The organism is Gordonia sp. BP-119, from assembly GCF_016924115.1.
GTDB classification, from domain to species: Bacteria; Actinomycetota; Actinomycetes; order Mycobacteriales; family Mycobacteriaceae; genus Gordonia; species Gordonia hongkongensis.
The window spans coordinates 1-57447 of the sequence record NZ_JAFFZF010000030.1; the positions used below are offsets into that span (position 1 = coordinate 1).

Here is a 57447-nt window from a genome sequence, read left to right on the forward strand (position 1 = left end):
TCGTCGCCCTCGAGCACACCCTGCTCACCGTGGTCTGGATCATGCTCACCGACAACGTCGTCTACGACGAACCCGGCCCCGACTACCACCAGCAACGCCACCCCGAACGCACCAAGAACCGCGCCATCTACGACCTACACAAACTCGGATACGACGTCACCATCACACCCCACGGAGCGGCCTGAGCAGCCACCTCACCTAACTCTTCGGATTAGGGAGCGGGGAGGAGCAACGCCGCTCGCACCTCAGGGAGCGGGGAGAAGCAACGCCGCTCGCACCTCCGGGAGCGGGGAGAAGCAAAGCCGCTCGCTCCCGGAGGAGCGAGCGGCTTCGTGATGAACTCGAGTCAGCGCGCGCGGCGCGCGAGACGCTCCGAGTCGGCGATGAGCACGCTCTTGCCCTCGAGGCGCAGCCATCCGCGCTGGGCGAAGTCGGCGAGCGCCTTGTTGACGGTCTCGCGCGATGCGCCGACGAGCTGGGCGATCTCTTCCTGGGTCAGGTCGTGGGTGACGCGCAGCGCGCCGCCCTCCTGGGTGCCGAAGCGCTGCGCAAGCTGCAGGAGCTGCTTGGCGACGCGACCGGGCACGTCGGTGAAGATGAGGTCGGCGAGGTTGTTGTTGGTGCGGCGCAAGCGGCGTGCCAGCACGCGCAGCAGCTGCTCGGCGATCTCCGGACGGTCCTTGATCCACGCCTTCAGCGCGTCACGGTCCATCGACACCGCGCGGACCTCGGTGACTGTCGTCGCCGACGAGGTACGGGGGCCGGGATCGAAGATGGAGAGTTCGCCGAACATGTCGGACGGGCCCATGATCGTCAGCAGGTTCTCGCGTCCGTCGGGCGAGCGTCGGCCGACCTTCACCTTGCCGGACATGATGATGTAGAGCCGATCGCCGGGCTCGCCTTCGTGGAAGATCACGTGTCCGCGAGGGAAGTCGACGGGCTGAAGCTGCTTGGTCAGCGCCGCGACGGCGGAGGGCTCGACGCCCTGGAATATGCCCGCCCGCGCCAGTACTTCTTCCACCTAGGGAACCTTTCTCGAATCTCTCTACAGCCCGCGTCAGATCGCGCCGTTGGCTACGCTACCCCGCGCACAAGCATATGTGTTGGATGGGTCACTGGAAGCTCATTGCGGGTGTGTCCGATTGGCGGAGTGTCGACGCGGTGGTCGGGCGGTACGGAAGCGGGGGTGGCGACGGCCGGTCAGCTGGCCCGCTGCGGCGATTCGGTGTGGCCGGACACCGCTGATTCGTGACGGGTGACCCGTCGGTCGCGGAGTTCGTCGAGCGCGGCCGGCATGCCCTCGCGGGCGAGGGTCTGGACGTTCTGGGCGTCGGCCGAGTCGAGGAAGTCCTCCACCTCATCGCGTGAGACCGCCGAGCGGTCGATCCGGGACTGGACCTTGTCCATGCCCATGGCGAACAACATGAGTACAGCCGGGAACAGCAGCGCCGCGAGACCGTGCATGGGGACAAGTAAACACAATCGACCCGCCCGGAACCGCATCGAGAGGGCCGCCGTCATTGACTTGTTACCTGACCGTAGGTTGCGCGTGAGCACGCCGATGTGGCCGTGACCAGCCCTTCTCCCAGGGCGAACACGCGGTTCTGACCTGCGGTGATGTTCCATTCAGGAGGTGTGTGAGAGTGCTTCGCCCCGTGTCGGGGGCCAGCGGAATCGGGCTTCGCCGTGCGCATCGCTAACCTGAATCAGGTGAGCGCACGCAAGTCTGCGGCCGCGGGACCGACCCCGGCACGCAAGCAGGAGACCCATCTCGGATTGGTCCGGCGCGCTCGGCGGATGAATCGGACCCTCCAGGTCGCCTTCCCGCACGTGTACTGCGAGCTCGACTTCACCGACCCGCTCGAGCTCTCGGTGGCGACGATCCTGTCGGCGCAGTGCACCGATGTGCGCGTGAACATGACCACCCCCGCGCTGTTCGCCAGATACCGGACGGCCGCGGACTATGCCGGGGCGGACCGCACCGAGCTCGAGGAGATGATCCGTCCCACCGGCTTCTACCGGAACAAGGCGAACTCGATCATCGGACTCGGGCAGGCGCTCGTCGAGCGGTTCGACGGGGAGGTCCCGGACAATCTGAAGGATCTGGTGTCGCTGCCCGGGTTCGGGCGCAAGACCGCGAACGTGGTGCTGGGCAACGCCTTCGGTGTGCCCGGCATCACCGTCGACACCCACTTCGGCCGCCTGGTCCGGCGCTGGCAGTGGACCGAGGAGACCGATCCGGTGAAGGTCGAGCACGCCGTCGGCGAGCTGATCGAGCGGCGGGAGTGGACGGATCTGTCGCACCGGGTGATCTTCCACGGCCGACGGGTGTGTCATGCGCGCAAGCCGGCCTGCGGGGTGTGCGTCCTCGCCAAGGACTGTCCGTCGGTGGGCACCGGACCGATGGACAAGGCCGAGGCCGCGGCCCTGGTGAAAGGGCCGGAGACCGAGCATCTCCTCGCGCTGGCCGGGATCGCGGCCCCGTGAGCGAACCAAGCGGGCCGACGTCACCCCGGGGTTCTCGGTTTCCACCTGCCGCGCGGTGGACCGTGGTCTTCGTGGTCGTGATGATCGCGCTGATCGTGGCGATCTGGCCGCGCGGGGACGATCCGTCGCCGATGTCGAGCGCACCGCCCTCGTCGAGTGGAGTCCGCCCGATCGATGCGCCGGTGGACGAGGCGCGTTTGGCGGAGGCGCGCAGCACCGCCGACCTGCCGGACTGCCCGGTCACCGGACTGCCGGAGTCGCCGGACTCCGTCCTCGACGGCGTCGTCGAACCCTGCTTGAGTACCGGAGCGCCCTACGACCTCGGTGCCTCGACGGCCGGCCGACCGCTCGTCATCAACGTCTGGGCGCAGTGGTGCGGTCCGTGCAAGACCGAGCTGCCCTACTTCGAGGAGTTCGCCGCGCGGGCCGGTGACCGGGTCACCGTGCTGGCCCTGCACGCCAAGGAAGGCGGTAGCAACCCGTTCTTCCCGCTGACGCTGCTCACCGAGATCGGAGTCCGCTTGCCGTCCGTGCTCGACCTCGACGGAAAGGTGGCCGCGGCCATCAACGCACCCAGGGTGTTCCCGTCGACCGTCTTCCTTCGACCCGACGGCACGGTCGCCGAGGTCTATCCCGGTGTCTTCGACAGTCCGGAGGAGATCGCCGATTCGGTGGCCGAGCATCTGGGCGTGCGGATATGAGCGGGCGTTCGCGCGCCGATGCGGGACCGCTGGTCCCGAGGGACGAGATCCCGCCGTGGCTGCGGGCGTTGACCGACGATGTCAGCGCCGTCAGGAAAAGCGTCGACAACCGCGGCGGGGATCGATCGCGCTGGGCGTCGATGTTGCCGACCAACTCCCGGTCGGCGGCCGTTCTGATCCTGTTCTCGGGTTCGTGGGAGTCGGCCGACGATCATCCCGGCGGGGTGCCGGCCGACGCCGAGGTCCTGCTGACCGAGCGCGCTCCCACACTTCGCCAGCACAGCGGGCAGGTCGCGTTCCCCGGGGGCGCGGCCGATCCCGGCGACGACTTCCCGGTGGGCACCGCGCTGCGCGAGGCGGCGGAGGAGACCGGCCTCGACGCATCCGGGGTGACGATCCTCGCGACCCTGCCGAGCTTTCCCGTCGGGGTCTCGGGCTTCGACGTCGTCCCGGTGATCGGTTACTGGCACCGCCCGAGCGAGGTGCGCGTCGTCGACCAAGGCGAGACCGCGCGCGTGGACCGGATCAAACTGCGCGAGTTGCTGAACCCGGACAACCGGTTCCAGGTCCGCCGCAAGGCGGTCGGCATCGTCTACAAGGGGCCCGCGTTCTTCGTCGACCAGTTGCTCGTCTGGGGATTCACGGGTGGGCTCATCGCCGCCATCAGCGAGGTGTCCGGCTGGGACCGTCCGTGGGACTCCGCCGACGTTCGTTCGTTGGAGAAGATGATCGAGCTCGCCGGGAGCCGGCAGGAATCCGGGTTCGCGGAGCTGCACCCGGACGACCGCGACGTGGTCGACGCCGGTAACGCCGAGCCCGGAGGTACCCGATGACCGGCTCGACGTGGGTCGACATCATCGTGATCGGCATCGCCCTGCTCGCGGCGGCCAGCGGGTACCGGTCGGGTGCGGTCGCCTCGGCCCTGGCGTTCATCGGAGTCGCACTCGGCGCCGTAGCCGGTCTGCTGCTCGCGCCCCGCCTGATCGAGCAGTTCGACGATCTGCAGGTGCGGGTGCTCGCCGGGATTCTGGTGCTGGTCGTGCTCGTGGTCGTCGGCGAGGTGGCCGGCATGGTTCTGGGACGTGCGGCTCGCGGTGGCATCCGGTCGCCCGGGCTGCGCGCCGTCGACAGCGGAGTCGGCTCGCTCTTGCAGGTGGTCGCGGTGTTGCTGGCCGCGGGCCTGCTGGCGATCCCGCTGCGCGAGTCCGCCGACCCGGCGATCGCCGGGGCGGTTCGGGACTCGAAGGTGCTCACCGGGGTCGACGCGGTGTCGCCGCAGTGGGTCGACGACATCCCGGACGACTTCAAGGCGCTCCTGGACAGTTCGGGACTCCCGAAGCTCCCGTTCGTCAGCACCCCGTCGACGAACGTCGACCCTCCCGATCAGGCGCTGGCCGAACTGCCGGTGGTGACGCAGGCGCGTCCCAGCGTGGTGAAGATCGAGGGCGTGGCACCGAGCTGCCGACAGGCTCTCGAGGGGAGCGGGTTCGTCGTCTCTCCGGAGCGCGTCATGACGAACGCGCACGTGGTCGCGGGCACCGAACGGCTGGAGGTCCAGACCTCGACGGGGGCGCAGCTCCCGGCGCGCGTCGTGCTCTTCGACAGCGAGAACGACATCGCGGTGCTCGACGTCCCGGGCCTCCGGGCGCCGGCCCTGCGGTTCGCCTCACGCCCCGCGTCGACCGGGGACGACGCCATCGCACTCGGTTTCCCCGAGGCCGGACCGTTCTATGTGAGTCCGCTGCGGGTGCGTGCGGTCTTCGCCCACACCGGTGACGACATCTACCGGACCGGGCAGGTGACCCGTGAGGTCTACGCCGTCCGTGGTCTGATTCGGCAGGGCAATTCGGGTGGGCCGCTGCTGAACTCGGACGGCGAGGTGCTCGGTGTGGTCTTCGGCGCGGCCGAGAATGCCGCCGACGAGACCGGTTTCGTGCTCACCGCCCGCCAGGTGCGCTCCGACTTCGACGAATCCGAGCGACGAAGCGAGCGGGTGAGTACGCAACGCTGCGTCCTCGCCTGACCTTGCGGGCCGATCGGCGGGGGACGTCGGCGGTGGGTGCGGGTTCGTGGCGTAGGAACTCGAGGATGTGCTCGGTCACCGTGGCCGGTTGTTCTTGATGGACGAAGTGGCCGCTGCCCTCGACCTGCCGATACGTCTGGTGCGCGGCCCATCGGTGACTGTCGGCAATCGCGTCGTCGAGGATGTACGGGTCGTCGCGGCCTCGGAGGGCCAGCACGGGGAGATGCAGCCGCTGGTCCATCAGTTCCATGAAGCGGGCGCCGTCGGGCCGGAACTGCGAACGGAACGCCCAGCGCCGGTACTCCAGGCTGCAGTGCGCGACGTTGGGGATCAGCATGGCCGACCGGTTGAGTTCGACGGTGTGCGCGTAGTCGGGTTCACCGCGCCAGGGGGCAGACGACCGTTCCGCGAAGTAGTCGGACACGAAGGCCGCGTCGTCGCGGGTGACCTGCCGTTCACCGAGGCGGGGGATCTGGTTGCGCAGGAACAGAGGTAAGAACTGTGCGCGTTGTGCCTTGTCGCGCAACACGCGTCGACGCAGGGCGCGGGGGTGCGGGGACGCGATGACGACGATCCGGTCGACGACGCGTGGGTGCAGCGCGGCGGTCGCCCAGCAGACCAGGCCGCCGTCGGAGTGTCCGATCAGGGTGGCCCGGGTGTGTCCGAACGCGCGGACGAGGCCGTTGGTGTCGCCGGCCAGGGTCCAGCCGTCGTAGCCGCGCGGTGGTTTGTCGGTGTCGCCGTAGCCGCGGAGGTCGACTGCGACGGCGCGAAAGCCGGCGTCGGTGAGCGCGGTCAGCTGATGTCGCCAGCTCCACCAGAACTCGCCGAAACCGTGCAGCAGCAGTACCAGCGGGCGGTCATCGGCGGGAACGCCGGCGGGCTGGACGGCGTGGAAACGGACTCCGTTGGCGCGGACGTCGAGATGCTCCCAATCACCCGGGAGACGAACGGTCGAGGGGTCGGGCTCCTCGCTCACGGATCACCCTTCGCGGGCGGGCGGGATTCTCGGGTGCGTGGTGGTGTCGTGCGCCGCGCCGCGGTGGGGCAGGACGGTCGGCAGTTCGTTGACCGTCTCGATCGTCTTCGCGGGTCCGCGCACGCGTTTGAAGAACAGGTATCCGACGAACGCGGCGATCAGGGTGACCGCCACCAGGATGAGGAACACGATGAGGAACGCCAACCAGCGCCAGACCCACTCGTCGAGCAGTTCGGCGAGGAAGAAAAAGAAGAAGAAGCTCGCGTAGAGCGCCATCACACCGGCGACGATGAGCAGCCCGGTGCCCGCGCCGGCCTTCTTGGCCTCGGTGACCAGCTCGGCCTTGGCGAGCGCGACCTCGGATCGGAACAGGGTGGAGACACTGGCGGTCGCGTCCTTGACCAGGCTTCCGATCGTCGGCTCGCCGTTGCGGCCGGCGTTGGCGTCGGAGAGCGGGATCGACGGGACGGAGTCCCGGCCCGCGTCGGGCAGGCCGTGCTCGTTGGGGCTCACAGAATCCTCCGTTGTTCGGCTGATGGCCATATGTTGCCATGCGCGGGCGGTCCGGGTGGCGAGCCACCCATCGAATGGGGTGGCGAGCCACCCGTCGAATGGGGTGGCGAGCCACCCGTCGAATGGAGTGGCGCGAAGACGGGCAGGGCCTGCCGACCTCAGGTCGGCAGGCCCTGGAGAACTCGAACGGCCTCAGGCCTTCTTCGCGCGGATCGCTTCGAAGACCGAGGGGTCGACGAGGGTGGAGGTGTCGCCGAGTTCGCGGCCTTCGGCGACGTCCTTGAGCAGGCGGCGCATGATCTTGCCCGAGCGTGTCTTGGGCAGTTCGGGGACGACGTTGATCTCGCGGGGTTTGGCGATCGGCGAGATCTCCACCGACACCTGCTGGCGCAGTTCGGCGATCAGCTGGTCGCCGGTGTTCTCCACGCCCTCGCGCAGGATGACGAAGGCGACGATGCCCTGGCCGGTGGTCTCGTCGGCGGCGCCGATGACCGCGGCTTCGGCGACACCGGAGTGCCCGACGAGCGCGGACTCGACCTCGGCGGTGGAGATGCGGTGGCCGGAGACGTTCATGACGTCGTCGACGCGTCCGAGGACCCAGAGTGCGTGGTCCTCGTCGTAGCGGGCGCCGTCGCCGGCGAAGTACCAGCCCTGCTCGGCGAACCGTGACCAGTACGTGTCGCGGAAGCGCTCGTCGTCGCCCCAGATCCCGCGCAGCATCGACGGCCACGGCTGGTCGAGCACGAGGTAGCCCTGCTCACCGGCGCCGACCGGGTTGCCCTGGTCGTCGACGATGTTGGCGCTGATACCGGGCAGGGGTTTCATCGCCGATCCCGGCTTGGTCGCGGTCACGCCGGGCAGCGGCGAGATCATGATGGCGCCGGTCTCGGTCTGCCACCAGGTGTCGACGATGGGCGCGGAGTTGCCGCCGATGACCTCGCGGTACCACTTCCAGGCCTCGGGGTTGATCGGTTCGCCGACGCTGCCGAGCAGCCGGATGCTGGACAGGTCGTGGGCGTCGGGAATCTCCCGTCCCCACTTCATGAAGGTGCGGATCAGGGTCGGCGCGATGTAGTAGATGGTGACGCCGTACTTCTGGATGATCTCGAAGTGGCGGTGTTCGTTGGGGGAGTTGGGGGTTCCCTCGTAGACGACCTCGGTCGCGCCGTTGGAGAGCGGACCGTAGACGAGGTAGGAGTGGCCGGTCACCCAGCCGATGTCGGCGCCACACCAGAAGACATCGCGGCCTTCTTTGTGGTCGAAGACGTAGTGGAACGTGTAGCTGACCTGGGTGAGGTAACCGCCGGAGGAGTGGACGATGCCCTTGGGCTTGCCGGTGGTGCCCGAGGTGTAGAGCAGGAAGAGTGGGTGTTCGGCGTCGAAGGCCTCGGCGTCGTGGGTGTCGGACTGTTCGTCGACGGTGTCTTCCCACCACACGTCGCGGCCTTCGACCCAGTTCAGGTCGGGGTCGTGGTTGGTACGACGCACGACGAGGACCTTCTCGACGGATTTCGCGGCGTCGTCGCCGGTGCCGAGCGCCTCGTCGACCTGGGTCTTCAACGGCGCCGGCTGGCCGCGGCGGTACTGCCCGTCGGTGGTGATGACGAGCTTGGCCTCGGCGTCGTCGACGCGGGAGCGCAGCGCTCCGGAGGAGAAGCCGGCGAAGACCACGGAGTGGGTGAGGCCGAGGCGGGCGCAGGCGAGCATCGAGATCAGGGCCTCGGGGACCATCGGCATGTAGATGGCGACGCGATCGCCGGCGACCAGCCCGATGGACGAGAAGTAGTTGGCGGCCTTGCTGACCTCGGCGAGCAGCTGGCTGTAGGTGAGGTCGCGGGTGTCGCCGGGTTCACCGACCCAGTGGATGGCGACGCGGTCGCCCTTGCCTGCGGCGACGTGCCGATCCACGCAGTTGACCGCGACGTTGAGCTTGCCTCCGACGAACCACTTGGCGAACGGGGCGTCGGACCAGTCGAGGGTGGTGGTGAACTCGGTGGCCCAGTCCAGCCGCCGGGCCTGCTCGGCCCAGAACTCGAGGCGGTCGGCATCGGCATGGTCATACATCTCGGCGGTGCCGTTGGCCTGGGCGGCGAACTCGTCGGAGGGAGGAAATGCCTGGACGGTGGAGGACATCGGTGACAAGGGCCTTTCGCTGTCGACGGCGGTCACTCAACAGTAGGGTGACCTGGCGTCAGAACGGGCAATCAGTGTGAGCGTAGTCACGTCGCGGTCTAGGCTGGAACCGTCCGGTATGTGAGCGCGGCCGATTGGCGACGAACGGCGGGTAAGCGGCGACGAGCGGTCGGGATGCCCTCTGGACCGCGCCGACGTCGGGAGCGATGCGTTTCAGTCAGTCAACTGACGAACACCGTGAACAATTTCAGGTGCGCATTATCTGAAACGGCGACTAACAATGGATCATCGGCGCCCATTCGGCTGACACCGTGGGTGTCCGAATCCGTAGCCCTGATCGACCGAACCGAGGGCGACCTGGTGAGCGGTCCGCGGCCGCAACTATCGTCGGTGCGTGACCACCGACCCACTGTTGCCCCTGCTGGAGCTGCCCGGCGTCGCCGCCGCCGCCGATCGAGCACGGGATGCCCTCTCCGCAGTGCACCGGCACCCCGCCAACCTGCGAGGATGGGACAAGACCGCCACCGAGGCGTCGTGGCGGGCGGGTCGGTCCTCGGCCGCGATCGACGGCGGAAGTGTCGAGCTCCGACGTGATGGCGACTTCGACGACCCGATTTTGGCCGGCGCGATGCGGGTGTCGCAGGCCCTCGACGGCGATTCGCTGGTCACACTCACCTCGGTGATCCGCCGGGCTCCCGCGCAGGCGCTGGCGAGGTTGCACACCCTCGCCGCCGCGGACCTCGTCGACGACCCGGAAGATCTCGGGCGGCCCCGGCGTGGGACGGATGTCGCCGAACGTCTCAACTTGTTGGGGCAGTTGACAACCGGCGCCACCTCGGTCCCGGCGCCGGTGCTCGTGGCGGTGGTGCACGGCGAGCTGCTGGCGGTGGACGCTTTCCCCGCTGCCAACGGTGTCGTCGCTCGTGCCGCGTCTCGGCTCGTCGGCGCCGCGACCGGGCTGGACCCGCACTGCCTCGGCGTGCCGGAGGTGACCTGGTTCAAGCGGGTCGGCGAGTATCGCACGTTGGCTACGAACTTCGGGGCTGGTACCGAGTCGGGCCTGCGGGACTGGATCATCTTCTGCTGCGAGGCTCTGGAAGCCGGTGCGGCCGAGGCGAAGTCGATTGCGGACGCGGCCCGGTCGGGTTAGTCTCGCGAGGTCTCGAACCCGGCCCGGACAGCACTGCGGGCGGCCGCCGGCGTCGTAAACGACGCGGTTGCCGCCCGCGTAGCACGGACTCAAGTTACCAAGCGTGCTTGGTGGGTTGTGGTCACCGCCTCGGCGATTGATCGCGAGTCGGGATTACTGACCGTCCACGTGCTGCCAGCTGTGGGCCATTCCTCTCGGGCCTGGCGCCTCACGAGAGGAAGGCGGTGGCGCATCGAGTGGTGGCGGTCGGTCGTCCTGACTGTGATGTCGCAGGCGCACAACACTTTTGCCATATGCGGCGTGCTCCGCGTGGGTGCTTGCCGCCCGTGCTGGGAAGTGCTCGGCGTGGGGGTCCGTTCCTTCTCTTCCGGATCGAACTTGGCCTTCCGAGATTCCGTAACCACTGTTCTACACCGTGACGCCGATCACATCAAGCGTTCGGCGTCGGAATGTTGAACAACTTGCGGATGGCGACGAATAACTCTGTGACGCAGCATCTTCGACGGAATTTGCCGGCGGTTCGGGGGTGGTGGGTGTCCGGTCAGGGCATTCGGCGGCCTCGAGCGGGAACGTTGCAAAGACGTTGCGCGATTCGCGGACCTGAATCGCGATTCCCGAATGGGCGCCCGGAACGGGCGTCGCATTCGATCTCCTGGTTACTCCGCAGTAGAACGGACATTAGTGAATAGGATTGTTGTGCTTGCAAATAATCCAAACCCGTGTGTATAGTCATCGGTACCCGGTTCTCATACCGGTGCGTTTCAGCCCGACCCCCCGGGGCTGAAACGTGACGACCCCGGCCTCCTCCCCCCCCTGGCCGGGGTTGTCCTCTGTCTGGGGTCTGTTGTATCCCGAGATCCCGCCGGTTGCGCGAGTTTGTCCACAGCCTTCGTCGCCATCCCCAACCGCCCGCGATCCCGCCCGTCGGAACGCTCATCTGCCGGATGATCGGCCGCATGCCCGATGAACTCCTGGTTCTCGTAGACCCCGACCTCCACGACGACGTCGCACGCTGCGCCGCCGCAGCCGGATACCACGTGCTCAGCGCGCCGGCGGACGACTGCCGTCGCGAATGGCTGACCGCCCGGGCCGTCGCGGCCGACCCGTCCGCGATCGCCGTTCTCGCCCGGGTGCGCCCACCTCGGCGACCCGGTCTCGTACTGGTGAGTGCGACCGAACCGGGAGCACACATCTGGCGGATGGCGATGGAACTGGGTATCGAGGACGCGTCGACGCTCCCGGCCGACGAAGGACGCCTCGTCCGGGTACTGACGGAGTGCCGGGTGCCCAGACGCCGACCTGCGGGGGTCGTGGCGCTCATCGGTGCTCACGGTGGTGCCGGGGCGTCGACCCTGGCCGCGGCGGTTGCGCTGACGTCGGCAGGTGCCGAGTCGCCCACGCTTCTGCTCGACCTCGACGACATGGGCGCCGGAGCCGATCTCCTGCTGGGCATCGAGCGCCGCCGCGGGCTGCGGTGGCAGGATCTCTCGCTCGACGGCGGCGTCGTCGGCGGTACGGCGCTCCACCAGGCGCTGCCGAACGCGGGCGAGGGCCTGGCGGTGTTGACCTCACAACGCCTGCCGAGCGCCGGGTTGAGTGTCGACGCGGTCACCGCGGTCATCGACGCCGGGCACACTCATGGTGATCTCGTCGTGCTCGACCTGCCCAGGTCCGACGCGCCGGTGGTGCGCGCCGCGATCGCGTCGTCCGATGTCGTGGTGGTGGTGACCACACTCACCGTCGGCGGATGCGCCGCGGCTCGACGCATCGTCGACCGTGTCGTCGGTGACGAGGTGGCCGTCGAGCTGGTGGTGCGCGGCCCGTCGCCCGGCGGGTTGCGTCCGCAACAGGTCGCGGATGCCATCGGACTCCCACTGCTCGCCGCCTATCGGCCGGAGCCCCGTCTCGCGGGGCGGCTGGAGGGTGGTCCGTTGCGGTTGCGGCCTCGCAGTCCGCTCGGACGCGCGGCGCACACCGTGCACGCCAGGGTCGCCGAGCGCCGCCAGCGTGCGTCGTGACCCAGGCGCGAATCGACGGACCGGCCGACGAGGCGCTGTTGGACCGGGTTCGCTCGCGACTGGCCGCCGACGCGGCCGACCCGAGTCCGGCCGTCATCGCCGACGCGATCCGCGCCGAGGCCGGGGGAGTGCTGGGTGACACCGACCTGCTCGCCGCTCTCCGCTTCCTGCAGACCGAGCTGACCGGGGCGGGCAAGCTCGAGCAACTCCTCGCCGAACCCGACATCGCCGACATCCTGGTCGCCGGTCCCGACGAGGTCTGGGTCGACCGCGGATCCGGGCTCGAGCAGACGACGATCCGCTTCCCGGACGAGGCGTCGGTACGCCGCCTCGCGGGTCGGCTGGCCCTGGGCGCCGGGCGGCGGCTCGACGACGCCCAGCCCTGGGTCGACGGGCAGTTGTCGAACGTCGGTCGGCGCGGATACACCGTGCGGCTGCACGCGATCATCCCGCCGCTTGCCGCGGACGGGACATGTATCTCCTTGCGGGTCCTGCGTTCGGCGTCCAAGGATCTGCCCAGCCTCGTCGAGAGCGGCGCGATCCCGTCCGAGGTGGTGCCGATCATCGAGGACATCCTCCGGAACCGCCTGGCATTCCTGGTGATCGGCGGTACCGGGACCGGCAAGACGACCCTGCTCAACGCATTGATCGGAGCGATGGATCCGCGCGAGCGGGTCGTCTGCGTCGAAGATGCGCTCGAACTGGCCCCGCGCCATCCGCAGGTGGTGAGGTTGGTCGCGCGCGCGTCGAATGTCGAAGGCGTGGGCGAGGTGCCGGTGCGGACCCTGGTCCGTCAGGCACTTCGGATGAGACCCGACCGGATCATCGTCGGAGAGGTTCGCGGCGGTGAGGTCATCGACCTCCTCACCGCGCTGAACACCGGGCACGACGGGAGTGCCGGCACGGTCCACGCGAACTCGACGTCGGAGGTGCCGGCGCGGATGGAGGCCCTCGCCGCCCTCGGAGGCATGGCCCGCGACGCTCTTCACAGTCAGCTGGGTGCCGCACTGCAGGTGGTGCTAGGCGTGGCGCGCAACGCGGGCGGGACCCGCGGACTCGCCGAGATCGGGGTCGTCCGGCGTGACGACGCCGGACGCGTGACGATCGTGCCGATCTGGTTGCGGAACAGCGGTTTCACGGCGGAGCGCGATCACTTCGACCGGTTGGTCGCCGGGCGTGGGCCGGTGTCGGGGGACCGACGATGATGTCGACGCCGGTCGCCGCCGCGCTGGTCCTGGGAGCCGTCGGAATCGCGGTGCCGCTGTCGGCCGCGCCGCGAGCGAGAAGCCGACTCCAGACGGTGTCCGAACAACCCCGCCCCGCCCGGAGATCGGCACCGGCCGTGCTGATCCCGATGACGGTCCCGTTCGGGGCGCTCCTGGTCGGCGGGTTGCCGGCCGCCGTCGCTGCCGCGATCGTCGTGACGGTCGTGCTGTGGGTACGTCGGCGGCGGTCGGCGGAGAAGCGCCTCGACCGCCAGTCGGATGACTTGCTCCTGGGGCTGTCGCTGATGATCGCCGAACTGTCGGTGGGTGCGCCACCGGTCCGGGCCTGTGAGGTCGCGGTCGCCGAACTCCGTCGTCGCGAGCCCCATGACCCGGCCACCGGAGCGGAGATCGCGAACGGGTTGGAGTCGATGGCGTTCCGGGCCGCCCTGGGCGGGTCGGTGATCGACCCGGTGTCCGGGGCCGGCCTGGCGGGCAGGGTCTCGGGCGAGGCGTCCTGGCGTCGTATCGGCGTGGCCTGGCAGATCGCCGAGGACCGCGGCCTGCCGATGGTCGACCTGCTCGGTGCGGTGCGTTCGGATCTTCAGGCGCGGCGTGGCTTCGCGGATCGGACGCGAGCCGGACTGTCGGGACCGCGGGCGACGGCGGCGGTCCTCGCCGGTCTGCCATTACTCGGGATCGCCCTGGGTCAGGCGACCGGTGCGGGTCCGATCCAGGTCCTCCTCGGCGGTGGCCTGGGTGGGATCCTGCTGGTGGTCGGGTGCGCTCTGGTCGCCGCGGGGATCGGTTGGTCCGAGCGCATCACCGGCAAGGTGCTGGCACGTTGATCTCCGGCGGCCTCACCGGTACGGCGTGTTCGGCGGTGCTGCTCGCGGCCGCGCTGTGGATCTGGCCTGCGCCGCGCTGGCTGCTCTATCGGGTGACCGATCCGCCACCGCCCGATCGCACGCCGCGGTGGCTTGGTGCCGGCCCTTCCGCCGACGATCCGTTCGCGGTCGCGGCGGCCTTCGATCTGTTCGCGGTGTGCCTACGCGCCGGTCTGCCGGTGGGGACCGCGGCCTCGGTGGTCGCCGAACGCGCGCCGGCGTCGATGGCGGCGCCCCTCGCTCACGTCGCCGACCTGCTGCAGCTGGGCGCCGATCCGGACGCGGCATGGTCGGCCCTGCTCGACGGACCGGACGGCGAGACGTCGGACGACCATCTCGATGCACTCGCCGCGATGGCGCGCCGGTCGGCGCGGGCCGGCTCGTCGCTGGCCGGCGGCCTCGCCGAACTCGCCGATGATGTTCGACGCCGGGCGCACGACGACGCACTCGCCGCCGCCGAACGGGCCGGTGTCGCGATCAGCGGCCCGCTCGGACTGTGCTTCCTGCCCGCGTTCATCTGTCTCGGGATCGTCCCGGTCGTCGTCGGGCTCGCCTCGTCGGTTCTGGGTTCGATCTGACGTGCTTGTCGGTGCGACGACGCAGAATGTTCTCCATGACCGACTCCGGGCACCGACACCATGCCATCGACTACATCGAACTCACCGTCACCGACTCGGCCGCGACGCAGGCGTTCTACGCAGCTGCGTTCGGCTGGCAGTTCAACGACTACGGTCCCGCATACGCGGGGATCGCGAATCCGGGCGGCCCGGACCTGCCCGAGGTCGGGGGTCTCGCGACGAGCGAGGTCGCGGCCGTACGCGGTGGTCCCCTGGTGCTGCTCTACTCCGACGATCTCGACGCCTCAGTGGAGCGGGTGCGCGCGGCGGGTGGCGAGATCGTGAACGGCCCCTATGCTTTCCCCGGTGGTCGTAGGTTCCACTTCACCGATCCCAGCGGCAACGAACTCGGGGTGTGGTCGACCTCGTAACTGACGATCGTCCGGGTTTGCGCCGGAACGGCATGGTCGGCAAATCCGAGGGATCCGAACGGCGACGCGCTGCGTCCAAGTACGTGCAACACCGTTCACTCGGTTCCATCGACTCCCAGGAGAGACCATGTCACGCACCATGTTCCGGACCCACGACGCCACCCAGGCCGCGGCGCCGCACGATCGAAGCGATGTGATCGGACGTCTCGGCGCGCACATGACGCGCCTGATGACCGACGAGGAAGGCATGTCCACTGCGGAGTATGCGATCGGCACCATCGCCGCGGCGGCGTTCGGGGCGATCCTCTACACGGTGGTCACCGGTGACAACATCGTGAGTGCCCTGACGGGCATCATCGGAAAGGCGCTCAACACCTCGGTCGGTTGATGAACCGCCGAAAGTGGCTGCGACGCCTGCTCGCCGACGAATCAGGCATGGTGACGGTCGAGGCCGCGTACGCGATCGCCGCGATCGTCGTCATGGTGCTCATCGCCGTGGGTGCGGTCGCCGCGGTGACCACCCAGATCCGCTGTACCGATGCGGCGCGCGAGGTGGCTCGCCTGTCCGCTGCGGGTGATGCTTCGGGGCGCGAGGTCGCGCAACGGCTGGTCGGAGACGGTGCGCGCGTGTCGATCTCGGATGCGGACGATCGGGTCGTCGTGGTCGAGGTCCGATCGGGTGTGGCGATGCTGCCGGGTCTCACGGTGTCGGCCCGGGCGGTCGCGGCCAAGGAGCCGACAGGTGCGGATCAGGTGGTGTTCGCGCCGGGGGTGGGGCCATGACGCGCCGTCGTGGGCTGATCGCCGACGACGACGGTCACGCAACGGTGTTGGGCGCATTCGTGATCGCGGCGCTGGCTGCGGTTCTCGTGATGGTGATCTATGTCGGGGCAGCGGTGCTCGCCCGCCACCGCGCCCAGTCGGCGGCCGATCTGTCCGCTCTGGCCGCGGCGATCGAGCATGCCGCGGGTGAGCCGAATCCATGCGCGGCGGCACGAGATCTGAGCCGCCGACAGGACTCGGGGGCCGAGCTCGTGGAGTGCCGTACCGCCGGAGACGATGTGGTGGTGACGGTTCGGGTGCCGGTGGCACTCGGGAGCTTCGGGACGAGCGACGCCACCGCCCAGGCGCGCGCGGGACCGGTGGACTGACCCCGTGCCGAAGGGCGGCCCTACCCGAGACCGTCGGATTCGACGGAGATCCGCTTGGGGTACACCCGGATGGACTGCATGGGCGCGAACCACAATTGGTGGAAGTGCACGTCGGTGTCGCCGCGATAGGCGAGTTCGAGCGCATCGGTCCCGGTGTTCAGCGGAATCCACGATCGGGCGGCCCGGACGAACGACGACCAGTGGATGAGTTCCCCCTCGGTGAGGAAACCGCCTGCTGCTGCCCAGGTTTCACCGGAGTGGGCATCGGTGGACGCCAGATAGACCTCACCGAGGGAGGCGGTGACCCGCGGACCGACCATCGCCGTCTGCAGATACCACTGTGCCGTGGTCACGACATCGGTGAAACCTCCGGAACGGGCCGCGCACCAGGCGTAGTGGAGGTCCAGGGCGTCGAGCGCCTCGTCTTCGGAGAAGAACACGTCGCGCTCGCCGATGGACGACGGCAACTGGTCGGTGTTCTGCGTCGGGCGGGCGAGCAGGAAGAAGGCACGAGAGGGTCGGGTGACCTGACGATACGTGTGGGTCCCCCGGTCGGATGCCTCGTCATGCATGGGCCAAGTATTCCCGACGGAGAAGATCCAGGACGGCTACTGCGCCATTCTTGTCGAGCGGATCGTTACCGTTGCCGCATTTGGGACTCTGCACGCAGGACGGGCAACCGCTCTCACAACCGCAGCTGGCCACGGCGTCTCGGGTGGCGTCGATCCAGGTCAGGAACGCCGAATGCCCGCGTTCGGCGAAACCGGCACCGCCCATGTACCCGTCGTAGACGAAGACCGTCGGCAGACCGGTGTCCGGGTGGAGGTCGGTCGAGAGTCCACCGATGTCCCACCTGTCGCAGGTCGCAACCAGAGGGAGGAGGCCGATGGCCGCGTGTTCCGCGGCGTGCAACGAACCGGGCAACCGGGTCTCGTCGACACCGGCGTCGGCGAGTGCCTCCGGTGTGAGGGTGTACATCACGGCGCGGGTGCTCAGGGTCTGCTCGGGCATGTCGAGCTCGACGGCGTCGAGCACCTCTCCGGTGCGCAACGTGCGCAGGTAACCGACGACCTGATGGGTGACGTCGACCTCCACGAATGCGACCGTCAGCGGGCCGAATCGCCGGCTCGCGAGCGTCGCGGTGATGCTGATGTCCGTCGTCTCCCGCGCCGACGTCGTCCAGTCCGGGTCCTCCGGATGCGCCAGCGCGAGACCGTCGTCGAGATCGAGCTCGTCGACGAGATAGGTCTCGCCCTGGTGAATGTGGACGGCGCCGGGGTGCACCGTCGACATGGCCCGGCCGGTGTCGACGGTACCGAGCAGCTGCGACGTCGTGGTGTCGACGATCAGGACCTGCCCGCCGATGCCGCCGCGGATGTCGACGTCGGCGTGGGGTTCGGTTCCGGCCGTGACGTACCAGCCGGACTTACGTTTGCGCAGCAGGCCGTCGGCGGCCAGGTCCTGCGCCACGTCGCGGGCGTTCCAGGCGTCGATCTCGCTGTCCGACAGCGGTTTCTCCATGGCGGCGCACAGCAGGTGCGGACCGAGGATGTACGGGTTGGCGGGGTCGGTGACCGTGGCCTCGACGGGTTTGCCGAGGAGTGACTCCGGATGATGCACGAGGTAGGTGTCGAGCGGGTCGTCGCGGGCGACGAGCACGACGAGTGAGTCGCCGGACTCGCGCTGGCGTCCCGCGCGCCCGGCCTGCTGCCAGAACGAGGCGACCGTTCCGGGGTACCCGCTGACGATCACGGCGTCGAGTCCGCTGATGTCCACGCCGAGTTCGAGCGCATTGGTGGTGGCCACGCCCAGCAGTTCGCCGTCGGAGATGGCCTTCTCCAGACGTCGCCGATCGTCGGCCAGGTATCCCGCCCGGTACGCGCCGATCCGGGACTCGAGCTCGGGGGCGCTCTGTGACAACAGGTGTCGCGCGCCGAGTGCGGTCAGTTCGACGCCCCGCCGGCTCCGGGCGAAACACAGTGTACGAGCACCTTCCACCACGAAATCGGCCAGCAGTCGGGCGGATTCAGCGCCGGCCGAGCGTCGGACGGGTGCACCGTTCTCGCCGGTGACCACCGGCAGGAAATCGGGCTCCCAGAGGGCGACGGTCCGCTCCCCGCGGGGAGATGCGTCCTCGGTCACCGCGACGGCCGGTTCACCGATCAACCGGCCCAGCGCCTCGGCCGGTTCGGCGACCGTCGCACTCGCGCCGATGACGACCGGATCGGCACCGGCGGCCCGCGCGATCCGCAGCAGACGCCGCATCACCAGGGCGGTGTGAGACCCGAACACGCCTCGGTAGTGGTGACATTCGTCGACGACGATGAACCGCAGATGCCGGAAGAACTGACGCCATCGGTGGTGATGGGACAGGATGCCGATGTGCAGCATGTCGGGGTTGGTGAAGATCCAGCGCGAATGGGCGCGCGCCCACTGCCGGATCTCGGGGTCGGTGTCGCCGTCGTATGCGCACGGCTGGAGGTGCCCGAACTCCGGTCGCCCGGCGATGATCGAGGACACCGCCCGGATCTGGTCGGCCCCGAGAGCTTTTGTCGGCGCGAGGTATAACGCGGTCGCATTCTTTTCGTTCAGAAAAGAAGTGAGAATGGGCATTTGATACGACATCGATTTGCCCGATGCGGTCCCGGTGCAAATAGCCACATGATTGCCGCGGAATGCGGCGTCGGCCGCGCGCGCCTGGTGAGTCCACACCTTCTCGATGCCGTTGTCGGCGTAGGCGTCGATCAGGGGCTGCGGCACCCACTCCGGCCAGGCGTCGAAAGATGGTGAGCGCGATGGGATTACCGAGAGGTGGGTGAGCGGGGAGGGGTCGGCGTCGGACCCCGCGAGGGTGCGGGCCAACAGGCCTGTCCCGAATGTGGAGTACTGCATCTTCTGGTGAGAACTCTTCGAAATAGTGTTGCAGCGACGGGTCTCCGACCTGCGTCGATGTTACCGGCTGGTGTCGTTGGTCTGAAGTTTGACGAGGTTTTGACTCACTTTGGTTCGTGTGACTATCGCTGGGGGGCCGAACATGATTGACTGGTTCCGGCCGCAGCTTTCGCGACCCACCGCCCGGTGGGCGACAAGCATGTTGCAGCCGTGGTACTGAGGTTAGTTTGGCGGATCGATGCAGATCTTCGCGGGGCTCTTTGAGGTATGGCGGTCGACCGGCCACGACACGATGACCCATCGTGTCGCGACAGTTGATATGTAAAGGATTGCAAGAATGGCACAGGGAACTGTGAAGTGGTTCAACGCGGAAAAGGGCTTCGGCTTCATCGCGCCTGATGAGGGTTCCGACGACGTGTTCGTCCACTATTCCGAGATCCAGGGATCCGGTTTCCGCACCCTCGAGGAGAACCAGCGGGTCGAGTTCGAGGTCGGTCAGGGCACCAAGGGGCCGCAGGCCACCGGCGTCCGCGCTGTCTGAGAAGACCCGCGTGTGACTGCACCAAGCAGTCGGGGCAAACCACCGCTCCCGTTTCGATTCGTCGAGGCGGGAGCGGTTTGTTGTCTGGCTCCCGTTCCGCAGCGCTCCGCGCGTCGCGAACGCGCCACCTGAACCGCCCACCTATTTCCGAGACACAGCACTAGTCTCGAATCGTGGGCCAGTTGTCGTTTTTCTCCGCGGAGACCGAACAGCCCGCGTACGCCGACCTCGCGGGGCTGCTCGCGGCGCACGGACAGGCCGTCCGCTCCGAAACCGGTACGCGGGTCTCGATCGTGGTCGCCGACCGCTGGCGGGTAGAGCAGATCGTCGTCGAGATGCGTGCGGCCGGCCTCGAAGCCGAGTCGACGGTCTCGGACGAGGGCACGCCGCTGGCCCGGACCGCGCCCTGCCATGAACTCGATCCCCTGCACGCGGCCTGGTCCGCGGGAGCGGTCAAGGCGATGCCCCCCGGCTGGGTTCCGAGTTTCCGGGCCCTGCGCCTGTGGGTGATCGCCGCCGGTCACTCGGATGCCGGCCGCTACCAGCTCGGATTGGATCCCCACGCTCCGGAGTCGCACGCGGCACTCGCCACGGCGCTGATGCGGGTCGGCATCGCACCAACCCTCGTCGGTACGCGCGGGCATTCCCCGGCCCTGCGGATCGCAGGCCACCGGCGCCTGTCCCGGTTGCACGAGTACGTCGGCGTCCCGCCCTGTGCCGAGGCCGTCGCCGACTGGCCTCCGGTCGACGAGCATTAGTCATCCCGCATTCGAGCCGTTGAGCTGCTACAACGGGTCGGAACGGTGTCGGATCGGTCACCTCGCCGGGTCCGAGACGGAATTCAGATGTGCAAACGGCGCTATACATAAGGTACAAACCCATCGAACACACCTGAACTGACACGCAGGAACGTTCTCCACCCAGTCAACCGAAGGACGCCCCGGTGGCAGAGACCAGCACCGCATCCCGCTCGAACAGGGGTATTCGACGCCTCGTGATCGTCGAGTCCCCGACCAAGGCCCGCAAGATCGCCGGGTACCTGGGGGCGAACTATGTGGTGGAGTCCTCCCGAGGGCACATCCGCGACCTCCCGCGCGGTGCCGCCGACGTGCCGGCCAAGTACAAGGGGCAGTCCTGGGCACGTCTCGGCGTGAACGTCGACGAGAACTTCGAGCCGCTGTACGTGGTGTCGCCTGACAAGAAGTCGACCGTCAGCGAACTCAAGTCGCTGATGAAGGACGTCGACGAGCTCTACCTCGCCACCGACGGTGACCGCGAGGGGGAGGCGATCGCCTGGCATCTCCTCGAGACCCTCAAGCCGAAGATCCCCGTCAAGCGCATGGTGTTCCACGAGATCACCGAGCCGGCCATCCGGGCGGCTGCCGAGAACCCGCGTGACCTCGACATCGACCTCGTCGACGCGCAGGAGACCCGACGCATCCTCGACCGCCTCTACGGCTACGAGGTGTCGCCGGTGCTGTGGAAGAAGGTCATGCCGAAGCTGTCGGCGGGCCGTGTGCAGTCGGTGGCGACGCGCATCATCGTCGAGCGGGAGCGCGAGCGCATGGCGTTCGTGTCGGCCGAGTACTGGGATATCTCCGCGACGATGGACGCGAGCGCGGAGAGTGTGGACAGCTCCAATCCGCAGACCTTCAAGGCGCGGCTGGTCAACGTCGACGAAGCCCGGGTCGCCACGGGACGCGACTTCGAGTCGACGGGTGTCCTGAAGAGGTCCGACGGCGTCATCGTGCTCGACGCCGACCGCGCCGAGAGTCTGGCCACCGGCCTGCGAGGCGCGGGGATGACCGTCACCTCGGTCGAGGAGAAGCCCTACACGCGCCGTCCGTACGCGCCGTTCATGACCTCGACGCTGCAGCAGGAGGCCGGCCGCAAGTTGCGGTTCACCTCCGACCGCACGATGCGGATCGCGCAGCGGTTGTACGAGAACGGCTTCATCACCTACATGCGTACCGACTCGACGAGCCTCAGCGAGTCGGCGATCAACGCCGCCCGCGCCCAGGCCCGCGAGCTCTACGGCGACAACTTCGTCCACCCGACGCCGCGCCAGTACACCCGCAAGGTCAAGAACGCCCAGGAAGCACACGAGGCGATCCGACCCGCCGGTGAGACCTTCCGTACTCCCGGCCAGGTCGCCGGACAACTCGAGGCCGATGAGTTCCGCCTGTACGAACTGATCTGGCAACGCACGGTCGCATCGCAAATGGCCGACGCCAAGGGCACCACGCTGAGCCTGCGTATCGCCGGTACCGCCTCTTCCGGCGAGCGCTGCACCTTCGCCGCGTCAGGTCGCACGATCACCTTCCCGGGCTTCCTGTCGGCCTACGTGGAGACGGTCGACGAGCTCAGCGGCGGCCAGGCCGACGACGCCGAGAACCGGTTGCCGCAGCTCACCGAGGGGCAGTCGCTGACGGCCACCGACCTGACCGCAGACGGTCACTCCACCAACCCGCCGGCGCGCTTCACCGAGGCGTCGCTGGTGAAGGTGCTCGAGGAACTCGGGATCGGCCGACCGTCGACGTATGCGTCGATCATCGGCACCATCCAGGACCGCGGGTACGTGGTCAAGAAGGGCAACGCCCTGGTGCCGTCGTGGATCGCGTTCGCGGTCGTCGGTCTGCTGGAGGCGTACTTTCAGAGCCTCGTCGACTACGACTTCACCGCGACCCTCGAAGACGACCTCGATCAGATCGCGACGGGCAACGAGAACCGCACGAAGTGGCTGTCGGAGTTCTACTTCGGCGACGACCATTCCGGTGCCGACGGTGAAACCCGTTCCGCCCATTCGGCAATCGCGCAATACGGCGGTCTGAAGAAGCTCGTCGGTGTCAATCTCGAGGAGATCGACGCACGGCAGGTCAACTCCATCCGTCTATTCAACGACGAAGAGGGCCGCCCGATCTACGTGCGGGTCGGCCGTTACGGGCCGTATCTCGAGCGCAATGTCGCCGCGGACGGTGCGGACGAGGATCTGCAGCGCGCCAACCTGCCCGCCGACATCACCCCGGACGAGTTGACCCTCGCAGTCGCCGAAAAGCTCTTCGCGACACCGCAAGAGGGGCGTTCGCTCGGTACGGACCCCGCCACCGGTCACGAAATCGTCGCCAAGGAAGGACGTTTCGGTCCGTACGTGACCGAGGTCCTGCCGTCGGACGACGATGACGACGACGGGGACACGCCCGCAACCATTCCCGCGGGCCCGACGCCGCGTGACGGCGGGTCGGGTGGCGGTACCGGAGGTTCGGACACCGCCGACGGCGACGTCGTCCCGCTCGACTCGCCCGGCGGGGGCACGGCCACCAAGACAAAGCCGGCGGTGAAGAAGACCGCGAAGAAGGCGGCGAAGAAGGCCGGTCCCAAGCCGCGTACGGGCTCGCTGTTCAAGACGATGGACATCTCGACGGTCACGCTCGAGGACGCGCTGAAGCTGCTGTCGCTGCCGCGCGTCGTCGGCGTCGACCCGGAGTCGGGCGACGAGATCACCGCGCAGAACGGCCGGTACGGCCCGTATCTCAAGAAGGGCTCGGACTCGCGGTCCCTCGGCACCGAGGAGCAGCTCTTCGAGATCACCCTCGACGAGGCGCTGAAGATCTACTCGGAGCCCAAGCGTCGCGGTCGTCAGGCCGCCGCGCCGCCGCTGCGTGAGCTCGGCAAGGACGACGAGGTCAGCGGCAAACCGATGGTCATCAAGGACGGTCGGTTCGGACCGTACGTGACGGACGGCGAGACCAACGCCAGCCTGCGCAAGGGCGACGAGGTCGCCTCGATCACGCCGGAGCGCGCGATGGAGTTGCTCGCCGATCGTCGGGCTCGTGGCCCGGCCAAAAAGACCACGAAGAAGGCGGCGGCGAAGAAGGCCCCCGCCAAGAAGACAGCGGCCAAGAAGACGGCGGCGAAGAAGACCGCAGCCAAGAAGACGACGGCGAAGAAGACCGCAGCCAAGAAGTCGACCGCCAAGAAGACGGCGGCCAAGAAGGCGACGCCGGACGCCGAGTAGGAGCGCCCGGAGCTTGCGGAGGGCGCCACCTTCGCTCCCTGAGGAGCGCCCGGAGCTTGCGGAGGGCGCCACCTTCGCTCCCTGAGGAGCGCCCGGAGCTTGCGGAGGGCGCGTCACGAAGGGTCACTCGCCTCCGCGCCGCCGTTCCGGGTAGCTCAGTCCCGCCGGTCCGGCTCGAGGTGCGGCCGCGCGAGGAGCGTCTCGATCCCGCGGCCGCGGAGTTCGACGCCCTCGCCGATCTCCCAGTGCTCGGCTTCCTCGTGAGATGCCAGGAACACCGCGCGTGCGGACCCGAGGACGCGGGTGGGTTCGTCCTTCGCGAGCTCGGTGAGGCGGGCCGCCTCGTTGACCGGGTCGCCGATGACGGTGTACTCGAGTCGCTGTTCGGCGCCGATGTGACCGGCGATGGCCTTGCCGGCCGACACCCCGATGCCGATGTCGGTGTCACCGAGGGTCTCGTAGAGCTCGGCCCGCAGCTCGCGCGCGGACGCGAGTGCCCGGCCGGCGAAGTCGTCGAGGTCGAGCGGCGCCCCGAAGATCGCCAACGCCGCGTCACCCTGGAACTTGTTGACGAACCCGCCGTGGCGTCCGACGACGCCGACGACGACCCGGAAGAACTCGTTGAGCAGTTCGACGATCTCGCGGGGCGGCCGATTTACCGCCAGGCGCGTCGAGCCGACGATGTCGACGAACAGGACGCCGACGTAGCGTTCCTCGCCACCGAGTTCGGTGCCGGTCTCGATGGCCCGCCGCGCGACGTCCTCACCGACGTAGCGGCCGAACAGGTTGCGCAGCTGCTGGCGTTCGCGCAGGTCGGCGACCATGTCGTTGAATCCGGCCTGCAGCAGGCCGAGATCACTGCCGTCGTAGATCTTCACCGCGACGTTGAGGTCGCCCTCGCTGACCTTGGACTGCGCGCGCCGCAGCTGCTTGATCGGGTCGTTGATGGCGGCGACAACGCGCACGATCGCGATCACGCTGAACGCGAGCGCCGAGATCGCCATCCACAGGATCGGCCGCTCCAGGCCGGTGGAGTCGGCCTCGATGATGCCGAGCCGGTGCAGCACGATCATCCCGATGATCACCAGCATCGGGGCGACCACGCTGATCACCCAGAACGCGGTGATGCGGGTGGTGACACTGGGCGCGATGGCATTGTCGGGATTGTTGGCCATCGCCGCGACCGTGATCGGCCGCATGACCTTCTCCGCCTGCATGTAGCTGAGCGCACACGTGACCATCGCGCCGATCGTGCTGGCGATCGCGACGATGAAGGCGTTCTTCGACGACACGGTCAGGTTGACGAGCGTGAACAGCGTGCCGCCCACGACCCACAGCGCGGCGTTGACCGCGGTCAGCAGCATCGGTAGCGCGAGGGCGCGGCGTCGTGCGGCCTCGTTGTCGAGTCGGGTGCGACGCCGATGCCAGATGAGCACGGGTAGCGACAACTGGATGCTGGCGAAGCCGCCGATGACCATCGCGATCAACAGGTAGGCCGCGAAGATGACCTGGTTCAGCGCGGTGATCTCGTCGAGGCTGATCGAATCCTGGATCGGCATGCCGAAGCGCAGGAACGCGAAGGTGAACAGTGCACCCACGAGGTTCGCCCGCAGCATGTCCAGCGCGAGAATCGGCCACGGCGTATGAATGAGCCATCGGGCCAGATGCAGGCCCTTTGACCACCGCGACCGTTGTTGAACCACGGAGACCACGGTAGCTGGCTGCTTGCAATCGTTAAACACGGTTCCGCGCCTCAGGCGTGTCCGAACTGCGGATTAGGGTGTTGCTGTGACAAATGTCTTCGATCGGCTGACCGGGCAAGAGGCCATCGCCGACGATCTGCGGGCCGCCGCACGGGCCGCGCGTGCTCTTGCGGCGAGGCTCGACGCGGGTACGTCGGACGACCTGTTCCTCGCCGACGACGAGATCCCGGCCGTCGATGCAGGGTGGTCGCGGGCGTCGATGACCCACTCGTGGCTGTTCACCGGACCACCGGGCAGCGGTCGGTCGGTGGCCGCGCAGTGCTTCGCCGCGGCTCTCCAGTGCCAGGCGCCCGATGCCGCGAACGTCGGCTGTGGCGAGTGTCGTGCGTGTGTCACGGTGATGGCGAAGACCCATGCCGATGTCCGCCATGTCGTGCCGGAGGGGCTGAGTCTCGCCGTCGGGGCGATGCGCGACATCGTGCAGGCCGCCGCCCGCCGGCCGGGAACGGGGCGCTGGCAGATCGTCATCGTCGAGGACGCCGACCGGCTCACCGAGCAGGCCGCGAACGCGCTGCTGAAGGTCGTCGAGGAGCCGCCGTCACGCACGGTGTTTCTGCTGTGTGCGCCGTCGGTGGACCCGGAGGACATCTCGGTGACCCTGCGGTCGCGCTGCCGGCACGTCGCACTGGTGACGCCGACGACCGCCGACATCGAGCGGGTTCTCGTCGAGCGCGACGGTCTCGATCCGGAGCAGGCTCGGTGGGCGGCGTCGGTGTGCGGCGGCCACATCGGGCGCGCGCGTCGGCTGGCGACGGATCCCGAGGCGCGCACGCAACGCGAGAAGGCGCTCGGGCTGGCGCGTGCCGCCGCCCGCGACTCGACCGCCTATGCCGCTGCCGAGGAGCTCGTCCGGTCGGCCGATGAGGCCGCCAAGGCGATCAGTGCCGAACTCGACGCGGCCGAGACCGAGGAGATGAAGACCGCGCTCGGGGCGGGCGGCACGGGCAAGGGCACTGCGCGGATGCCGCGCGGAAGTGCCGGCGCGCTCAAGGAACTGGAGAAGCGGCAGAAGTCGAGGGCGACCCGGGTCGGACGCGACGTCCTCGACCGTGCCCTGGTCGACCTCGCCGCGCTGTTCCGCGACGCGCTCGTCGTCGGCGTCGGCGCCCAGGTCACCGCGATGCATCCGGACAAGGCCGACGACCTCGCGAATCCGCTCGCCGGCTACGCCAAGCCCGAGCAGCTGCTGCAGTGCGTCGAAGCCGTGCTCGCGTGCCGGGAGGCCCTCGACATGAACGTGAAGCCGAAGTTCGCCGTCGACGACATGGTCGCGCGGATCGGACTCGCGCTCGCGCGCCCGGTCGGGGCGTAGACAGCTTCGCCCTTCCCTATTGGTAACTCATGTGTTACCAATAGGACGTGGATGACTTCGAGGCGATCGCCGACCCGGTGCGTCGTGCGCTGATCGAGCGGCTCGCTCGCGGGTCGGCGCGCGTCGTCGATCTCGCGGCCGACCACCCGATCAGCCGGCCGGCGATCTCGCGTCATCTTCGCGTGCTCGGCGAAGCGGGCGTGACGACGGCCGTCGACCACGGCCGGGAGCGGCACTACGAGCTGGCGTCCGGCGCGCTGGCCGGTGTCCGGGCGTGGCTCGACGCCGTGGAGTCGGCGGTTGCGGGTTCGCACGCCGTGGACTCGGACGGCGTGGACTCGGACGGCGTGCAGCCGAGATTCGACGAGCGTCATCTCGACGCGCTCGACCTCGAGGTGCGACGTACCGTGCGCGAGTTCGCCGATGAGGAATCCGCGGACTCCCCTCTTGCACAGCCCGATTCAGGCAGACGACACAAGGAGACAGGATGACTGCGGACATCACGGCCACGGGCCGTCGAGAGGTGCGGGCCGGCGTGCCGCACGTGGTGCTCGAACGGAGTTTTTCAGCGCCGGTCGACGCCGTATGGGCGGCGATCACCGAACCCACGCGGCTCGAACGCTGGATCGGCACGTGGGCGGGCGATCCGGCCGACGGGTTCGTCGACTTCCGGATGACCGCCGAGGGCGAGGACGTGGAGTCCGAACGGTTCACGATCCTGGAATGCGATCCGCCGCGCCGGCTGGTCGTCGAATCGAAGTTTCCGGCCCAGGACGGGGGTGAGGACGTGTGGCGGCTGGAACTGGACCTGGCCGAGGCCCACGGAACGACGATACTGAGCTTCGCCCAGGGACTGCCACGGGCCGACATGGCCGAGAACGTGGGCCCGGGATGGGAGTACTACCTCGACCGTCTGGTGGCGGCCGAGGCCGGCCGTAGCGTCGCCGAGGTCGACTGGGACGCCTACTACCCGGCGTTGTCGTCGTCGTACGCGGACCTGTTCCGGGACTGATCGGTCGCGCCCGGACTCCGATCGCCGAAGGGCGACGCGGGCCTCGACCTATCATGAGGTCACGGTCGCGTGCCGCGGCCGGACGATGAGCGAGGAGCGAGCGATGTCGGACTTCATCCGCAAGATCAAGGAAGATGCCAAGGCCGTCTCGGCCGCCATCGATCAGGAACTGACGGTGCTCGAGGGTGTCCCCGGCTACGACCCCCTCGCCGACAACAAGGACGCCGAGGCGTCCGACGAGACCGCCGAGGACGCGGAACGGGTCGACGACGACGCCCGGTAGGGACAGACGGCAAACGGCCGCCGGATGGAGAATCCGTCCGGCGGCCGTCCTGCTGTCACGCGGGTGTGCTCGCTGGGCGAACTCACCCCGGGGCGCTCACTTCTGAACGAAACCCAGCAGCGCCTCGTTCACCTCGGCGGCGTGAGTCCACAGCAGGCCGTGCGGCGCATCGGGGATCTCGACGTACTCGGCGTCCGGAACGGCCTGATGGAAGCGGCGTCCGGTGGCGTCGATCGGCAGGATGTTGTCGGCCGTGCCGTGCAGGATCAGGGTCGGCTTGCCCGAGTCGCGCACTGCGGCAACATCTTCGCGGAAGTCCTCGATCCAGGCGGGGACGACCGAGTAGGCGGCGACCGGCGCACTGCCGACCGCGGTGTTCCAGTTCGCGTCGACGACCTCCTGGGTGATGCGGGTGCCGAGGTTGTCGTCGAGGTTGTAGAAGTCCTTGTAGAACTGCGTGTACCAGGCGTAGCGGTTCTCCTTGGCGGCCGCCGCGATACCGTCGAAGACGGACCGGTCGACGCCTTCGGGATTGTCGTCGGTCTTCACCAGGAACGGTTCGAGCGACGCCAGGAACGCGAACTTCGCGACCCGGTCGGTGCCGTGGTTCTTGGCGTAGCGGGCGAGTTCGCCGGTGCCCATGGAGAATCCGACGAGGATGACGTCGCGGAGGTCGAGCGTCTCCAGGACGGTGTTCAGGTCCGCGGCGAAGGTGTCGTAGTGGTAGCCGCTGCCGACCTTGCTCGACTTCCCGAACCCGCGACGGTCATAGGTGATCACGCGGTAGCCGGCGTCGATGAGCTCGCGCGCCTGCAATTCCCAGCTGTTCCCGTCGAGCGGATAGCCGTGGATCAGCACGACGGCCTGGCCGGTGCCGTGATCTTCGTAGTACAGCTCGACGTCGGTGGAGTTCTCGGTGCCGACTTTGATGTAGCCCATTGCGATCACTTCTCTCTGTTGAGGCGACCCGATCGGGATCGGAATCGATGCGGCGGGCGGGAGAACGGTCGTTCTCACCGGTGATTGATACACTAGAGAACGAACGTTCCCCGCGCAACCCCCAGCCGGGAACCGGCAGTGAAGGAGATCGAGGTGACCGACGCCGTGGACCCGCGCGAGCAGGTGGTCCGTGCCGCTGACCAGCTGTTCAACGCGCACGGGGTCCACGCGGTGGGGATGGACAAGGTCCGCGATGCGGCGGGGGTGTCGCTGAAGAAGATCTACTCGATGTTCCCGTCGAAGGAGGCGTTGATCCTCGCGGTGCTCGACGATCGGACCCGGCAGTGGAACAGCGGGATCGCCGCGTGCGCGGAGGGGCTGTCATCACCGCGAGAGAGGTTGCTCGCCGTGTTCGACTTCTTGCTCCAGTGGTTCGGCACCGACGAGTTCCGCGGGTGCGCGTTCATCAACGCCTACGGCGAACTCGGGGCCGAGATGCCCTCGGTCGCCGCCGCGGTCCGTGCGCAGAAGGCCGATTTCCAGCGTTACGTCGCGGGTCTGGTGGCGGAGTTGGGAGGCCCCGACGGCCTCGGCGCGCAGCTGTCAATCCTCGCCGAGGGGGCCCAGACCACGGCGGCGATCGCGGGCTCGGTGCGTGCCGCCGACGATGCACGAGCCGCCGCCGAAGTCCTGATCGACCAGGCTCTCCAGTAGTCGATTCCAGAAGTGCTGCGGCCGTGAGCTTCTCGACGGTTGGTGATCTGTCGCCCTCGGTGCGGCGAAAATCGCTCGCGGGAGACGCCCGATGGTGGGAGGCTGCGACGGTGATCGACGTCGACAGGTTCAGCGCAGACGGTTTCCTCAAGATCGAGCGCCCGTTGCTGCGCGAGGCCGCGGACCGGGCGCGGGCAGGATTGTGGGCTCAGCTGGGTCTGTCCGAGGACGACCCGGACGCCTGGACCGATCCGGTGCGCTGGGCGTCGGACATGGTGGGGGCCGGCCCATTCGGGTTGCTCGCGAACAGTCCGGAGCTGACCGAGGCGCTCGATGCGATCTGTGGCGTCGGCGGTTGGACACCGCGCGGCGCCCTGGGCAACATACCGGTCCGCTTCCCGCTGCCGCCGACGGTCGATGACCGCGGCTGGCACATCGACGCCAACACACCGCGCGAGGACGGATCGTGGGTGGTGAGTCGACGGCCCCACACCGTGCTGATCCTGACCCTGCTCTCCGAGGTCGGACCGACCGACGCACCGACCCGCATCCGGGTGGGGTCACATCTCGACGCTGTCGCGGTTCTCGACAACGATGGGATGAGCCCCTTCGACGCCGGTCCGTTACTGGACGCCGCGAGTCGCGAGCGTCGCGTCGCCTACGCGACCGGCAGTCCCGGCGACGTCTACGTGGTCCATCCGTTCACCGTGCACGCGGCCGACGAACATCGCGGTGCGACTCCACGATTCATGGCGCAGGGGCCGGTGATGCTGACCTCGCCGTTGTCGCCCGACTCGGCAGCAACACTCGCGTCGGTGTTCGGTTGAGGACCTGATCTACGACGACGAATCAGGCGTCGGAGTCCGAGGATTCGCTGCCGGAACCACCGCGGTCGGAGGAGTCGCTGTCGTCGCCCGCGCCGGAACGGTCACCGCTCGTCGAGTCGGATCGGGAGTTGCCTGAACTCTCGGACGTACCGTCGTCGCCCGCTTCGCCTGAGTCCGATCCGGTGTCCCCGTCGTCGTCGACATCGGCGGACTCGGTCGGCAAGTCCTGGTCATCGTCGACCACGATGTCCCGCAGGGTTTCCCGGCCCACGTCCCGTGTCTCGACGGTGTCCCTGGGCGTCTCGGCATCGGCTCCGGCGTCGGATGTGGTGTTGCCACGGTCGGTGGTCGGCTCGATGGGCCGGCCGCGGGGTGGTTCGGTGACCTCCGGCTCGCTGCCCGTGCCGGCATCGGGACGTGGCGTCTCGACAGGGCGGTCCGTCCGGGGCGGGTCGACCTTCCATCCGATCGACTTCAGGAGTGCCGAGACGAGCGGGACGGTCTCCAGCCAGACTCGAATGCTCCACGGCCCGCGCGGATCCGACACCAGCACGATGACCGGCCCGTCGGTACCCGGCGGGGGAGGAGTCAGGCTGGTGCCGCCCTCGGGTACACCGGGCGCGCCGGGCCCGCCGGAGCCCTGGGCGTCGCCGGTGTAGACGACGAACGGACTGTTCGCGTCGAGTCCGGCGATGACGGTCATGACCGCCAGGTTCTGTTGCACCGCACGTTCTTTGAGTTCGTCGTCGAGCTCCGTCGACAACACTGCGCGGGTTCGGGGACCGCCGGCGATGATGGGTCCGACCGAGTGCGGAAAGTCGATGACCAGCGTTCTCGGTGTACCCGTGGAAGACAGGTCGCGTGTCATGGGAGCGGCCGGACCGCCGGTCGGTGTCGCAGCGACGGACGGGGCGGCGGGGCCGCCGGCGCCCGGCGACAACGGGATCGGTTGGCTCCACCCTGTGGTCGATTCGGTGGCCACCTGGACGGTGTCCGGCGTGGCGAGAGCGTGGACCAGGGTGGTCACGTTGATCGATGCGACCGCGGTCGGGATGACGGTGGCCAGCGAGAGCGCGCCGAGGGTGAGAGAGGCGTTGGAGAGGCCCGAGGGTCGTCGAAGAGGACCGACGCCGTCGTTCTCGACGGCGCGTCGCGTGCCGCGCCGATATCCTGCCACCCCTGGGCCCCCTCTTTGTCGATCAGATATTAGACGACGAGTGGGCTGCTCGCTGTCGTCTGAATGACACAAATCGGGACATCTACTCGGAGGGTCAGCTACTGGAGATCAAGGTCCTTCCAGATCCAGCAGCGCGGCCACCCGCTGGGTGAGCCGGAAACGCAGCGGTTTCCTCGTGACGGTCTCGATGATCCCGGCGTCGTCCAAGCGCTGGAGTCGCGGTCGGACGAACTGACTGGATCTTCCCAGCACGTCGGCCAGGGTGTTCGATCGGACGGCGCGGTTCACATCGAAGTAGTAGGCCTGGCCGAGGGTGTACAAGATCGCGCCGAAGTCGTCAGGACTTATCGGCGGTGACGACTCGCGGTCGAGCCCTACGCTGAGCGGAAACTGTTCGTCATCAACCAGATCGCGAAGGCGTGCCCTGAGCGCCTCGATCTTCTGCCGACGTTCGGAGAGGTCGAGCAGCAGCCGATGTTGTGCCTCGGCGATGATCTCCAACATTCTGATCAAGAAAGGCGTCAGATCCCCGCGATTCAGTGGATTCTCCACGTCCGCGAACGCGCGATAGTAACGGTCCTTGTTGTCGGCGACGGTCGCCGACAGCGCGAGGCTCGCGTACGGAGCGATCACCTGTCGGAGGTCGAGTGCGAGAAGGTAGCGCCCGGTTCGGCCGTTGCCGTCGTAGAACGGGTGCGTGTACTCGAAGATGAAGTGCGCAGCCACGGCCCTGATGAGTTGGGGGACCGAATCGTCGCGCGCCTGGCTCAGCATCAGGGTGAGCGCTGCGTCGATCGCTGACTCGGGCACGACTCCGGTATGCACGATCTTGGTCCCGGATTCGATCGATACCGGTCCCTGCCGGAACAGCCGCCCATCGGGAGCGTCTTCATCACGGATCTCTCCCGCGGTCACCGCGTCGTAGACAGCCCGGATGTCGTCCAGCGTATGCGGACTTTCGGCCTCGTCGTTGCCGATGTCGAGGTAAAGACGCGCCATCTCCGCGAAGCGCTTGTTCTCGATGGGTTGTCGCGCCCGGACGGCCCTGATCGCAGCACCGATCTCCTGTCGGGTCGAACGGACCTGTTCGATCTCGTTGGTCGCTTGGATTTCGTCGATGACCATGCGATGGAGATAGTGGGTCCGTGCTCGTCCTGGCAGATCTTCCCACTCGGACTGAATCTTCGGCTCAAAGCTCATGATTCGTTCGATCAGCACTGCGATCTCGGGGGTCAGCAGCGCGAACATCGGGTACTCGCCGATCATCAAGTCCCAGCGGAGGGCGGCGGGAGACTCGCGTCGGACCCGTTCCTCAGCGTCGGCGCCGACTTGATCGCGCTGGTGGAAGACGGACTTGAGCGTTCTGTATGACACTTGATCTATCTCCGCATCCATACGCAAAAGCGGGGTGGCCTGTATGGCCTATGTTATACAGAGACGGAGATAGATAAAATAAGGAACAGTCGGAGTGGCCTCTATTGTTCCAATGGTGCCCAGGGCTGCGTTCGCAGGGTCGGTCGACGGGGGTCGCGCACCGCGGGGCTGCCACACGCCCGCCTGTTCATGGTTGAACGAGTGAACTAAACGGCCTGCGGTCAGTGCGTCGAGGCGGCCGCGCGGCGGATTTCTGACGACGCAGGGGTGGGCCAGAACCGAGGCATGAGTGGCCGGGAGGAGATGGAGCCGCCCAGGGGAATCGAACCCCTGACCTATTCATTACGAGTTCTTCGTGACCGTGGCACCTGCGGAAACGTTGGTTGTCGCTGCGTGTCCATCGTTGTCCAGAACACGTTGCGACACAGACAGTCACAGCGTTTTGTCCGTCGCCGACTGTCCATCCGTGACCGCTGAGGTCGAGTCGTCGTGTGTGCTCTGTGTGTGCTGGTGTGTGTTGGCTGCGATGTGTTCAACGGCCGCGAACAGTTCGTCGTCACCACCGGCGTGCGCGTAGACCCGGTGGACGAGCGTCGAGTCAGCGTGTCCCAGCAACTCGGCTACCCGGGCGACATCCGTACCGATGGCGACAGCGTGTGATGCCCAAGCGTGCCGCATCGCGTGCGTGGTCACCTTGTCGACCCCTGCGGCCTCGCACGCGGTTGCCAGCGCCCGATTGACGTTGGACCCCCGGAACTGTTTACCGCGAGCGGTGCGGAAGACCAGCGCGCCGTCGAGCAGGCTCGACAGGAGCGCGTTGATGTCGGCCACGTCGGATTCCCGACCTTTGACGGCCTTGCGTAGTTTCGGCAGGCGTGTCTGCTCGGCGGCTAGAGCCTCACGTAGCACGCTTGCGGCCTCAGGGGATAGCGGAACCTTCCGACCTAGGCCCGACTTCGTGGTACCGATGACTAGACCGCCCTTGGTCTCGACGGCCGATCGCCGGACTTTGAGCCGCGCGCCGCGCGGGTTGGACGTGTCGATGTCCTTCCGGCGCAGTTCGCAGACTTCACCGATGCGCAGGCCGGTCAGCGATTGGAAGCGGAGTAGTCGCCGGGTGTACTCGTCGGCCACGTGAGGCAGTAGAGCGTCGAGATCGGCCGGTGTCAGGTACTCGTCGGCCGTGTCCTCGTCCTCGACGACCGTTCGACGGTCGGACTTGGGTACTGTGGCGCCGCGCGCCGGGTTTCCGCGGATGAGGCGATCGTCGACAGCGACGTCGAGCATCTTCCGCACGACGTTGGCGTACTTGCGCACTGTGGTCAGCGACTTGTCAGCGTCGAGCAGGTCGGCAATCCACCCATTGATGTCGGACACCACGAGCGACCCGACCTCACGGTCCCCGAACCGCCCGCAGAACACGTCGACGATGGACCCGTACGACTGGCGCGTCGACGCCGGTTTCGCCGACAGCGTGCGCACGTAGGTGTCTGCCACGGTGCGCACGGTCACTCGTGACCGCTCGTGCTCGATATACGAACCGGACCGGAATTGATCGGCCAGTTCGTCCCGGCGCGCGTGCGCGGCATCGCGGTCCTCGAACCGCTCGTAACGCTGCTTGCCAGCGGTGTCGATGTACCGCACTTCCCAGCGCAGCGGCGACTTGGGAACGGCCTTACCTGCGGTATTCGTCGTCCACGAGTAGCCCCGTCGCACCTTCCGGCGCGCATCGCTGTAATGCCGATCGAACACAGACACAGTGCCGACCTTCCGGCGAGCGGCGGTACGGGGAGGGGGAGTGTCGTCGAGGCTGACGACATCGGTGGTCTCTCGTGGACTCATGCCGACAGAATAGCAGATGACCCATTAATTCGGACAGACTGTCAGCCGTCGCAAGAGTGTCATTGCACTGCGTATATATCGAAATAGTGAGCACACACAGACCCGTTTCTGCTCGTCGATAATTGCCGGCTCTGGCGACGCTGATGGACCTTGATGTCAGCGCGCAGACACTGACCAACAGCGGTCGGTGTGACACACCAGAACTGACACTCAGGGAGCACCAAATGGCAACCGCGGCAATCAATCTCACTGATCGAAGTCGAGAGGTGCTGGCACCTGCTGACGCGCTCGATCGTCTGCTCGACACTGACGAGGCTGCGGCCATCTGCGGACTGTCACCGCGCACCCTGCGCACGTGGCGCAGCGACGGCAGCGGCAAGGGTCCGGCGTTCGTGCGCGTCGGCACCGCGATCCGCTACCGCGCATCCGACGTCCAGACGTGGATTGCGCGGCTGGCCTGATAGTCAATTCACCGATCACAAACCGGGGACTCGACAACGCGAGATCTGCTCGCGCACAACAGGAGAAGCAATGCCCAGGAATGAGAAACGGCGCCCGGTCGCGGAACCGGACGCCGTCCCCGCGATCACCAGTCGCGAGCAGGAGATGCCCAACACCGACGATACGTCGACGGTCGGATATTTCGCGAGGCTGGCGCACGAGATCGCCGATGTAATCCCCGGCGCGACCGTGGGGCCGCTGATCGGGAAGGCGCCGACGACCCCGAGCACCCCGAGCGGGTTCTATGACTTCATCGCTGTCGACGACCCGGCATTTCCCGAGATGGCCCGAGCGGCTGACGCAGACCACCGCGTGACCGGCATCGGTCATCGCCCGGTGGTCGGGCACGCATGGTTTGACATCGACGCATACAAGCCGGGTGTCGCGGAGAAGTTCGCGACGTTCGCGCGTGCTGTCGACCTGCCCGAGACGCTGGCCATCGAGACCGGCCGGGGTGGTCGTCACCTTGTGTTCGCGCTACCTGATTACGCCCGTGAGTCGGGTCTGTCGGTTCCGGACGGCAGCGGCATCGACGCCGTGCGCACGCACTGGACCGGTTACCTCGTCGGCCCCAGTTCGCTGCACCCGGACACCCTGATGCCGTACCGGTTCGCCGAGTCTCGTCTGCCGATCGCGGAGTTACCGCCGGACGCGGTCGCTGCGCTCACGTCCTCGCGTCGGGTACGCGGCCGGGTGACGCGGTCGGCCACGGACGATGTCGCGTTGTGGGTGCGACGTAATGGTGGTGGTCGGCCGTCGGTGATGATGCGCCGCGCGGTGCGTGATCTCGGAACGATGCGCGAGGCCGCGCACGACACCATGCGCAACGCCGTGTGGCGGTGTCTGCGGCTGGCCGACGAGGGCCACCCCGGGGCACAGGTCGCTGTCGGGAAGATCACCGCGGCGTTTCTCGCCGAGATGACCCGGCGTGAGCACGCGGGTCTGCCGGGTGTACGGACCCCTGACGAGGCGCTGGCCGAGATCGCCGACGCAGTCGCTGGGGCTGTGGCGCACATCCTGGCCGACCGTGAGGGGGCAGCGTGAGCAACCGCGACGACGCCGCCCGCGCGCTGGCCGACATGGTGACCGGCGCGACGCAGGAGAGACCGAAACGCAAGCCGCCCAAGGCAATGCACCGCACGGCCGACGAGATCGACACCTACCTACGGCGCTACTGCGTACTGGGTTCCGACCATCATTACGCCGCCGCGGTGCTGTGGGCGCTCCACACCCACGTCGTCGAGTGTTTCGACACGACGCCGCGGCTATTCCTCGACTCCGCGGTTCCGGGATCGGGCAAGTCCCGGGTGCTCGAACTACTCGAACACCTCGTGCGTGACCCGCTGAACAGCTTCAGCGCGTCCCCGGCCGCACTCATCCGGTCCATCGACGCCGGTGCACGCACGATCCTGATGGACGAAATCGACACGCTATATGTGAAATCGGCAGGGACTGAGGATATTACGGCCGTGGTGAACGCCGGATACAAGCGCGGCGCGATGGTCCCGCGGTGCGTCGGTCAGGGAATGGACATCGAAGTAGTCGAACTGTCCGCGTTCGCGCCGATGGCACTGGCAGGTCTGCACGCCAACGTGCCCGACGCCGTGCGCTCCCGGTCGATCCACTTCCGGATGCGTAAGCGCATCCCGGCGACCGAACCGCTCGACCGCTACCGCCGCAAGGATGCCGAGGCCGAGGCCGCACCGATGCGCGCGAAGCTGACCCAGTGGTCGGAGTCGACGGTTACTGATGCACTGGCCGACGCACGGCCGGATCTCCCCGACGGTGTCGAGGATCGACCCGCGGAGGTGTGGGAACCGCTGATCGCCGTCGCCGACACGATCGGTGGCCAGTGGCCCACACGGGCACGTGAGGCGTGCTGCGCGTTCGTGTTCGCGAGGTCTGCCGACGGTCCGTCGCTGGGGGTCGAGATCCTGACGGCCATTCACGAGATCATGGCCGCGCGCAAGGTCGACGACATCACGACGACGGCACTCATCACCGAGATCAGGAACATGCGCGATCAGTCGCCGTGGCCCCCGTCTCGTGGCGACCTCGAACCGGCAGTGCTCGCGCGGTTGCTGCGCCCGTTCGACGTGGCCCCGCAACAGTTCAAGCACGACGGCCGCAAGGTCCGCGGCTACCGGCGGTATGGCGACGGCGGTCTGTTCGACGCGTTCGAGCGCTACGTCGAGTCAGCGTCGGCCGACGTCGTCCCGATCACCCGCAACCGTCGTTTTCCCGCGCTTGATGGGGCCGCGGAAGTTCGCGCGGTTGGTGGTTATTTCGACAGGAACGGTCGCTATGTCGCACCCTATGCCGAGATCGACTAGGAGGCCGCGGAATGAGCGTCCGTCCGCCCATATCCGAGAACGGCGGTACCCCCGGTACCCGGTGCACATATCCGCAGGCCACGGCCTCGCGGAGGGGGTACCGGGTCGCGGGAAATTACCCGGTACCCAAGGGGTAGCTACCCGGTACCCGGCCGGATCGGGAGCGGTACCGGGCAAACGGGCGTACCGGGTGCCCGGTACCTACCCGGTACCCGTCGTCACCCCGGTCTACCTGGGAAAATGTCGCCGGGTACCGGCAGTACCGGCCGCTCAGGGTATGGGCGAGGGGGCGAGAACCGATGACGGCCAGCACGAGCGGTTCGGGCCCTCGATCACGCGCACGGATAGACGCGATCGAGGCACGGCGGCAGCGGTTCGCCGACTACGTCGACCGTCAACTACGCGACCCCACACCGGGCACCACATGGCACCCGGCATACCAGTGGCCGAGTGAGACCGACGAGATGTACGCGGCACGGCGCCGCGACGAGACCACCGGCCGACTGGCCGGGGAAATGAGGGAGATATGACCACCACCAACTCGCACGGCGGGATCGACATGAGCGCGCCGCCGTCCAGTCGGGCCGCGAGCCGCGAGGCCAACCGGCGTCAAGCCGAACGCAACAGCGACGCGATGATGGCGCGGGAAACCGACAAGTGGCGCATCGGGCAGGAGGCAGCGAACGCCGCGCGGCCGGTCGGTCCTCGTGTCGACCCTCACCCGCTGACGCCGCTGCTGTCTGACGCCGGAGACATCGGCCAGCGGGTCGCCGAACTGGTCCGGCTCGACCGGCTCGACAATGCGCTGTCGCGGTCGCTGGCCCGGATCTCCGAGGAGACTCGGACGATCGAACATGAGGCAGCGTCGTATGCGTTGCGTACGCGGCTGGCCGAGGCCGCGGTCGCACTCGTCGATGCCACCTCGCGGAAGGAGAAGGCGCCCGAAGTCCTGCGCAGGCTGGTCGACGAGCACCACGACCGGCAGCGGTTGAGCGTGCCTCTCGACATCGACCGGGGTATCCGCGTGGCCATCGAGTCGGAGGTCTGCGCACGGGCCGCTGAGAGCGTGCGCGGGGTGCTTGACGAGATCGACGCCGCTGTCCTCGACGAGGCACGCGGAGTGCTGGCCGACGCCATGCAGGCACACGAGCGTCTGACGCTCGCCGGACTCACTATCGACGCCGACGCCGGTGCTCTGGTCGATTACGGCGACGACGGCGCGCTGTCGGCACTGCGGCTGTGGCGGTCGGCCGTGGCCCAGTGGTCCGATGTCCAGTCGGTGCGTATGTGGTGCGCCGCTGCGCTCGACCGCGGGTTCGAGATCCGCACCACGGGGGTCGCTGTCGTACGTCCTCCCAAGGTGCGCAGTGGCCAGTGGCTCACCGAGGCCGAGGCACGTAAGCACAACAGCCCGCAGGCCGAGGCCCGTACCCAGGGGTCCCAGTGGCAGGGGTCCGCTGTGCTGCGTGGTGTGGACACGGCCAGTGCGCACAGTGTGTTGCGTGCGTGGTGTGCGTCAGACGAACACGACCGGCCGTCGCCTCGTGGTGTGGCCGATCTCGACACGAACGCGGGAGCGTGACCGATGAGTAGTCGATACGGCAGTGACGAGGGATACCGGCGCGGGTTCGGTCGAATCCTCGACGAGGACATGGCCGGTCGTCCGCACGATGGCCACGACGCCGAACGGGAACGAAAGACGCGCGGGAAACGTCCGCCGCGTGACGTCGTCGACAAGGGGTTCGGCCGCTACTTCGACCGGGACTGACGCGAGGCCGTCAGCGGCAACTGAGGCCCCGATACTGCGCTTGCCGCGTGGTGTCGGGGTCTCGTCGTGTGTGGTGCGACTGGCCGTCGTCAGAATCGGGCCGGTGAGCACGTCGACGGCAGGAATAGGGGGGTGGACCCCCGCCCTGGTCGATCGGCAGGGGCCCGCCGCGTACTGTGCACAGATCTGCGTACGGGTCCCCGTCAAACGCCGAAATAGGATCTGAACAGGGGATTTTGGACCCTGAGGGGTGGCTCGACGGGCCAGGTTGGCCGCTGTGTGCCCGAACTGCTTTGCCGCGCAATCTATCTGACTCAATCGTATGCAATCAATCGGTGGTGCTGGGTTGACGACGAACGAAGATGTCGAGCGATGTTAGAACCTGGTCGGCGAGGGATACGAATCGCTCTGCATCGACATAGGCCTCGGCGTCGTCGGACGAATACACGGAGTCGTAGCGAGTGACGCCTAGGAACATCGCCGCTGTGGCTGTGCTCTTTGACAGCCCTCGGTCGCGAAGAATCCTGACGCGATCCTCGAAAGGCAAGAGGGCATCGATCTCGGGAGCCTCGGTTTCGACGACCTCCCGAACTGCGCGGGAGACGTCATCAAATGCTGAAGCGACGGCCGCAGCGGGGTTGGTCGTGAGGAGGCGCCTGTTCTTGGACAACGCCGCCGAATGAGTAATGTTGCGCGCCTGACGCTCGTGCGGCGTCGTACAGTGCGTTTGGTTCTCGTCGCGCAGCGTCTCTTCCATCTCGATCGCCACCTGCGCCTGTCCGATGCCGAGCTTTGCGGACTTTGCCCTGCCGAACATCTGGACAACCTCGTCGGTTAGCTTCCCGACCTGTCGCCGCAGGATGACTACGAGTGCAACCACCGCAGCGGGCCATGCCTCCGATGATCGACGCGAAGAACTCCCAGACGCTCACGGACGGAATCTAGCAGCGGAGGCACCGTCGGACTGAGCGGACCGGCAAATACCGCCACCTGCTGAAAGATTGTGAAGTCGAGGCGCTGGGACGAAGGGGCGAATCGAATGTGGCCGGTTCGAGCACAGTGGGATGATGGATGCGCGGTCCGGCGGCGGGCCGGATTATTTGAGCGTAGGAGTGCAGGTGTGGCTAGGCTGAATCTGAAAGCGGTCGAGGAGCGAGTTGCTCCGCTTGCACGGCGCGAGACATATGACCACGAGTTCATCTTCGACCTGCTCCTGGCCTACGGGAAGCCGAAGGGGAACGTCACCCGACTGCGCAACGGGTCGCTCAACGTCGCAGCCGATAAGGATCGCGAAGTCGCGCAGAAGAATGTCGTCTACTTCCGCGAGACGGACCGCGAGCCGTTGGTTGATGTCGAGGAGCTGCGGACATCGCCGGACGTCGTTCGGTACAACCCCCGGTTCGTCATCGCCACCGACTACGACGAGCTGGTCGCGGTCGACATGAAGACCGGCGAGAACAAGGTCTTCCCGATCCGCGACATCGACAAGCACTTCACCTTCTTCCTTCCCTGGGCCGGCATGGAGAAGGCGCAGTACACCTCCGAGGCTCACGCCGACGTCAAGGCCGCCGAGCGCATGGGCAAGCTCTTCGACGAGCTGTTGCAGGCGAACCCGGACCTCATCGGCGAGCAGCATGGCCGCCATGCCCTGAACGTGTTCTTCACGCGGCTGCTGTTCTGCTTCTTCGCCGAAGACACCGGGATCTTCGACGACGGTCAGTTCACCACCGCGGTGGGGTCGCACACCCAGGCCGACGGGTCGGACGTGCAGGAATTCCTGACAGATCTGTTCAACGCTTTGGATACCGAGAAGCCCGAGGACAAGGCGAGCTACTTGTCCACGTTCCCGTACGTCAACGGCCGACTTTTCGAGGTCACCAAGCAACATGTGGTTCCAGCGTTCACCAAGACCGCCCGTGGACTGCTGCTCGACCTGGGAGTTCTGGACTGGAGCGAGATCAACCCCGACATCTTCGGGTCGATGTTTCAGGCGATCGTGACCCCCGGGAAGCGGTCGGACCTCGGGCAGCACTACACGTCGGTGCCGAACATTCTGAAGACCATCGAGCCGCTGTTTCTCGACGAGCTCAAGGAGGAGTTTGACGCCGGTTTCAACAGCGTAGGAAGACTAGAGAAGCTGCTGGAGAGGATCGGCGCGATCAAAGTCTTCGACCCCGCCTGCGGGTCGGGGAACTTCTTGGTCATCGCCTACAAGGAACTGCGACGCCTGGAGCACGCGATCCTCGAACGACTTGCAGACCTGAGCCCCAAACACCAAGTGCTGTACGCCGTGTCGAAGATCGATATTGAGAGCTTCTACGGCATCGAGATCGACGACTTCGCCGTCGAGGTGGCGATCTTGTCGCTGTGGATCGCTAAGCATCAGATGAACCGTGAGTTCAGAGAGAAGTTCGGCGTTGAGATACCGCTGATTCCGCTGAAGGAAGCCGGTCAGATCATTGCTGACAATGCGATTAAACTGGATTGGTTTGATTTCTGCCCAAGAGACGATTCGTCAGAGATTTACGTTCTCGGGAACCCCCCGTACTTGGGTAGTCGAAACCAGTCCGCCGAACAAAAAAGTGATCTCGCAACCGTGACCACGAAATACAAAAGTCTTGACTACGTGTCTGCCTGGATCATCAAGGGCGCAGAGTACATCCGTAGAACCTCTGCTCAGTTGGCATTCGTGACCACCAACTCCGTAACACAGGGTGAACAGGTCGGAATTCTGTGGCCACAAGTCCTCGGTGAGGATCTTGAAATCGCGTACGCATACACATCATTCAAGTGGTCGAACCATGCGAAGAACGCCGCTGGCGTAACGTGCGTGGTGGTTGGACTGCGCAAGCGATCGTCGACGCCGAAGTACCTTTTTACGGATGAGATCCGTCTCGAAGTGCAACGGATCAATCCGTACTTGGCAGATGCCCCTGACATCTGGATAGGAAGGCGTAGTCGCCCTTTGTCGGATATGCCAAGACTCGGGTTCGGCTCGATGCCGAATGACGGCGGAAATCTGATCCTCAGCGACGCGGAGCGAGATGATCTGCTGACCCGTGCTCCGTGGCTCGCTTCATACATCAAGGGCTTCAGCGGATCAGATGAGTTCATTAAGGGCAAGACACGATGGTGCCTTGTCATCCCAGATGACGCCCTCGAACAAGCTGCTGAGATCCAGATCATTGAGCGTCGCCTCGCACACGTCCGGGCTCATAGAGAGAGAAGCACTGAGAAGTCCACGAAGGCAAAGGCGGCGACGCCGAACCACTTCTACTTTTGGGCGCACCAGGACTCTGACTCGGTCATCGTTCCAGCAACATCGTCAGAGCGACGCGAATACATCCCGATTGGTTACCTTGACTCAGCAACTGTCATCTCCAATTCGGCGAATGCTGCTTACGACGTCGAACCTTGGACTTTCGCCCTCCTCACTTCTCGGACTCACATGGTGTGGGTCCGAGCAGTTGGGGGAAAGATGAAGACAGACTACCGGTATTCGGGAACGATCATTTACAACAACTTTCCTGTCCCATCGCTGACTGACCAGGTCAAGGAGCGGTTGACGATCGCGGCCCTGCGGGTGCTGGATGTTCGTGAGTATCACTGCGAGAAGACTCTGGCCGAGCTTTATGATCCGGACAAGATGCCTGGTGATCTGCGGGCTGCCCATGCTGAGGTTGATGCGTTGGTGGATTCGATCTACTCCAAGCGCGGGTATGAGACCGATGAACAGCGGTTGTCGGACCTGTTCGCTATGCATGAGGAGATGACCGCTGCTGAGCAGGCGGCTAAGCCAGCGAGGAGGGGCAAGAAGTGAGTAGCACGGTGAACGTTGTCGACGTGACATACGCGCAGACTGGTGCGTCGGTGAACACTGATGCGTTGGGTATGCGGGAGATGCAGCAGCGGGTGTTCGCCAAGCGGGACGCCCAGCACTTGTTGATCAAGGCACCCCCTGCCTCCGGTAAGTCACGGGCGTTGATGTTCGTCGGCTTGGACAAGCTGTACAACCAGGGCCGCAAGAAGGTGATCGTCGCGGTCCCGGAGCGTTCGATCGGGGCGTCGTTCTCGACGACGAAGCTGACCTCGCATGGCTTCTTCGCTGATTGGGAGGTCAAGCCGGAGCGGAACCTGTGCACGCCGGGGTCGTCGGCGGGCAAGGTCGACGCGTTCGTCGACTTCCTGAACAGCACCGACCCGATTCTGGTGTGCACGCATGCGACGCTGCGTTTCGCGTTCGAGCGACTCGCGCCGGATGAGTTCAACGGCGCCGTTCTGGCCATCGACGAGTTCCACCATGTCTCGGCTGATACTGAGAACTCCCGCCTGGGAGGCCTTTTGAAGGAGGTGATGGTCGGTTCGGATGTGCACATCGTCGCGATGACCGGCTCGTACTTCCGAGGGGACTCGGTGCCGGTGCTCTCGTCGGAGGACGAGGCGCAGTTCACGCCGGTGACGTTCAACTACTACGACCAGCTCAACGGCTACCAGTATCTGAAGTCGCTGGGGATCGGGCACCACTTCTATCAGGGCCGGTACACCGAGGCGATCGGCGAAGTGCTTGACCTGGACAAGAAGACGATCGTGCACATCCCGAATGTGAACTCGGGTGAGTCGACCAAGGACAAGATCGAAGAGGTCGGGTTCATCATCGACACCATCGGTGACGTGATCGACACCGAGCCAGATACCGGGATCATTCGTATCCGGCGCAAAGACACGGGCGAGGTGCTGCGGGTGGCTGATCTCGTCGACGACGCCGATCAGAAGAAGCGCGCCGACACCCTGCACTATCTGTCGACGGTCGCAGCGAAGGACCGCGACGGGGTGGACATCATCATCGCGCTGGGTATGGCGAAGGAGGGTTTCGACTGGCCGTTCGCCGAGCACGCGCTGACCGTCGGGTATCGGGCGTCGCTGACCGAGATCATCCAGATCATTGGCCGGGTCACCCGCGATAGCCCTGGTAAGACGCATGCGCAGTTCACGAACCTGCTGGCTGAGCCCGACGCTGAGCGGGGTGAGGTGACGGTGTCGGTGAACAACATGCTCAAGGCGATTACGGCGTCGCTGCTGATGGAGCAGGTACTGGCACCGAACTTCAACTTCAAGGCCAAACGCGGCAACGACGACGCGCCTGAGCCGGGCACGATCAAGATCAAGGGCTTCAAGGAGCCGTCGAGCGAGCGAGTCAAGCAGATCGTCGAGACCGACCTGAACGACCTGAAGGCCAACATTTTGCAGGACGAGACGTTTGCCAAAGCTGCGGCCGGCAGCGTTGACCCGGAGACCACGAACAAGGTTCTGATCCCGAAGATCATCCGGGATCGATACCCGGACCTGACAGATGAGCAGGTCGAGGAGGTCCGCCAGCAGGTCGTGGTGGACTCGGTGATCAAGAACGGCGAGGTTCGCGAGGTCGGTGACAAGAGGTTCATCAAGATGGCCGACACGTTCGTGAACATCGATGACGTCAGCATCAACCTGATCGACACGGTCAACCCGTTCCAGCGGGCGTTCGAGGTGATGTCGAAGTCGGTGACTCCGTCGGTGCTAAAGATCATTTCCGACGCGATCACCAGTACACGGGTCGAGATCAGCGAGGACGAAGCACTAGCGTTGTGGCCTAAGATCCAGCGCTGGCACACGGTGAACGGTCGTCGCCCCGACGTGCGTTCCACGGACCCTACGGAGAAGCGCTATGCGGAAGCATTACTGCTCCTGCAGCGACAAGCACAGCGACTCAAGGCGGACCGCGACAAACAGAACATTGGCGGTTCGTCCTCTGGGACAGTTTCATCGAGTGGGGATCGGTCGCCGTCCAATGAATCGGGTGGAAACTACGAGTCCGCTGGTGGCGGTCCATGGAGAAGGCTCAGGCAGATTTCCGAACTAGTCGAGGGGTGGAATCCCGATGGCGACGGCCGCAAGGTGACAGAAGTGGCGATCCATGCTGCTGCGGAACTAATTAAATTCGTCGAGGACTCACCCTCGATTCCCGAAGCTTCGATTTTTCCAATGAATGATGGCGGCGTGCATATCGAGTGGGCAAATGGCGAACGGGTCACCAGTTTTGAGATATCCCCGGCTGGAAAGTTCAGCTTTTTCGATCTCGTCATAGAGTCCAACGCTTGCAGGGAAGAAGAGACCGAATTTTCTGACCGGGCATTGGAACTCATACAGGAGGTAATCAATGGTTGAACATTCGGCAGTTCGTGATTGCGAGAATCTGATGGAATCTTCAGAAGAGCTTGTTTACCGACAGATACCCGCCCATTTGTGGGACGCTGAAACCAAGAAACCTCGCAGTTACGCGTTCGGTCCCAGTGATCGAGACCGCGGTATGCCAAGCTATGCTCGATCGGCGATTGCGAGTGCGCAGGGAGCACGTGACTGGCATCAGATCTATGCCAACTCCGACTCCTTGGCGGTCTTCGCTTGCTCGACAGAAGAAGTAGCGAACGCAGACCTTCAGGCAGTGGATGATTCGGAATGCCCGTCTCCTGGGGATCACGTGCGGTGCCCAGGCCATTGTTTCGTGGACTACCGCGAGTGTAGTAAGTCCGAAGAACGCAGGGCTCGGGCGAAGCTGCTTGCCGCGGCGCTACGACGAGGAGAGGTTTCGACGGTCGAACTTAGCGGGAGGATGGATTCACTCGCGCAAGGCGAGCGTGAGCTCTTGGTCGAGAAGGCTAGGAAGTGGGCGAAGCGGAACGGCAGAAGTCCAGAGGTTGACGCTGATTGCGTCACAGAACGGCGACATGCTGAGGTACTCAGGGATATCCATAGCGGCAACGAGCCATGTGCAGGTATCACCGACGGCCAGCGATCACACTCTTCGGAAAGCTCAGTGCAGTCTGAAGGTATGCGATGAGCCAGATTGAGTGGGAGCGACTACTCGACTCCGACGTCGACGGGCTGCTGGACATGCCCGAGAAGCCGAAGAAGGTCACCTCCAGCGATCGGTTGGAGCGGGCGTTCCTGGAGATCGTCGAGTTCCGCCGCACCCACGGCCGGCTCCCGAGCCCGACCACACGGGAGATCGCTGAACGCAAGCTCGGCGCACGTCTGGACGGCATCCTGGCGGATGACAACAAAGTCCAAGCGCTCACACACCTTGACGAGTTCGGACTACTCGACGTCCCCGAGGCACCTGGTTCGATCGATGAGCTGCTGGAGCACGATTCTCTCGACTTGCTGGGCGATGACACTGGCATCCTGGACGTTTCGAGTCTTCCGGTCCGTAAGCAGCGCTTCGAGACTGAGGAGGTGGCCCGTCGTCGACCCGCTGAGGACTTCGCCGAGTTCGCTCCGATATTCCAGCAGAAGCACGCAGAGTTGCGCGAAGGCGCGAGCCAGTTGTTGCCATATCCGGGACTCACACACATCGTTCCAGGTGCGTTCTTCGTGCTCAATGGTGTGATGCTCTTCGTCGCTGAGGTCGGGGAGACCGAATACAAGAAATCGACGGTTCGCGAGAACAAGCGCGAGCGCCTTCGCTGCGTCTTTGAGAACGGCACCGAGTCGCGGATGTACAGGCAATCCTTGGGGATCAGGCTGGCAGATGAGGACGGTCAGATCGTCGTGGCGCGGGAGCAGCCAGAGATCCTCACCGACGACGAGGTCAGCGGCTACATCTACGTCTTGCGTTCTCGCAGCACCGATCCGCAGATTTCTGGCATCGCTGATCTGCACAAGATCGGCTTTTCACGCGGACCTGTCGAGGCCAGGATCAAGAACGCAGACAAGTCACCTACCTACTTGATGGCGCCGGTCGAGGTTGTCGCGACCTACCGCATATACAACACGCGTGTCTCAGCGCTGGAGAATCTCCTCCATCGTGTGTTCGCCGACGTGCGTCTGGACCTCACACAGGTCGACAAGACGGGCCGCGACTACGAACCGTCCGAATGGTTCATTGTGCCGCGTAACGTCATCGACCAAGCAATCGAGCTTATTATCTCGGGTGAGATCGTCCACTACACATACAACGCCGACACACGCCGACTCGTCGAACGTCAGGACGCGTGACGCGAACGCTACGGCACTAAATTGCGTCGAAGGGTGCGGTTCGTCTGGCAGGTCCCAGACAACCGGTCCAACATCTGCTCACGGCCACGTGCTTGGCTGGGCTGAGTGTAGTCGGGGCTGTGCCACGGTGGGCCGCGTGCGGGGGCTTTAAAGCGCCAAAATAAGCCCTGAACAGGGGATCGCGGCCCTCAGGGGCGCTCTGACGGTCTGAACTAGCCGCTATGCAACCGAATTACGTTGCCGCGCAAGGGATCAAACCGGCGGTGGCGCTAGACCGTCGCGAGTGCGTACTTCCCCCGCGAGTGTTGGCGTTCGCTATTCTCGATCACGCGGTGGAACACGTCGACCATCGGGCTATCTGGTGTCAATCCGAGATCAGCGAGGTTGACCCCGTCGTCAGCCGCCGGAGCTGCGTCGCTACCGCCGATGGCTAGCCATGCGAGCATGTCGTGTCCATCGGGGTCTTTGCCCTGCGCGACAACCCAAACTGAATCAAACGGTGTCATCTGAGACGTGATGATCCGCAACGTGTCGTCGAACTCGACGGGAACGATAATTACGTCGCCGCTCGCCGCTGGCTGCTCAAAGAACCATTCGACTTCGTCGGAAGGCTGGCTCTCCACGTACCGGGTCAAGAACTTGAGCGCGTTGTCATACGTCGGAGCGTCGAGCCCGCCGCGCACCCAAATGCCGGTGCCCTTGACAGTCTCGTGCTCCACCAATTCACGGATCTCTGGTAGTTGGCTGTCCGGAACGTCAAGCGAGAAGGCTAGCGCGTCGCGGTACTGCTGGCGCGCGTCTTCGAGGTCGTGGGCACCCCCTACGATGCTCTCCGGCATTGAATAGAACTGCCACTGCGGCCCACCGGACATGCAAGAGCGGTACACGACCACCTGAGCGTCATTAGTCATCAGCTCACCTCTCCTCGTGCCTCTCGCGCGGACAACCCAACGTTGCTAACCAAGACACGCCGAACGATGTTCCCGGTTATCTCCACACTGTCATGGTATGCGAACGTGAACTCGGCGTCATTGCCCTTGTACCTGCGGTGTGAGCCGCGCTGTCGAATCGGTGGCCCGCAATGTCGTTCGATGATGCGGACCAGGTCTGCCGCGCGCACCGACGGCCAACTATCGCCCATGCGCTTTCCGGGTGGTCACCCGCTGATGCTAACGCAAAGCTCCAAGGTTGACCGTCGCAAAGCTCCAAGGTTGACCGTCAACCGAGATGTATGGATACGCCGAGCATTAGGCGGTGTGTGTGCTCTGTGTGTGCTGACAGCCACGCTTGTGTTGAGACTGGCGATGAGGCGACGCTCAGAAACTGCGCCTCACCTGGTTTTTGTGGTGGAGCCGCCCAGGGGAATCGAACCCCTGACCTATTCATTACGAGTGAATTGCTCTACCGACTGAGCTAGGGCGGCGTGCTACGCGAGGCAGCGCAGACGAGTCTAGCGAGGGTCGGGGATCGAACAAAACTCGGGTCGTCGAAGCCAGAGGGCCCAGGTCAACCCGGGAAGTCGGAACCGCAGACGACCGGCACCCGACGCTGCGGATCGAGTGCGTTGCGGACGAGCGCAGCGACGGTCGGGGAGTAGGCCATCCCGACGTGACCGATCTTCGACGCCGGGCACACGTCCTGGATCACCGTGTTGGTGATGTTGGGGCCGGGCGGCATCAAGGTCACGGTGTACGGCGTCGAGATCTCGTCGAATCGCGTCGCGAGGTTCACGTATCGGATCGAGCGATGCGTCGGACCCCAGTAGCTCTGACCGGGGGCACGGGCCGGTAGGCGGTCGGTGATCGACCCGACGCGGGAGTATCCCCGGTTCGACGCGGACAGCCCGACGATCGTGCCCACCTGTTCGGCGCGTCCGGGCAATTGGGTGACGAGCTGTGCGATCGCGCCGCCCTGGCTGTGGCCGACGACATCGACCTTCTGGGCACCGGTGGCAGCCAGAACCCGTCCGACGAAAGCCGGGACCACACGGGCGGACTGCTCCTTGTTGCCCAGGCCGCCGGTGTTGCCGCTCCAGCTCGTCTGGCCGTAGGTCAGGCTGAACACGCAGTACCCCGCGTTGGCCAGGGTCGGCGCGAGATACGCCCAGTTGGCGCTCTGGTTCATGGCGGTCGCGTGCAATAGCACGACCGGATTGCGTCCGTCCCGGTCGCGGCAGCCGAAGCGGTTGGCGCCGGCGGGCGACTCCGATGCCGGACTCAGGTAGCGAGTGGCGATGGCGGTCGGCGCATCCGTGATCACCGGGAACGGCGCGGCGTTCGCGCTTCCGGCCACGAGGCACAAACCTGCGGCGGCTAGCGCGAGCACAGCCGCCGTGACTCCGGATCGGATGCTGTTCATGGTCGGATTGTCGCCGACGACGCGGCGACGCGACCCGCGATTGCCGGAACGCCGGGCGGTCTAGGCGAGTACCTCGGCCAGTTGCGTCAGGCGAACACTGTTTCCCGACGGGTCGCGGAAACCCGCGTCGATGCCGTACGGCCGTTCTTCGGGTGTCTCGGTGAACTCGGCGCTGGCGATGCGAATCATGTTGTCTTCCTTCGCTTGAGGGATGTTGCGGTGTGAGATCAACGTAAGTCGCTGCGGCCGTCGGGGTCTTCTCCCCGTGTGCTGTCCTCACCTGGCCTCGTCGCGTGTTGCTTCCCTTTCCGGGGATTGCTCGGTCCGGCTCGTCGGCGCCGGGCGCGAGTAGACGCGCAGAACGCACGCCGGTATCTGTGCGTACGTGGAAGCGGGTGGGAACGAATCCCGATATGCGGTCGGCGTCTTGCCGAATGCGCGAGTGAAGCTCGTGGTGAACGAACCGACACTGGAAAGACCCGCCGCCATGCAGATGTCGGCGACGGTACGGTCTGTCGTTCGCAGCATGGCCGCTGCCCGTTCCAGTCGTCGAGTCTGCAGATACGCGTGTGGCGACTGTCCGTATGCGGCTGCGAAGGCCCGCGAGAAGTGGGCGCGGGACAGTTTCGCCGCGGCGGCCATGTCGTCGACCGTCAGCGGCTCGGCGAATCGCACGTCCGCGAGATCCTTGGCGCGCAGCAGGTGACGGGCCGGGTGTGCGCTGGGCATGAATTGATGATGCCCACGTCGACATGTCGTCGTCGGATGTTCGGTGACCTCAGTCGCGGTCGCGTCGCCGGAACTCGACGCCGCGCGGCGACAGTTCGTACCCGACGACGAGGCTGTCGGTCAGCCCGAGCTTCTTGAGCTTGGCGATGTCCTGCTTCAATCCTGCTCGGTCCCTGCCGAGTTCAGCCGCGAGGTCGGTCGACACCACGCCCGGGCGGCGCGCGATGAGGTCGAGGGTTTCTCGGGTCCATGGACCGTTCTTGGACCGGGAGTCCATCCGGTCGAGGCGGGTTCGGATCTCGTCCACGTCCGCGTCCGCGAGATCATCGTCGGCGCGCAGGGCGATCCGTGGGTCCTCGCCGATGCACTGCAGTCCGATGCGGTAGGTCGGATTGTGGACGTTGACGCAGAGGGCGGCCCGGACGGCGTCGGCATCGTCGTATCCTGCACGCCGCGCCTCGTCGCGCGTGATCCGCTCGGGGTCGACGCGTTCCAGCGACGTCACCTCGATGACGTGAGTCAGCGCGATGAAGATCGAGCCGGGATGTATGCGCGGATGGCCCCATCGCCGGAAGGCGAGGTCGACGGTTCCGTCCGCGACCCCGCGGGCGACTGCGGCCGTGAGAAGCACACTCGCGACCCTAGTCAGCGCGACATCTGTGTGCATGAATTCGCAGCGCAGGATCGCCTGTCACCCCTGTGGATGACAGCTGAGAAGGTCCTGAGAGCTGTTGTAGGGTGTCCCGAGGTCAGCGACGGCATATGCCGACGTCATCGGGGGACCCCCTGCGTCGTGCCGTCGTTGAGCGCAACTTCACGACGACATGATCACCGGCCGGGGGGAGGGATCTTTGGTGCCGCCGCGCGCTTCCGCACTGTGGTTCCCCGACGTCCCGCCGTCGCCCGCTTCCGACGCGACGCCAGCCGCCGATCTGGCCGCTCACCTGGCCCGATACCGCTCCGTCGGCCCAGCTCAGGTGGCCCCGCAGCCGTCCGTGGTGGCTGTTCTCGAGCGTCCACTTCCACAGCTCGAGGAGCCGATCCGCCCGGTGGTCGCCGTACCGCAGGTCGTCGCGCCTCGCCCGGCGTCGGAGCTCGACGCGTTCCTGGCGGAGGCGGAGAAGTCGGTCCGTGCGAAGCGGAAGAGCGGATCGGCCGCACGCGGTGAGACGCCCGCACGTCTCGGTTCGCCACTGCGAATCGCAGGTGCGGCAGCAGCGATTCTTGTGATTGTCGCCACAGCCTTGGGTGTGGTCCTGACGCGCGGCGGCGAGTCCGAATCGACGACGGCATCGACGTCCACCGCTGACGCCTCTGATTCGCTGTTGCCATCCACGTCCGCTGTGGCGAGCGAGCCCGCCTGTACGCAACGCCCGGTGGGGGCGGGGACGACGGTGTCCGACGGCGACGATGCCGGTGATCAAGAGTCCGGCGCCGGCGCGATCCGCGCCTTCAACCACGCCTACTACGTTCTGCGCTCGGCGAGGGCGGCACGGGCGGTCGCGGCGCCGGGCGCGGTGGCCTCCGAGTACGTGATGCAGCAGTACATCAACCAGCGTCCCATCGGTACCCGGCACTGTCTGACGGTCGCCGAGCGCGGCCCGGGCGAGTACTCGGTGGTGCTCACCGAACTGCAGCCCGACGCGGCGCCCATCACCTACCGCCAGGTCATCCGCACGACGACCATCGGCGGAAGGTCCTACATCCAGTCCATTCGATCAGTTGAGTGAGATCTCGCCCGCCGTGGGCGCACCAGAGAGGTAGTCGAGTAATGAGTCATAGTCGGGGTCGGCACCGGAAGCGTCGGGTGCCGAGTGGTCCATTGCTGTCGCTGACATCGGCGGTGGTCGCAGCGTCGATCACTGCGGGCGCGGGAGCGGCGTTTGCGGTGCCGGAGCAGGGGGGCACGAGTCCGGGTGACACGGCGCCGGGGCAGGGTGGCACGAGTCCGAGCGATGTGTCGCCGGATGGTGGTGCCGGTGCTGAGGCCACGGTCGAGCCGGTCGTGGTTCCGGGGCCGGGCAGTATTCCGGGGCCGCCGGTGGAGGCGCCTTATCAGGCGTACACCGCGCCTGGGTCGTATTCGTATGACGAGCCCTACACTCCGTTGATCAACAATCGGGTGGCTCCGCGGGTTGCTCCGCCGGTTCGGCCGATCGCGCCGCCGCCGGAGAAGATCCGTGTGGGCAACTTCGTCACCGACATTCCGGAGGGGATGTCGAAGCGTGATGTGAACTCGATCAATGCGTGGTCGGCCTATGGTGAGGCGAAGATCGCGCAAGGTTTGATCTCTGCTGGTGTTCCTGAGGACGAGGCGACGCGTCGTGCTGCCGCCACGATCATCGGTGTCATGGCCGGTGGTACGGCTGGTGCTGTCGCGCTTGGTATTCCGTCGGCGGTTGTGGGCGCGGGAGTTGGTGCGGGAGTCGGGGCGTTGATCGGCTCCGCGTTCCCGCCGCAGCCGTTTCAGACGGGTGTAGGTGCACTAATCGGTGCCGGGGTTGGAGGTGCCGGGGCTGGCGCTGCAGGCGCAATAGTCGGTTTCGCCATCGGTGGGACTGCTGGCGGAGCCCTCGCGTATGCGCTTGGCGCGGGTGACCCCGGCGCGAACCCGGATGAGCCATGGAATCAGAACGGTCCACGGCACGCGCTCCCGCAGCCTGATGGGCCGAATCAGTTTGAATTCCACCTGACAGCAGATCGCGCGCGCAGCGCGGGGTTGCCAGCCGTCGACTATGTCGTCAACCATCGTGGCGACGTTGACGCAAGAATAGGGGCTTCGACCTTCAAATGGTCGGGAGCGCAAGCTCGGTCACCCTATGTAGTGTTCGGCCCGCAGACTGAGAAGTCGGTACGCGACTGGACTCGCGCACAGTCCGACAGCCTGAAGAACGCGGTCCCTGGAAGTGACGTCTTGTGGCCGGCTGAGGTTGGCAACTCTTCAGCCGAACATCACTGAGAACAAGGGCCTTTGAATATGAAACGTCTGTTGTGTGTAGTGATCGGCCTTGTCGTCGTGTCCGCGGGTGTTGTCGTCGGAGTTGGGAAAAGCGATGCTGCACCACAGTTGCCACGCATAGGTATTACCGGCGACACCATGGGAACCTTTGGCGATCATTCCTACTGCAGAGGAGTCCTGCACGTGGGCTTGACTGCCGCCCCATCCAAGCCCGGGGTCGTCCGGGTCACCCTCACGTCTTCTGGCTTCACAGGAAACGGTCCGAGTTGGAAGCGGAAGCCGGTGTGTAAGCTTCTGATCGGCACAGTGCATACGAGCATCGAGGCGTATGCCAAATGGAACTTCTTTAACGCCGATTTTGGACCGCGCCGCGGACAGAAGGTGGTCCACGACATCAGGACCGGGTCCGGTCTTGTTCAGTTCCAGGCCGTCTCGTATGCGCGCAACAACCCCGTTCGCGTCATGCAGTCCTACGGAGTGTCGCACTACATGTTGGTCCCGTAGCTTACGAAGTGAGTTGAGTTTTTGATGTCAAGACGTATTGCAGTTGCACTGACGGTGGCTGTAGCAGCGCTGACCGGGGTGATCGCTGGTCCAGGAGATGTCAACGCGGCGCCCGAACTGCAGAGAATCTCGGTCAGCGGCAACCAATTTGCTACGGTGGGCAACCATTCATTCTGCAACGGTGTACTACACGTCAGTCTCACCGCAGCGCCCAGGGAGCCGGGAGTTGTCCGCGTCTCGCTCACGTCTCGCGGATTTACCGGCCAGGGGCCGAGTTGGAAGCGGAATCCGGTGTGCAAGCTGTTGGTCGGCACGGTGCACACCAGTGCGATTGGGTACGCGCAATGGAACTTCTTCAATGCCAATTTTGGTCCGAGGCGTGGGCAGAAGGTGGTTCACGAGGTCAGGACTGGGTCGGGAGTGGTCGAGTTTCTGGTGTCGACGTATGCCCGTAACAACCCGATTCGTCTGAGGCAGTCGGTGGGCGTGTCGTACTACATGCTGGTTCCTTGACGAACCCAGCGAAAACTGACGATCTAGTACGCCGCACCGCGCCGACAAGATATTCGGTGCGTGCTCACAGATGGGTGGCGCACCGACGCGGGGCCACTTCCAATTTTTGATCCGAATCGAATAGTGAGGGACGAATGAATAAACTCATGGTCTTTATGGTCGTGCTTGTCTTGGCAAGTATCGCTACGGTTGCTGGCGGTGGTCACTCAACCGCAGCCCCTATTCCCCAGCTATCAACGACCGGGAACAATTTCGGCACCTTTGGTGACCACTCCTTCTGCCGCGGAGCTGTCAACATCGGTCTCGATGCGCCGGCAGGGAAGCCCGGCGTGGTTCGAGTAACTGCACGGTCGCACGGGTTCACAGGCGACGGCCCGGGATGGAGGAAGAATCCGAGGTGTCGAGTCCTCTTCGCGACAACGTACACAAGCGGTCGAGGACTCAACATTCAGAAGTGGGTAAGAGCTGGCTTCGGGCCGCGACGCGGTGAGAGCAAGACTTGGGACGTTCATACGGGTTCGGGTGTGGTCGTATTCGGCGTAACTGCCTACTCGGCTAACAGCCCGATCGCCTCACCCCAGTCATACGGGGCGGGTTTCTACCTGTTGGTCCCGTAACTGAGCGCCCGCAGAAGGTAAAGAGGGATCAAATGAAGCGATTACTCGCGACTATTTTTGTCGGACTTATCGTTGGCGCCTTGTGCATGGCGGGCGTCGGTCAGGCGTCCGCGGCTCCGATTCCCCAAGTTTCGACTACCGGCTACAACTTCGGGATATTCGGCGACCACTCCTACTGCCGGGGTGCGGTCAACGCGACTGTGGATGCGCCGAAGGGTAAGCGGGGTGTAGTCAGGGTCACGGTGCGGTCGCACGGGTTCACCGGGGCTGGGGCGAGTTGGAAACGTAATCCGAATTGCCGAGTGCTGTTTGGGAACTACTACACCAGCGTGCGGGGTTACAACCTGGAAAAATGGGTTACCGCAACGCTCGGCCCGCGTCCGGGCGAGAAGAAGGTTTGGGAGATCAACACCGGCTCAGGTCCAGTCAGCCTTGGGTTCGGTGGGTTTTCGCCCAATAGTCCTGTTCGAGTCCCTTCCGGCTACGGTTCGACCATCTACATGCTCGTTCCCTGAATCCACATGACCAACCCGACCACACCACGCGACGGCGACCCGCAGGCCTGGGCCGAGCGGGCCGTCGTCGTGTGCGGGACAGCGGGAGGCGTTGGCACGTCGGTTGTTTCGGCGCTGCTCGCGGAGCATCGGGCGTCGTCGACGCTCGGGCTGCTCTCGTGGTGGGTGGACGCGTCGGGCAACGACTGCGACATCGAGCTGCGGCTCCGCGGGTCGGGTAACCCCGAACTGTTGCGCACGGCGTCGGGCACGGGTCTGTGGCTTCCGCCCGAGGAGGCGACGGTCACCGACGCCGTCGTCGAGACGTGGCGGCAGGGCGCGGTTCCCGTCGTCGACGCCGGTGCGCATCCGCTCACGTTGCTGCCCGAACTCGCCGAAGACGACCTCCCGAACCTCACCCCGGTGCTCGTCGTCGCCGCGAGACCCGACTTACTCAACCGCGCCCGGGTCGTCTTCACCGAATGGGACCGGGCCGGGGTGCTGGAGAAGACGATCGTCGTCATCTCCTCCCAACTACCGGCCACCCATCAGGACGGACTCGCCGACATGCTGGTCAACGTGGTGTCCGGTGCGGTCGGCGGAGTGATCGGACTCGACTACGACCCCGTCATCGGCGCCGGCACCCCCCTGGACCAGGAGGCGCGCCGCGGGTTCCTCCCGGCGACGCACCAGGCGATCGCGACCTTGGCCGCGGCGACCACCAACAGGCACTGAGGCGCGCCCCCTTTCGCAATCCACCGGAACGGGGCAGCATGGGGCGACATGACCGGGTCCACTCGCTCACCGCTCACCACCGCCGAGGCCGCCGAGATGGTCGCCGATCCCTGGCGTGTCATCGCCGACAGACTCGCCGCCGCCTACAACACCGGATCGATGGTGCGGGGCGGCGAGTTCGTCGCCAAGATCATCGACGCCGCCGAAGAGGCGAACCACCACCCCGACATCGATCTGCGTTACGGCACGGTGCATCTCGTGCTCACCACGCACAGCGCGCACCAGCTCACGGAAGCCGATGTCGCGCTGGCGAACCGGATCACCGGCATCGCCGCCGACCTCGGCCTCGAGCCGGTGTCCGCGCCCGTCACCCAGTTCAACCTCGCCATCGACGCCCTCGACATCCCGGCCATCAGGCCCTTCTGGAAAGCCGTCCTGGGCTACGGCGACGCGGCCGATCGCGAACCCGTCGACCTCGTCGATCCGGCCGGGCGCCTACCCAGCGTTTGGTTCCAGCAGATGGACGAACCTCGCCCCCAGCGGAGCAGGATGCACGTCGACCTGTGGATCCCGACCGACGAACTTCACGAGCGCCTGCAGTCGGCCATCACCGCCGGCGGCCAACTCCTCACCGACGAGTACGCCCCGGCCTTCTGGGTTCTCGCCGACGCCGAGGGCAACGAGGTGTGCCTGTGCACCTGGCAGGACCAGAACTACTGATCAATCGGGGTGGTGAGTGACGCCGCCGAACTGCTGAAAACCACCCTCCACAGGCGGACCGACGACAAATTGCCGTCGGCGCCCTCCTGGAGGGTGGTTTTCAGTCGAGATCGAAGCCCTACGGCTAGGAGCAATGCCCCTCGGCGCGGGCGACGTCGGCGACGGCGGCCGCGACCGCCGGGGCGACCCGGTCGTCGAGCGGGCTGGGCACGATGCGGTCGGCGCGCAGGTCGTCGGCGACGACCGAGAAGATGGC

Annotated in this window: 55 protein-coding genes, 1 tRNA gene and 2 pseudogenes (1 of these 58 only partly in view); 38 read left to right on the plus strand and 20 right to left on the minus strand. The window is 66.1% G+C overall.

Annotated features, from left to right (window positions below):
• A pseudogene (locus JW364_RS16665) lies at window positions 1–185 on the plus strand (IS110 family transposase); the annotation flags it as partial.
• A 161-nt stretch (window positions 186–346) separates the two neighbouring features.
• Here JW364_RS16665 and JW364_RS16670 read toward each other — a convergent pair.
• A complete protein-coding gene (locus JW364_RS16670) occupies window positions 347–1021 on the minus strand; it encodes a Crp/Fnr family transcriptional regulator (protein WP_004022089.1) in 675 nt (224 codons plus the stop codon).
• 179 nt (window positions 1022–1200) lie between these two features.
• Window positions 1201–1464 (minus strand): hypothetical protein, encoded by a 264-nt coding sequence (locus JW364_RS16675; RefSeq protein ID WP_058251089.1) that lies wholly within the window; start codon window positions 1462–1464, stop codon window positions 1201–1203.
• Window positions 1465–1797: 333 nt separating this feature from the next.
• Here JW364_RS16675 and nth point away from each other — a divergent pair, with 333 nt between their 5' ends.
• The 4 genes from nth (at window position 1798) to JW364_RS16695 (ending at window position 5211) form a co-directional block, all read left to right on the plus strand.
• Window positions 1798–2487 carry an endonuclease III gene (gene nth / locus JW364_RS16680; RefSeq protein ID WP_226514344.1) on the plus strand — a complete coding sequence of 230 codons (690 nt, stop codon included), beginning with the start codon at window positions 1798–1800 and terminating at the stop codon, window positions 2485–2487.
• An 80-nt stretch (window positions 2488–2567) separates the two neighbouring features.
• Window positions 2568–3188, plus strand: a complete 621-nt coding sequence (locus JW364_RS16685; RefSeq protein WP_240199209.1) for a TlpA disulfide reductase family protein — start codon at window positions 2568–2570, stop codon at window positions 3186–3188.
• The gene (locus JW364_RS16690; protein ID WP_065630681.1) at window positions 3185–4021 is read left to right on the plus strand and encodes a CoA pyrophosphatase; all 837 of its coding nucleotides are present in this window, start codon (window positions 3185–3187) and stop codon (window positions 4019–4021) included. The genes JW364_RS16685 and JW364_RS16690 overlap by 4 nt, the downstream gene beginning before the upstream one ends.
• Window positions 4018–5211 carry a MarP family serine protease gene (locus tag JW364_RS16695; RefSeq protein WP_065630682.1) on the plus strand — a complete coding sequence of 398 codons (1194 nt, stop codon included), beginning with the start codon at window positions 4018–4020 and terminating at the stop codon, window positions 5209–5211. The genes JW364_RS16690 and JW364_RS16695 overlap by 4 nt, the downstream gene beginning before the upstream one ends.
• On the opposite strand, the gene JW364_RS16700 is transcribed toward JW364_RS16695, so the two are convergent.
• The 3 genes from JW364_RS16700 to acs form a co-directional block, all read right to left on the minus strand.
• Window positions 5126–6190: an alpha/beta fold hydrolase gene (locus JW364_RS16700; RefSeq protein WP_065630683.1), complete on the minus strand. Its 1065-nt coding sequence runs from the start codon at window positions 6188–6190 to the stop codon at window positions 5126–5128. The two genes, JW364_RS16695 and JW364_RS16700, sit on opposite strands and share 86 nt — an antisense overlap.
• 3 nt (window positions 6191–6193) lie before the next feature.
• The gene (locus JW364_RS16705) at window positions 6194–6703 is read right to left on the minus strand and encodes a phage holin family protein (RefSeq protein ID WP_065630684.1); all 510 of its coding nucleotides are present in this window, start codon (window positions 6701–6703) and stop codon (window positions 6194–6196) included.
• Window positions 6704–6895: 192 nt separating this feature from the next.
• Window positions 6896–8836, minus strand: a complete 1941-nt coding sequence (gene acs, locus JW364_RS16710; protein WP_205333172.1) for an acetate--CoA ligase — start codon at window positions 8834–8836, stop codon at window positions 6896–6898.
• A 394-nt stretch (window positions 8837–9230) separates the two neighbouring features.
• Between acs and JW364_RS16715 the strand changes: the two genes are divergently transcribed.
• From JW364_RS16715 to JW364_RS16755, 9 genes are all read left to right on the plus strand, one after another.
• Window positions 9231–9986 carry an oxidoreductase gene (locus JW364_RS16715; RefSeq protein WP_068970208.1) on the plus strand — a complete coding sequence of 252 codons (756 nt, stop codon included), beginning with the start codon at window positions 9231–9233 and terminating at the stop codon, window positions 9984–9986.
• Window positions 9987–10942: 956 nt separating this feature from the next.
• Window positions 10943–12004: a septum site-determining protein Ssd gene (gene ssd / locus JW364_RS16720; protein ID WP_065630697.1), complete on the plus strand. Its 1062-nt coding sequence runs from the start codon at window positions 10943–10945 to the stop codon at window positions 12002–12004.
• Window positions 12001–13209: a TadA family conjugal transfer-associated ATPase gene (locus JW364_RS16725; protein ID WP_159369934.1), complete on the plus strand. Its 1209-nt coding sequence runs from the start codon at window positions 12001–12003 to the stop codon at window positions 13207–13209. Before ssd ends, JW364_RS16725 begins: the two co-directional genes overlap by 4 nt.
• A complete protein-coding gene (locus tag JW364_RS16730; RefSeq protein WP_165630698.1) occupies window positions 13206–14057 on the plus strand; it encodes a type II secretion system F family protein in 852 nt (283 codons plus the stop codon). Before JW364_RS16725 ends, JW364_RS16730 begins: the two co-directional genes overlap by 4 nt.
• Window positions 14057–14674, plus strand: coding sequence for a type II secretion system F family protein (locus JW364_RS16735; protein ID WP_159371800.1), 618 nt, complete (start codon window positions 14057–14059; stop codon window positions 14672–14674). Before JW364_RS16730 ends, JW364_RS16735 begins: the two co-directional genes overlap by 1 nt.
• A gap of 35 nt (window positions 14675–14709) precedes the next feature.
• On the plus strand, window positions 14710–15084 hold the full coding sequence (locus JW364_RS16740) for a VOC family protein (RefSeq protein WP_159369935.1): 375 nt from the start codon (window positions 14710–14712) through the stop codon (window positions 15082–15084).
• Window positions 15085–15211: 127 nt separating this feature from the next.
• Window positions 15212–15472, plus strand: coding sequence for a DUF4244 domain-containing protein (locus JW364_RS16745; protein ID WP_078111772.1), 261 nt, complete (start codon window positions 15212–15214; stop codon window positions 15470–15472).
• The gene (locus tag JW364_RS16750) at window positions 15472–15867 is read left to right on the plus strand and encodes a TadE family type IV pilus minor pilin (protein WP_065630535.1); all 396 of its coding nucleotides are present in this window, start codon (window positions 15472–15474) and stop codon (window positions 15865–15867) included. The genes JW364_RS16745 and JW364_RS16750 overlap by 1 nt, the downstream gene beginning before the upstream one ends.
• Window positions 15864–16235, plus strand: coding sequence for an Rv3654c family TadE-like protein (locus JW364_RS16755; RefSeq protein WP_065630534.1), 372 nt, complete (start codon window positions 15864–15866; stop codon window positions 16233–16235). Before JW364_RS16750 ends, JW364_RS16755 begins: the two co-directional genes overlap by 4 nt.
• Before the next feature lie 20 nt (window positions 16236–16255).
• On the opposite strand, the gene JW364_RS16760 is transcribed toward JW364_RS16755, so the two are convergent.
• Window positions 16256–16807, minus strand: a complete 552-nt coding sequence (locus tag JW364_RS16760) for a hypothetical protein (protein WP_065630533.1) — start codon at window positions 16805–16807, stop codon at window positions 16256–16258.
• The gene (locus JW364_RS16765; protein ID WP_159369948.1) at window positions 16800–19127 is read right to left on the minus strand and encodes a DEAD/DEAH box helicase; all 2328 of its coding nucleotides are present in this window, start codon (window positions 19125–19127) and stop codon (window positions 16800–16802) included. The genes JW364_RS16760 and JW364_RS16765 overlap by 8 nt, the downstream gene beginning before the upstream one ends.
• Window positions 19128–19464: 337 nt before the next feature.
• Between JW364_RS16765 and JW364_RS16770 the strand changes: the two genes are divergently transcribed.
• From JW364_RS16770 to topA, 3 genes are all read left to right on the plus strand, one after another.
• Window positions 19465–19668, plus strand: coding sequence for a cold-shock protein (locus JW364_RS16770; RefSeq protein ID WP_004022110.1), 204 nt, complete (start codon window positions 19465–19467; stop codon window positions 19666–19668).
• Between the two features lie 173 nt (window positions 19669–19841).
• Entirely contained in the window at window positions 19842–20426 is a 585-nt protein-coding gene (locus tag JW364_RS16775; RefSeq protein WP_068970204.1) for a hypothetical protein, read from the plus strand.
• 185 nt (window positions 20427–20611) lie between these two features.
• Window positions 20612–23683, plus strand: a complete 3072-nt coding sequence (gene topA, locus JW364_RS16780; RefSeq protein ID WP_205333173.1) for a type I DNA topoisomerase — start codon at window positions 20612–20614, stop codon at window positions 23681–23683.
• 155 nt (window positions 23684–23838) lie between these two features.
• Here topA and JW364_RS16785 read toward each other — a convergent pair whose 3' ends face one another.
• Window positions 23839–25299 (minus strand): adenylate/guanylate cyclase domain-containing protein, encoded by a 1461-nt coding sequence (locus tag JW364_RS16785; protein WP_078111767.1) that lies wholly within the window; start codon window positions 25297–25299, stop codon window positions 23839–23841.
• 172 nt (window positions 25300–25471) lie between these two features.
• Between JW364_RS16785 and JW364_RS16790 the strand changes: the two genes are divergently transcribed.
• The 4 genes from JW364_RS16790 to JW364_RS16805 all read left to right on the plus strand — a co-directional run bounded on the left by JW364_RS16790 (window position 25472) and on the right by JW364_RS16805 (window position 28053).
• Window positions 25472–26758 (plus strand): DNA polymerase III subunit delta', encoded by a 1287-nt coding sequence (locus JW364_RS16790; RefSeq protein ID WP_058251106.1) that lies wholly within the window; start codon window positions 25472–25474, stop codon window positions 26756–26758.
• 47 nt (window positions 26759–26805) lie between these two features.
• Window positions 26806–27249 (plus strand): helix-turn-helix transcriptional regulator, encoded by a 444-nt coding sequence (locus JW364_RS16795; protein WP_205333174.1) that lies wholly within the window; start codon window positions 26806–26808, stop codon window positions 27247–27249.
• Complete coding sequence (locus tag JW364_RS16800; RefSeq protein ID WP_205333175.1) at window positions 27246–27770, plus strand: SRPBCC domain-containing protein; 525 nt, start codon at window positions 27246–27248, stop codon at window positions 27768–27770. The genes JW364_RS16795 and JW364_RS16800 overlap by 4 nt, the downstream gene beginning before the upstream one ends.
• 103 nt (window positions 27771–27873) lie before the next feature.
• Window positions 27874–28053 (plus strand): hypothetical protein, encoded by a 180-nt coding sequence (locus JW364_RS16805; RefSeq protein WP_078111764.1) that lies wholly within the window; start codon window positions 27874–27876, stop codon window positions 28051–28053.
• 96 nt (window positions 28054–28149) lie between these two features.
• Here the strand turns inward: JW364_RS16805 and JW364_RS16810 are convergent, their stop codons facing one another.
• Window positions 28150–28992: an alpha/beta fold hydrolase gene (locus JW364_RS16810; RefSeq protein WP_205333176.1), complete on the minus strand. Its 843-nt coding sequence runs from the start codon at window positions 28990–28992 to the stop codon at window positions 28150–28152.
• A gap of 153 nt (window positions 28993–29145) precedes the next feature.
• On the opposite strand from JW364_RS16810, the gene JW364_RS16815 reads away from it, so the two are divergent.
• Together JW364_RS16815 and JW364_RS16820 are read left to right on the plus strand one after the other, a co-directional pair.
• Window positions 29146–29706 carry a TetR/AcrR family transcriptional regulator gene (locus tag JW364_RS16815; protein WP_205333177.1) on the plus strand — a complete coding sequence of 187 codons (561 nt, stop codon included), beginning with the start codon at window positions 29146–29148 and terminating at the stop codon, window positions 29704–29706.
• A gap of 110 nt (window positions 29707–29816) precedes the next feature.
• Window positions 29817–30533 (plus strand): phytanoyl-CoA dioxygenase family protein, encoded by a 717-nt coding sequence (locus JW364_RS16820; RefSeq protein WP_205333178.1) that lies wholly within the window; start codon window positions 29817–29819, stop codon window positions 30531–30533.
• A 22-nt stretch (window positions 30534–30555) separates the two neighbouring features.
• On the opposite strand, the gene JW364_RS16825 is transcribed toward JW364_RS16820, so the two are convergent.
• The 3 genes from JW364_RS16825 to JW364_RS16835 all read right to left on the minus strand — a co-directional run bounded on the left by JW364_RS16825 (window position 30556) and on the right by JW364_RS16835 (window position 34926).
• Window positions 30556–31710 (minus strand): hypothetical protein, encoded by a 1155-nt coding sequence (locus JW364_RS16825; RefSeq protein ID WP_205333179.1) that lies wholly within the window; start codon window positions 31708–31710, stop codon window positions 30556–30558.
• Between the two features lie 108 nt (window positions 31711–31818).
• Window positions 31819–33084 (minus strand): Fic family protein, encoded by a 1266-nt coding sequence (locus JW364_RS16830; RefSeq protein ID WP_205333180.1) that lies wholly within the window; start codon window positions 33082–33084, stop codon window positions 31819–31821.
• Between the two features lie 432 nt (window positions 33085–33516).
• Window positions 33517–34926 (minus strand): site-specific integrase, encoded by a 1410-nt coding sequence (locus tag JW364_RS16835; RefSeq protein WP_205333181.1) that lies wholly within the window; start codon window positions 34924–34926, stop codon window positions 33517–33519.
• A 224-nt stretch (window positions 34927–35150) separates the two neighbouring features.
• Between JW364_RS16835 and JW364_RS16840 the strand changes: the two genes are divergently transcribed.
• The 6 genes from JW364_RS16840 (at window position 35151) to JW364_RS16865 (ending at window position 39528) form a co-directional block, all read left to right on the plus strand.
• A complete protein-coding gene (locus JW364_RS16840) occupies window positions 35151–35387 on the plus strand; it encodes an AlpA family transcriptional regulator (RefSeq protein WP_205333182.1) in 237 nt (78 codons plus the stop codon).
• A 70-nt stretch (window positions 35388–35457) separates the two neighbouring features.
• Complete coding sequence (locus tag JW364_RS16845; protein ID WP_205333183.1) at window positions 35458–36471, plus strand: bifunctional DNA primase/polymerase; 1014 nt, start codon at window positions 35458–35460, stop codon at window positions 36469–36471.
• Window positions 36468–37760 (plus strand): DUF3631 domain-containing protein, encoded by a 1293-nt coding sequence (locus tag JW364_RS24545; RefSeq protein ID WP_205333184.1) that lies wholly within the window; start codon window positions 36468–36470, stop codon window positions 37758–37760. The genes JW364_RS16845 and JW364_RS24545 overlap by 4 nt, the downstream gene beginning before the upstream one ends.
• A 299-nt stretch (window positions 37761–38059) precedes the next feature.
• Window positions 38060–38290 carry a hypothetical protein gene (locus tag JW364_RS16855; protein WP_205333185.1) on the plus strand — a complete coding sequence of 77 codons (231 nt, stop codon included), beginning with the start codon at window positions 38060–38062 and terminating at the stop codon, window positions 38288–38290.
• Window positions 38287–39342: a hypothetical protein gene (locus JW364_RS16860; protein ID WP_205333186.1), complete on the plus strand. Its 1056-nt coding sequence runs from the start codon at window positions 38287–38289 to the stop codon at window positions 39340–39342. The genes JW364_RS16855 and JW364_RS16860 overlap by 4 nt, the downstream gene beginning before the upstream one ends.
• 3 nt (window positions 39343–39345) lie before the next feature.
• On the plus strand, window positions 39346–39528 hold the full coding sequence (locus tag JW364_RS16865) for a hypothetical protein (RefSeq protein WP_205333187.1): 183 nt from the start codon (window positions 39346–39348) through the stop codon (window positions 39526–39528).
• A 328-nt stretch (window positions 39529–39856) separates the two neighbouring features.
• Here the strand turns inward: JW364_RS16865 and JW364_RS16870 are convergent, their stop codons facing one another.
• Window positions 39857–40345, minus strand: a complete 489-nt coding sequence (locus JW364_RS16870) for a hypothetical protein (RefSeq protein ID WP_205333188.1) — start codon at window positions 40343–40345, stop codon at window positions 39857–39859.
• Between the two features lie 303 nt (window positions 40346–40648).
• Between JW364_RS16870 and JW364_RS16875 the strand changes: the two genes are divergently transcribed.
• From JW364_RS16875 to JW364_RS16885, 3 genes are all read left to right on the plus strand, one after another.
• A complete protein-coding gene (locus JW364_RS16875; protein ID WP_205333189.1) occupies window positions 40649–43348 on the plus strand; it encodes a DNA methyltransferase in 2700 nt (899 codons plus the stop codon).
• Complete coding sequence (locus JW364_RS16880) at window positions 43345–45732, plus strand: DEAD/DEAH box helicase family protein (RefSeq protein WP_307814801.1); 2388 nt, start codon at window positions 43345–43347, stop codon at window positions 45730–45732. The genes JW364_RS16875 and JW364_RS16880 overlap by 4 nt, the downstream gene beginning before the upstream one ends.
• A 669-nt stretch (window positions 45733–46401) precedes the next feature.
• Entirely contained in the window at window positions 46402–47562 is a 1161-nt protein-coding gene (locus tag JW364_RS16885) for a GIY-YIG nuclease family protein (RefSeq protein ID WP_205333190.1), read from the plus strand.
• A gap of 269 nt (window positions 47563–47831) precedes the next feature.
• Here the strand turns inward: JW364_RS16885 and JW364_RS16890 are convergent, their stop codons facing one another.
• The 6 genes and pseudogenes from JW364_RS16890 to JW364_RS16915 form a co-directional block, all read right to left on the minus strand.
• Window positions 47832–48473 carry a hypothetical protein gene (locus JW364_RS16890; protein WP_205333191.1) on the minus strand — a complete coding sequence of 214 codons (642 nt, stop codon included), beginning with the start codon at window positions 48471–48473 and terminating at the stop codon, window positions 47832–47834.
• A gap of 436 nt (window positions 48474–48909) precedes the next feature.
• Window positions 48910–48985 (minus strand) — tRNA-Thr (locus JW364_RS16895).
• Between the two features lie 83 nt (window positions 48986–49068).
• Complete coding sequence (locus tag JW364_RS16900) at window positions 49069–49920, minus strand: triacylglycerol lipase (RefSeq protein ID WP_065630522.1); 852 nt, start codon at window positions 49918–49920, stop codon at window positions 49069–49071.
• A gap of 60 nt (window positions 49921–49980) precedes the next feature.
• Window positions 49981–50088, minus strand: a pseudogene (locus JW364_RS16905) (VOC family protein); the annotation flags it as partial.
• A gap of 108 nt (window positions 50089–50196) precedes the next feature.
• On the minus strand, window positions 50197–50649 hold the full coding sequence (locus JW364_RS16910) for a helix-turn-helix domain-containing protein (RefSeq protein ID WP_065630544.1): 453 nt from the start codon (window positions 50647–50649) through the stop codon (window positions 50197–50199).
• 49 nt (window positions 50650–50698) lie between these two features.
• Entirely contained in the window at window positions 50699–51280 is a 582-nt protein-coding gene (locus tag JW364_RS16915) for a hypothetical protein (protein WP_159369955.1), read from the minus strand.
• A 223-nt stretch (window positions 51281–51503) separates the two neighbouring features.
• Here JW364_RS16915 and JW364_RS16920 point away from each other — a divergent pair, with 223 nt between their 5' ends.
• The 6 genes from JW364_RS16920 to JW364_RS16945 all read left to right on the plus strand — a co-directional run bounded on the left by JW364_RS16920 (window position 51504) and on the right by JW364_RS16945 (window position 57191).
• Window positions 51504–52379 carry a hypothetical protein gene (locus JW364_RS16920; protein WP_226512318.1) on the plus strand — a complete coding sequence of 292 codons (876 nt, stop codon included), beginning with the start codon at window positions 51504–51506 and terminating at the stop codon, window positions 52377–52379.
• A 41-nt stretch (window positions 52380–52420) separates the two neighbouring features.
• Complete coding sequence (locus JW364_RS16925) at window positions 52421–53608, plus strand: hypothetical protein (protein ID WP_238995005.1); 1188 nt, start codon at window positions 52421–52423, stop codon at window positions 53606–53608.
• A gap of 528 nt (window positions 53609–54136) precedes the next feature.
• A complete protein-coding gene (locus tag JW364_RS16930) occupies window positions 54137–54625 on the plus strand; it encodes a hypothetical protein (protein ID WP_065630518.1) in 489 nt (162 codons plus the stop codon).
• A 649-nt stretch (window positions 54626–55274) separates the two neighbouring features.
• Complete coding sequence (locus tag JW364_RS16935) at window positions 55275–55757, plus strand: enoyl-CoA hydratase (protein ID WP_083229308.1); 483 nt, start codon at window positions 55275–55277, stop codon at window positions 55755–55757.
• Window positions 55758–55763: 6 nt separating this feature from the next.
• Window positions 55764–56471 carry a hypothetical protein gene (locus JW364_RS16940; protein WP_165630660.1) on the plus strand — a complete coding sequence of 236 codons (708 nt, stop codon included), beginning with the start codon at window positions 55764–55766 and terminating at the stop codon, window positions 56469–56471.
• Between the two features lie 48 nt (window positions 56472–56519).
• A complete protein-coding gene (locus JW364_RS16945) occupies window positions 56520–57191 on the plus strand; it encodes a VOC family protein (protein ID WP_058251398.1) in 672 nt (223 codons plus the stop codon).
• A 124-nt stretch (window positions 57192–57315) separates the two neighbouring features.
• Here JW364_RS16945 and JW364_RS16950 read toward each other — a convergent pair whose 3' ends face one another.
• Window positions 57316–57447, minus strand: the end of a protein-coding gene (locus JW364_RS16950; protein WP_058251397.1) for an NADP-dependent malic enzyme. It continues 1065 nt past the right edge of the window; 132 of the gene's 1197 nt are visible here — the last part of the coding sequence; the start codon falls outside the window, past its right edge; the stop codon is at window positions 57316–57318.

Bases quoted from the DNA above. Each gene is read 5' to 3' on its own strand.
- JW364_RS16800 (WP_205333175.1), top strand. From the start codon at position 27,246: ATGACTGCGGACATCACGGCCACGGGCCGTCGAGAGGTGCGGGCCGGC.
- JW364_RS16940 (WP_165630660.1), top strand. From the start codon at position 55,764: ATGACCAACCCGACCACACCACGCGACGGCGACCCGCAGGCCTGGGCC.
- JW364_RS16925 (WP_238995005.1), top strand. From the start codon at position 52,421: ATGAGTCATAGTCGGGGTCGGCACCGGAAGCGTCGGGTGCCGAGTGGT.
- JW364_RS16805 (WP_078111764.1), top strand. From the start codon at position 27,874: ATGTCGGACTTCATCCGCAAGATCAAGGAAGATGCCAAGGCCGTCTCG.
- JW364_RS16810 (WP_205333176.1), bottom strand. From the start codon at position 28,992: ATGGGCTACATCAAAGTCGGCACCGAGAACTCCACCGACGTCGAGCTG.
- JW364_RS16765 (WP_159369948.1), bottom strand. From the start codon at position 19,127: ATGCAGTACTCCACATTCGGGACAGGCCTGTTGGCCCGCACCCTCGCG.
- JW364_RS16750 (WP_065630535.1), top strand. From the start codon at position 15,472: ATGAACCGCCGAAAGTGGCTGCGACGCCTGCTCGCCGACGAATCAGGC.
- JW364_RS16890 (WP_205333191.1), bottom strand. From the start codon at position 48,473: ATGACTAATGACGCTCAGGTGGTCGTGTACCGCTCTTGCATGTCCGGT.
- JW364_RS16930 (WP_065630518.1), top strand. From the start codon at position 54,137: ATGTCAAGACGTATTGCAGTTGCACTGACGGTGGCTGTAGCAGCGCTG.
- JW364_RS16760 (WP_065630533.1), bottom strand. From the start codon at position 16,807: ATGCATGACGAGGCATCCGACCGGGGGACCCACACGTATCGTCAGGTC.
- JW364_RS16855 (WP_205333185.1), top strand. From the start codon at position 38,060: ATGACGGCCAGCACGAGCGGTTCGGGCCCTCGATCACGCGCACGGATA.
- nth (WP_226514344.1), top strand. From the start codon at position 1,798: ATGAATCGGACCCTCCAGGTCGCCTTCCCGCACGTGTACTGCGAGCTC.
- JW364_RS16935 (WP_083229308.1), top strand. From the start codon at position 55,275: ATGAAGCGATTACTCGCGACTATTTTTGTCGGACTTATCGTTGGCGCC.
- JW364_RS16685 (WP_240199209.1), top strand. From the start codon at position 2,568: ATGATCGCGCTGATCGTGGCGATCTGGCCGCGCGGGGACGATCCGTCG.
- JW364_RS16740 (WP_159369935.1), top strand. From the start codon at position 14,710: ATGACCGACTCCGGGCACCGACACCATGCCATCGACTACATCGAACTC.
- acs (WP_205333172.1), bottom strand. From the start codon at position 8,836: ATGTCCTCCACCGTCCAGGCATTTCCTCCCTCCGACGAGTTCGCCGCC.
- JW364_RS16945 (WP_058251398.1), top strand. From the start codon at position 56,520: ATGACCGGGTCCACTCGCTCACCGCTCACCACCGCCGAGGCCGCCGAG.
- JW364_RS16835 (WP_205333181.1), bottom strand. From the start codon at position 34,926: ATGAGTCCACGAGAGACCACCGATGTCGTCAGCCTCGACGACACTCCC.
- JW364_RS16910 (WP_065630544.1), bottom strand. From the start codon at position 50,649: ATGCCCAGCGCACACCCGGCCCGTCACCTGCTGCGCGCCAAGGATCTC.
- JW364_RS16870 (WP_205333188.1), bottom strand. From the start codon at position 40,345: ATGTTCGGCAGGGCAAAGTCCGCAAAGCTCGGCATCGGACAGGCGCAG.
- JW364_RS16675 (WP_058251089.1), bottom strand. From the start codon at position 1,464: ATGCACGGTCTCGCGGCGCTGCTGTTCCCGGCTGTACTCATGTTGTTC.
- JW364_RS16845 (WP_205333183.1), top strand. From the start codon at position 35,458: ATGCCCAGGAATGAGAAACGGCGCCCGGTCGCGGAACCGGACGCCGTC.
- JW364_RS16770 (WP_004022110.1), top strand. From the start codon at position 19,465: ATGGCACAGGGAACTGTGAAGTGGTTCAACGCGGAAAAGGGCTTCGGC.
- JW364_RS16860 (WP_205333186.1), top strand. From the start codon at position 38,287: ATGACCACCACCAACTCGCACGGCGGGATCGACATGAGCGCGCCGCCG.
- JW364_RS16745 (WP_078111772.1), top strand. From the start codon at position 15,212: ATGTCACGCACCATGTTCCGGACCCACGACGCCACCCAGGCCGCGGCG.
- JW364_RS16690 (WP_065630681.1), top strand. From the start codon at position 3,185: ATGAGCGGGCGTTCGCGCGCCGATGCGGGACCGCTGGTCCCGAGGGAC.
- JW364_RS16695 (WP_065630682.1), top strand. From the start codon at position 4,018: ATGACCGGCTCGACGTGGGTCGACATCATCGTGATCGGCATCGCCCTG.
- JW364_RS16865 (WP_205333187.1), top strand. From the start codon at position 39,346: ATGAGTAGTCGATACGGCAGTGACGAGGGATACCGGCGCGGGTTCGGT.
- JW364_RS16730 (WP_165630698.1), top strand. From the start codon at position 13,206: ATGATGTCGACGCCGGTCGCCGCCGCGCTGGTCCTGGGAGCCGTCGGA.
- JW364_RS16755 (WP_065630534.1), top strand. From the start codon at position 15,864: ATGACGCGCCGTCGTGGGCTGATCGCCGACGACGACGGTCACGCAACG.
- JW364_RS16840 (WP_205333182.1), top strand. From the start codon at position 35,151: ATGGCAACCGCGGCAATCAATCTCACTGATCGAAGTCGAGAGGTGCTG.
- JW364_RS16900 (WP_065630522.1), bottom strand. From the start codon at position 49,920: ATGAACAGCATCCGATCCGGAGTCACGGCGGCTGTGCTCGCGCTAGCC.
- JW364_RS16785 (WP_078111767.1), bottom strand. From the start codon at position 25,299: ATGCTGCGGGCGAACCTCGTGGGTGCACTGTTCACCTTCGCGTTCCTG.
- JW364_RS16885 (WP_205333190.1), top strand. From the start codon at position 46,402: ATGAGCCAGATTGAGTGGGAGCGACTACTCGACTCCGACGTCGACGGG.
- ssd (WP_065630697.1), top strand. From the start codon at position 10,943: ATGCCCGATGAACTCCTGGTTCTCGTAGACCCCGACCTCCACGACGAC.